Consider the following 57,671-nt stretch of genomic DNA (forward strand, 5'->3'; position numbering starts at 1 on the left):
TAAAAATTTTCATTTGCGCACCAAAATGTTGCGTTAAGTAAAATGTATCACTAGTTATTAAATTTCCAATCTTCCAATCAGGTTGATATGTACTTTCCATGTAACTTTCTAAATCCCCAATCATTATTAAATTGATATATAATGAAGATGAACTACTCAACATTTTCGTTAAAGATAGTCTATCAACCTCTAACTACCTAATGAACTCAAGTAAACACATCTTCAGTCATTTTAAGAGGTACAAAAGGCACCCTTTCAAGTGATTTTTGTATAAAAATTCTATTTTTTTATATTCGATACCAACCACGAACTTTTTAAAATAATAGTATCATTATGTCTCCTTTTTAGAGATTATTTTTAATTACCTTGAATTTTTTGCACCAGAACTGGAAAATCCCTGACTACTCGAAAGATCAACTATCAAGTGCTAATATTCAATAACGCGTACTGAAAATGATTAAACATTTTTATAAACCAGTGGAGCATTTAAGAAATCAATTTTTCTCTTATCGAAATTTAATTAGCTTACAGTAATACAGTGGTCATATATTTTTAAGAATAACGGAAGAATATATAGAAATTGCTACAGAAATGTGAAGTTTAATTAATTTAGGAGGAACAAACTTGTTTAATCAGCTTGTAAAAGTTATACCGAATTTATTTACGATTGGAAATTTATTATGCGGTGTTTTCTCAATCACCTTGAATATGAGTGAATATTTAGGAGCAGCCTCCATTCTCATTTTCTTTTCAGCTGTTTTAGATTTTCTTGATGGAAGAATTGCGAGAAAATTAAAAGTGAACAGTGAGTTTGGCGTAGAATTGGATTCCTTAGCTGATATTGTTAGTTTCGGCGTCGCTCCTGCGCTTTTATTTCATACGATAGCAACACCTTCTATTTTAACTTCTTTGGCATTTATCCTATTCCCAACAATGGGTGCTTTAAGATTAGCTAAATTTAGTATTAAACCAACTATTGGATATTTTAAGGGATTACCTATTCCAGCCGCAGGATTATCATTGGCTGGTATGGCATTGTTTTCATATAGTAATGCATGGATTACTTTAATCCTCGCCCTCTTAATGGTAAGTCCCATTAGGTTTAAAAAATTTTAATGAAGGTCACGCCCAACGCCATTAAGGAGCATTTTAAATGGATTTAACGCGTCAATAAGTATAAAAAAGCAGGACAATAATATTAAATTAGGTGCCCTTCGAAAAATTAAAACCTTGTATTTATGGCTATTGGGTTAATCCATCGATATGTTATTCTGAAACGTCAGTCCACTTTTAACAGGAGCTCCCTTTATCAAGAGAGCTCCTGTTCTTATTTCTTCTTCTTTTCTGTCGGTTGGCTTTGTTTAGCAAAATTAGATGAATCATCAAAATTCGGTTGCTTTTTACCAGCATTATTACTTCTACCTTTTCCCATATGTAATGCACCTCCCCTCCCCCTTACTATTCCCAATAAAAAAATTCTCTTGCATCCAAGAGAATTTTAAATTGGGTTCTTATTGATAATACCTAAGTACTTCCAACACTGCCATTCCATAAAAGATGGATCCAATGTTAAATTATTTAATGCTAAAACAAATATTACATTTTCATATTTAACTGGATAATCAATTAATAATCCTAATGTATTTCCTGAATCTGCGACAATTATGATTCCCTTTTCTAACACGTCATCTATAACTTCTTTTAATTATTCTTACCTAGCATATAATATTTTCCTACACATTGAGATTGCATGTTGTATAAGGAAGCCCTTCTTCTTTCCATGCAAGAAATCCTCCCTTTAAATTCACTACTTCCTTTATACCAGCTCTTTGTAAAATACTAGCTGCTATAGCGGAACGTAATCCGGTTCGACATTGCAAAACTATTGGAAAATCTTTCGGTATATAATCTAGTTGTTCAAATAGATTACCTAAAGTGATATGTATTGCATCATGAAGGTGTCCTTCCTCCCACTCTTTTTTACTACGCACATCGATAACCTTAACGCTTCCACCTTTTATATGCGGATATAATTCAATCGATGTTTTTTCTTTGTAACTTTCAAATCTATCAAGTCTTTGTATTACTTTTAAGGGTGCAAAAGCAATAATATTATCTAACCCAATAGATTCAAATTCTCTAATAACTGCCTCTACTTTAACTTTTTCCTCATCTAGAATTATTAAAGTTTCTTTTTTATAATCTAATAACCATCCACACCAAGTTGTGAAAGAATTGTTATAAGGTATGTTAATTGACTTCTCGATATGACCTGCAGCAAAACTCTCTACATCCCTTATATCAACTATTTGATAAACGCTCTTCAAAATTTCTTGAAGTTCTTCTACTGTATTAATAGCAGTACTTTTTCTCTTCTTACGAATTGGCGGACCATACTTATTTAAATTCTTCATTAATGAAAAATACTTTGGAGGCTCTGGCTGTCCCCTCAATAAAGTCGATATAAAATCACTTTCTTCATTACACCGAAATGCCCAATTGAACATCTTTTCATAACCTAATGTAGAAGTTGGAATTGCTCCTAATGCTTTTCCACATGCGCTTCCCGCACCATGTGATGGCCATATTTGCAAATAATCAGGAAGTATTTTTATTTTTTGTATAGAATCAAATAATTGTTTCGCTCCTATTTTTGCAGTATCTTTAATACCGACTGCAGTTTCTAATAAATCCGGTCTTCCTATATCTCCTACAAATATAAAATCACCTGTGAATATTCCTATCGGTTTATCATTCGTATAATTATTTTGACTTGTATCAGTTACTAAAAAAGAAATACTTTCAGGCGTATGCCCTGGGGTGTGAATTACATTAAATTTTATATGACCTACTTTAAACTCTGTGCCCTCTCTAACCAATTTGTATCGACCTTCGTTAAGATATTGATATTTCCAATCACAATCTCCTTCATCAGATACATATAAATTTGCATGGTAAAGATTAGAAAGTTCTCTAGACCCAGAAAGAAAATCAGCATGAATATGAGTCTCAGCCGCAGCAATTACTTCCATCCCCTCTTTCTTAGCAAATTCTATATATTGTTCTATATAGCGACTAGGATCAATAACGATTGCTACGCCTTCTTTCTGACAACCGACTAAATAGGAAGCATGTGCTAATTTTTCATCATAAAAATATTTTAAAAGCATAGCTATTCCCTCCAATTAGTTATTTCAAATTAATTTTCAATTTTTGTAACCACTTTTTATCTTCTCCTATAGAATCCCTTTCAACATTAAATTCCAATACATATATGGCAACATATATCTTTTAAGTAAAAACATACTATACCGTTCTTTCGCTTGATTAAATGGAAACGTTTCTTGAGGCTCATGTTCATAGTTAAATTCAGCAAGTATAAGACTTTTATATCCTGTAACAATCGGACATGATGTATATCCATCATATTTAGCCTGTAAATCTCTTCCGCTAAGTACGTCCATAATATTTTGTTTTAAGACGGGTATTTGTTTTCGAATTGCTGCTCCAGTTTTAGAGGTAGGTAAATTGGTACAATCTCCAAGTCCAAAAATATTTTTATATTGCACATGCTGCAAAGTATAAGGGCTTATATCTACCCACCCCTGATGATCACTTATCTCACTCTCTTTAATAAAATTAGGTGGCCCCATTGGCGGAACAACATGTATCATACTATATGGTACGGTTTCTCTTTTTAGTGTTTGCGTATCTTCAAAAATTGCCTCTCTCTTTTCGGCGATAATTTCCACTAGATTTTTATTATAATTCGTTATAATTTGCTTTCTTTCTAGTACTTGTTCTAAAGTATTTGCATATCGTGGAACCTGAAATATGTTATTGTTTGCAGAATAAAATATTACTTTACTTCTGTTTCTTACACCACTATTACAAAAATACTCCTCTGCTAAGTACATAATTTTTTGTGGAGCACCACCGCATTTAATAGGAGTATTAGGGTGGGTAAAAAGCGCATTTCCTCCTTTAAATTTTTCAATTTCTCTCCAAGTAGAATCAACATATGTATAAGAATAATTGCTACATACCCCATTAGTGCCAATAGACTCTTTTAAGCCTTTAATACTGTCCCAATTTATTTGTATACCAGCTGCTACAATAAGAATTTCATACTCAAGTAGCAGTCCGTCATCTAAAAGTATCTTATTTTCAGATGGAAATAACTTAACAACACTTTTAGGGATCCACGTTGCCCCTTTTGGAATAAGCGATTCCTGATTACGCATCGTACTTTCCTTTGAAACAATTCCTCCCCCCACTAAACTCCATAGTGGCTGAAAGTAATGTTTTTTTGATGGATCAATAATTGCTATACTTTCTTTCAATAGGGGTACATTTCGTAATAAATGTGCAGTAGAAGATAGTCCTGCTGTCCCAGCACCAATTACAATAATTTTATAACTATCTCTGGTCTTCATTATCCTCTTCCTATCTAAAATTGATTTTTAAATTAACTAATTAGTAGCCATTTTTTCATCGTAGTAACATTATTATAAGTTAAAAACATCATAGTTTTATCTGATTTAAATGAAAATTTTGTTAATTTTACCATTAACATTACTATATGCGTAAATCCCCTATGTTACTTCCATATTTTAGTTTTAATATTAAAACTAAATATTGTTATATAAAATAATACATTAAAATACTTTTCATGAATCCGGATAAGTAATGTTTAAAAAACAACAATTTTACTACAGTAATCAAGAACAGTTTTCTAAATTAAGTTACTGCAGAAAATATAACTCTGGCGCAATATCCCTACCAGCTTTCATTCCAATAGTAACTCCATGATATAACATCAAAGATGAAATCCCTCAACTTAGGTATTTGACTTTTTAAATTTATACAAATGTCTTAGCTCTATGTACTGTGATATATAGGTCCACATCAATATGTTATTGCATCATATACTGAACAGATAATTTAAATTACTTTTATAAAGGATGATGAGGATGAACCTAGAAGATATACAAAAATCCTATGGCGTAATTGTAAGTTTAGGAGGATTGTGTCAAGTCACCAACCAAATCAAAAGACACAATTTAAGAACATTTTCTGGACCTTTAGATTGGTTTTATTATCCATCACTTTCAGATGTAAACAGATTACTTCAAAATCGATTTAAAAAATTTATGAAGTTGGAAAATATGATTATAGAAGGTTCAGAAAGTTACGGTCTTATTGAATCAGAATTTGATAATCAAATTAAATGGGCAGAACGAATTACCTACTGTATAAAGGACACTTATTATAATTGTTTTTCAATGCATGATTTTCCTATTAATTCAGAAAAGGATTTGAAATCAACCTATCCTTCTTTTAAAGCTAAATTAGACACTAGAATTAATCAATTCCTTGAAAAAATAAATAGTAGTGAATCCATTTTATTCATTAGAATTTGGGGAAATCGAGATGAAGCGGTTGAATTACAAAACGTATTATCTGAAATTACAAATAAGGATTTTAATATCCTTATTGTTAATTTCAAGGAGGGTATATCTAATATTGTTGAACAAAATTGGGGAATATCGAGGGTTTGTTCAATTGAACTCCCACGTTATCAGGATAGATGGGAAGGTGATGATTCCGATTGGAATGCTATTTTAAACAAAATAACATTAACTTAATAATTTTCTTCTTACTTTTAACATGATTTGGCCCGTAAAATCAAATAGGTGTAGAGAAATAAAATTCCTGTCTAATTGATACACACTTAATTAACAAAACGTTCATATAATAATTCGTAAGTCCTTCTTTATTGAATAAATAGTTCTTTACAAAATTAGTTCCATCACTAGAGCACCTTTATGCGGTGCTCTTTTTTGAATTTATAAAATGTAAAAATAGTTGTTCCATTTTCCTTCAAATGGCTAATTCCCTTTGTTATTCTTCTGTTGATTTCTGTATAATCATTTATGCGATCAGCATATTCTGCTTATGTAGTGCATTCACGACTACTTACTTCCATACTTTATCTTATATTTTGTCTTCTTGGATATTTCATTATAAGCTTCTTCAATTCCCTTGATTTCCTTCCCCTTCTTTTATCTTAAGAACAAGCAATTTCTTTCATTAATATTAAATAAACTAAAGCATAGATTTTAAAAGAACCTAATTTACATATAATTAATGATAAACTACAATGTGTATTCTCCACGTTTAATCAACATCTGAATTATAAATCTAACATATTTTTTTAGTTGATTGTCATTATGGTACAACCGTGTATACATTTACCAAACAAACTACATAGTTTAAATTAGTAAAATATATTGAGAGGAAGGAAATAAATCTATGAAAGTCATAATTTTGTGTGGCGGAAAAGGGCTTCGGATGCAAGGAATTTTAGAGGACATTCCCAAACCATTAGTTCGAGTTCAAGGAAAGCCTCTCCTCTTGCATATAATGAATTGGTATAGAAAATATGGACATTCTGATTTCATTTTGCCCTTAGGATATAAAGGTGAGAAAATTAAGGAATATTTTATGGACTTTAGCTGGAAAGAGAATGACTTTAGTTTGAATTTTAAAACCAGTCAATATACGCTACTTCAGAAATTAGAAAATTGGAATATACACTTTATAGATACAGGAATTGATACAATGACCGGGGCAAGACTAAAAAAACTTGAATCCTTTGTACAGGGTGAAACCTTTTTATTAACTTATGGTGACGGATTAGCCAATATAGATATTGATCAACTAATAGCATTCCATAAAGAAAAAGGAAAAATTGCTACATTAACTGGAATTAAAAAAAATAGTCAATACGGCCTATTGGCGGTCGAAGATGGAATTGCTATTGATTTTAAAGAAAAACCATTACTTGATGAAGTAATTAATGGCGGTTTTTTTGTATTTAACAAAGAAATATTCGATTATTTAAGTAGTAATGATGATTGTGTTCTAGAAGAAGATCCTCTTCGAAATTTAATAAAAGACAATGAGCTCGCAGTCTATGAACACAATGACTTTTGGGCTAGTGTCGATACACCTAAAGATTTAAAAACTGTAAATGAAAGTTGGAATCCAAATAAATTTTAGTGGAGAGGACTGAATAAGCATTGAACTCTAATGATAAAAAAATAAGTTTACCTCGATTGTATATCCCCTCTAATGAGAAAATAGTTAACCCACTTTCAACAGGAATTAAAGCTTCAAATCTCTCCAAAAAAAATACTCAAAAAAGAATTGATCCCCAATTCTATAATCAACAACATGATCTAAATAATCATTTCTGCGTCATTGTAGGTAGTGAGTATGTCTTGAAAATTATTGCTTTACAGCAATCATTAATGCAGTACTCAGAAAAATTCACATTGTGGATTTGTTGTATAGATCCTTTTGCATATTCACTATTAAAAGAAATGAGTTTAATTAATGTAAACCTTTTACAAGTTGAAGAATTGGAAGATCGTGAACTAAAAGCAATTAAGAGAAAAAGAAAAGTAAATGAATATTGTTGGACTTTAAAATCTGTCTTGATAGAATATTTATTGGTCAATTATGATTTACCATCTATTCTATATTGTGATGGTGATTTATGCTTTTTTTCTGACCCTAATATTATTTTTGAGGAATGGGGTGACCATTCTATTTTCCTAACCCCCCAAAGAGATCGTGATTGGGTAGAAAAAATGTATGGAAAATATCAGGCTGGTCTAATTGGATTTAAGAATGATCTCTATGGACTAAAAAGTGTAAGATGGTGGAAAAATAAATGTATAGATTGGTGCAGTGCCGAGGCTGAGGAGGGGAAATTTGGAGACCAAAAGTATTTAGATTATATCCCTATATATTTTCCAAAAGTAAAAATTTCAAATAACTTAGGTATAAATGCTGCGCCTTGGAACTGTATATATAATAACGATTATAAAATTGACAAGACTAAAAACGATATATTTATTGAAAACGACAAACTAGTTGTTTACCATTTTGCATGTATTACTATCTTTACTGAAAATGATTTTGATCTTTGGTCTTTGGGAGAAATTTCAATACCCAATAATATATTAAACCATATTTACACTCCGTATTTAGAGAGAATTCAATTTGTTTTAAAGCAATTAAAGGATAAATTCAATAAAGATACTAAACAATTTTTAAGTAAAAAAGATATAAATAAAGCTCAAACTTTATATAAAGATTCACAATTAAGAAGAAAAATGAATCAATCCAATCATTTTATGAACTTTTCCATGATTATAAGTAAAGAACGATTAATCCAAGGATTGACTTCTTATTATTCCTTAGAAAATTTCAACGCTAAATTTACTGTATGGATTTGTTGTATGGATGATCTAACGTATCAAATATTAGAGAAATTAAAATTAAAGCATGCCATACTAATTCCGGTAAAGGATATTGAAAATCATGAACTCCTCAGTATAAAAAATGATAGAAGTTTACAAGAATATTGTTGGACATTAAAAGCGCCCCTATGTCTACATGTCCTTAGTCTTTATCCGGAAGTTGATCACATTATATATTGTGATGCTGATATGTATTTCTTTACAGCACCTAATATCATTCTTGATGAATGGTGGAAGTACTCTGTATTCCTTTGCCCTCAAAGAAGCTCTACTGAAATTGAAAGCATACACGGTATATACCAAGCTGGTTTAGTAGGCTTCAAAAACGATCAAAATAGTAAAGAAATTTTAACATGGTGGAAAGATAAATGCCTAGAATATTGCAATAATCAATATGATGTTGAAATGAATAGATGGGGTGACCAAAAATATTTAAATCACATTCCTAACATCTTTTCTAATATAAAAATTATGACTCATAAAGGTATTGATGCAGCACCTTGGAATGTCATTTTAAATAGCAGTTCTATATCCAAAACAGATAATAAAGTTTTTATTGATCAAGATGAATTAATAGCTTTTCATTTTGGAAGTATGCAAATTATTAATCCAAATGAGTTCGATTTATGGAAACAAGAAACTTTAGAATTACCTCCAGCAGTTTTAGATTATATATACATTCCTTATATTGAACAATTGAACAAGACATGTCATACCCTTCATAATACTTTTCAAAAATCTCCCTCCTCTTTATTTGCTGACCAAATTGATACAACAACAATAAAAAATTATTTTAAATACCCCTCCCCTCATCACAATTAAGACTGATACTTTCCTTATTTAAAAATAAATCTATTTATTTCAGCAACTAAAAATACATCTTAATAAAGGATAGATTATCACTATGATTGCTTCATTTAAAAATAAAACTTTCCTTATTACTGGTGGATACGGTTTTATTGGTTCTCACTTGGCACGAAGACTTTTAAATTTACAAGCAAAAATTGTTCTTTTCATAAGAACACCATCAAACTCTTGGAGACTAAAGGATATTCTAAAATATATTGAAACCTATGAAATAGATATACGAGATAAAAAACAAGTACAAGATGCAATAAAGAAAATTAATCCCGATTATATCTTTCACCTGGCAGCCTATGGTGTAAATTCTGCCCATACAGATTACATCCATGCTATAGAAACAAATGTTATAGGGACTTGTAACATTATTCAAGCAGCAAAATTGGTGAATTGTAAAAAAATCATCAATTTTGGGAGTAGTTCTGAATACGGTAACAAGATGGAACCTATTCATGAAAATATGTTACTAACTCCTGTGGACATCTATGGAAGTACCAAAGCTGCTGCTACTATACTCGCCCATCAAATTGCTAGCGAAAACAATATTAATCTTATAACATTAAGACCTTTTGGCATATTCGGAGAAGGCGAAGAGCCGCATAAAATTTTTAGCTATATAATCTTGCGAGTATTACAAAACAAAGATGTAAATTTAACTTTATGTAATCAATTAAGAGATTATTGTTATATAGAAAATGTAATAGATGCCTGTATCCTAGCAGTAGAAAATACTACTGTACAAAATGAAATCTTTAATATTGGGAGCGGCACTATTCACCCCTTGAAACATTATGTAGAATTATTATTCAAACATTTGAAAACCAATTCCAGACCAAATTACGGTGCAATTTCCTCTAGAACAAATGAAAGATGGGTTCCTGAAGCGGATGTGCAAAAAATAAAAAACTCTCTTTCCTGGGAACCTAGAATTAATATTGAAGAAGGAATTATAAAAACTGTTAATTGGTATAAAAATAATAAACATTTATACCTAACTCCCTAAAAATAGGGTACTAAAGGAGGTGGACTAATTGTTAAACCGAAACTTTAATAATGCTTTTTACGGAAAAAGAATTTTAATTACTGGACATACTGGTTTTAAAGGTTCTTGGTTATCCCTATGGTTGAATGAATTAGGTGCTGCTGTAATCGGATATTCATTAGATCCTAAAAATAAAAATGATAACTTTAACATTACTAACCTTCAAAATAATATAATTGATATTCGTGGAGACATTAGAGATTTTAATAAATTAAATAAGGTTTTTACAGATTATAAACCTGAAATTGTATTCCATTTAGCTGCCCAACCTCTAGTTAAGTATTCATATGAATATCCTAGAGAAACATACGAGGTAAACGTTGTAGGAACTATGAATGTACTAGAGGCAATTCGATTACATGAATCAGCTAAAATAGGAATTATGGTGACAAGTGACAAGTGCTATGAAAATAAAGAATGGCCTTGGGGTTATCGTGAAATTGACCCTATGGGCGGCCATGACATATATAGCTCAAGCAAAGGATGCTGCGAACTTTTAATTTCTTCCTATCGTAATTCTTACTTTTCAGAAGAAAAATTTTCTCAACACAAGAAAATAATTGCAAGTGTTCGAGCTGGTAATGTAATTGGTGGTGGTGATTGGTCAATAGATAGAATTATTCCCGATTGTATACGAGCATTAGAATCAAACAAAAAGATTATTATTAGAAATCCTACTGCTATTAGACCCTGGCAACATGTACTAGAACCTTTAAGCGGGTATTTACTCCTTACAGAAAAAATTATAAATAATGGTATCCTTTTTTCAGGAGCATGGAACTTCGGGCCATCCCTAAGCAATATTGTTTCAGTAGAAAAATTAGTGACCAGTTTACTAGATATTTGGGGCTGCGGGGATTGGACAGCAGAAAATATAGGTCCAATAAATTTTCATGAAGCAAATTTACTAAACCTTGACATTAGCAAAGCAAAATTCAATCTTAATTGGCAGCCAAAATGGCCCCTACAACAGACTTTAGAAAATACAATAGAATGGTATAAACATTATAATTCTTACACCAGTTCTGAGATGAGAAATCTATGTATTAGCCAAATCAAACAATATTGCATGCTTTGAACTACTCCCACTTACCCATACTTGCTGTGAGTTCCTTATGGAGGGAGTCTTCTTGGCTAAAATGATAAAATAAAACAAAACCATACGTAAGATAATTTTACTATTACAAATAATGACATAGTCTGTTTCACCTTTTACATTATCTAAAAAAGAACCTGTAGGAATTCTTACAAGTTCTTTTTTATTTCCTTTATTCTCTTCTTATTTACATACGCAAGATTTATACATTTGGTGGGATACATACTATATTTATCCGATAAAATAATCTAAAAATTAACACATAATTGATCGTTTTAAGAAAAAGAAATTTCATAAATCTTCAAACACAGTTTCTTAGTTCACCTAATAGAACGTATAAAGACTCATATCATCTTTTGATTATTTTTGGATGTTTTATTCTACGTATATTCGACACGAATTGATTGTTTTTTATGAATTTTCTTGAAAAATATTGTAATATCACTCCATTTTTTCTTCTATTTTGTTATGATGTTTATAATTAAATTGGATTAGGATTTTTTTAGAAAATGGGGGCGTATATTATGAGTGTCTCAGTAAAAGGAAATGAGCAATTAACCTCTCTATTGAACGACTGGTATCGATCTATGCTATCTCAGCAAGTTATAAAAGCTACTAATCTAAAAAAGAAAATTGATGAAAAAATTAGTAAGTTAAGCATTGAACCGAATCAAGAGCATCAGGATCAAAATTTGTTACTATACTATTCACTACTCGAATTTCGTTACAAGGTCTTAACAGATAGCCTTGGTATTCAACAAAATAGTTTTGATACTATTAGCGATTATGATATGCCTACAGATCAATTTCTACAATTCTATTATCATTTTTTCAAATCCATTCATTCCACTTTTATATCAAATTATACTGAGGCAGAGGAACATTATAAACTAGCAGAAAAAATATTGGTAGCTATACCAGATGAAATTGAACACGCCGAATTTTACTATAGAATTGCTACTTTCTATCACCATACCTATAACAATCTCGCTTCTATCGAATACGCAAATAAATCGAGAGCAATCTTTTCAAAGTACGAAGGTTATGAAGTAAAAACAGCCTTTTGTAATAGTTTGCTAGGTGGTTGCTGCATCTATTTAAAACAGTACGAACAAGCAGAAGAATATCTACATTGTGCAATTGATTTACTACAAAAAAATAGGGAAGAAGATTCCTTGTTATACGTAAAAAATACTATGGGGTGGCTGTATTCTGATCAAAGTATGTCTACTTTAGCTATTCGTCACCTTTCAGAAGTAACAGAGAAAATCCCTACACACTTCAAGGCCATCTTCCTACAAGCTAAGGAACATTATAAGTTAGGAGAACAATCAACGGCCAGCCAACTCATTGATAAGGGACTACAGATTTGCAGAGAGATTCATAACGAAGAATATACACACCACTTCTCTATTTTAAAAAAATTAAATGAAAATATTCCATTGGAAGAATTAGAAAAAATCATTCAAGAAGGAATCTTATACTTTGAGGAAGAAGAATTATGGGAATATGTTGTCGAATACGCCGAATTATTTGCCACAAAATGTAGACAATTAGAGAACCACCAAAAAGTAAGTGACTATTTCCATATTTGTTATCAAGCAAGACAAAAATCAATCGCAAAAGGAGTGTTAAAATAATGAAAAAAATTAGCTTATTATTATCAAGCATTGCTTTTATTGGGGTATTAACGGTGGGAATTTTTCAGTTTTCTAAAACAGATCAGCTTGCTACTCATGGGCATTATCCTGCTCCTTCATATAGTGTTGGCGATTATGGTGGTGCACCACCACAAATTTAATGTAAATGTATTTAAAAACCCTCCATTTGGAGGGTTTTTAAATGGCTTATCTGCCTGTTCAATACGCATAGAGAGTACATATTATACTTATTTACTATGTTATAAGATTTTTCATTTCCACTCTGTAACAAGATTCTAGCATTCTCTCCTAGAATCTCAACTTAAATCTTAAATCCACCAATTAACTCTTGAAGTTCTTCCGCCATCTGTGCTAATTGTATTGCTGAAGAATTTATCTCTTCCATAGAAGCATGTTGTTCCTCAGATGAACCAGCTATCGTTTGCATACTTGAAGAATTTTCTTTTACAGCCATAGCTATTTGATCAATCGATGTATCGACTTTCATTGCATCAGTAGTCATTGTATTAGATAGTTCCACCATATCATGCACTTTTGACACAATATCATTTGCAGATTTTGAAATCTCATAAAAACTTTGTTTTGTATCATTCGCAACCTTAATTCCCGACTGTACTTCTACGCCTACTTCATTCATAGCTTTTACAGTCTCATGTACGTCTGCTTGTATTTCTTTAATTAAACTTCCAATTTCCATTGAAGATCCGGATGATTGCTCCGCCAACTTTCTAACTTCATCGGCAACAATTGCAAACCCTCTCCCCTGTTCCCCAGCTCTAGCTGCTTCAATCGCTGCATTTAATGCTAATAAATTTGTTTGTTCCGCAATATTTTGAATCGCTTCTAATATACTGCCAATTTGCTGTGATTTCTTATCTAATAATTTTATGACATTATCGGATTGAGAAACAGAGTGATGGATAGACTGCATTTGTGTTACAGTTTGTTCTACTAATTGTTCACCTTCATTGGCTTTTTGTTTAGTGTATATGGATGAAGCCGATACTTCAGAAGCATTCTCAGCTACGTATTGAATATTTCGTGTTACCTCACCAATTAATTCAGCTCCAGACTCAACTTCATTATTTTGAACCTCTGCACTGTTCGAGATTTCTTCCATCTCTTTTGTAATTTGTTCTGTTGCAACACTTGCTTGCTCTACACTAGCAGTTAGTTCCTCAGAAGACGCAGCTACATGTCCTGCAGATGTGTTAATTTGAGAAATAATATTACGTAACGACTCTGCCATTGTATTGAAACTACCACCTAATTGACCAAGTTCATCCTTTGAACGAATATCTATTTTCTCGGTTAAATCTCCTTGACTAATTCTTTGAGCTGAAATGACTAATTGTCTTAGTGGAGTAATTATAGATTTGAGTATGAATAGAATTACAATTCCACCTAACAATAATGAAGCACCTATTATAGTGAGCGTTTTATAAAAAATAGGATTGGTAGCTTCTTCAATTTCTTTCGTAGGCATTACGCCAGCTATTTTCCAACCTGTTTTTTTATTTGTCTTAAAGCTTATGTTTCGATCTTCACCATTGAGGCTATAAGTAATTACTCCATCTTCTGTCTTGTACAATTCATCCACTAAAGTTTTATCTAATTTCTCTCCAGGTTTTAGTGATGGATGAACAACTATAGTTTTATCTTGACTAACTATAGATACAAATCCTTGCTTCCCAATTTTTATCATTTTGGATGTTTTTACGATATCTTTAATATTCAAATCTACGCCAATGACACCACTTTTATCTGCATTCTGCTTTGCAATTGCAATTACCATATTTCCTGTAGACTTTGATTTATATGGAGATGAAACAATAATCTCTCCATCTGCTTTTACTGCATCCTTATACCAACTGCTTTCTAGCGGATTAAACCCTTCTGGTATTTTTCCAACAGGTGCATGAATAAATTGACTGTTACTGGATGCCGTATAAATCGTTTCTATCTCTGGATGTAACTGTATATATTGATCAAATTTATTCTGTACATTTTGCGATTGTTCAGGATTATAATCCCCTTGTGTGAGTACCTTTGCAAAATGAGTGATATCTGTATGCTTATTTTCTAATTCATCATCAACAATCTTATCTAAAATACTTATATTATCTTTTGCTGATTGTAGAATTGTTTCATTAAGATCTGTTTTTGCTTTATTATAAGATGATACTCCTACGATAAGGCTTGGTATAATTAATATTGCTATAAATGCCATAGACAACTTCGTTTTAAGCTTTATTTGCCCCAATCTTTCTTTTATATTAAACACTAGCTACTTCTCCTTTTCATTTTTACTACTTATATAGTTTATTTAAATTTTTCTCCTTTACTTTTCCACATTCATTTATGGTACCATTCGAAATGAAACCACAATTACATCCTATTATCCATACTTTATAATTTAGAGATTTAATTTTCACAGACAGAGTTTTATCTGTCCTCCTTTCAAATATGTTATTTTTCTAGATTCAGCAATTATTAGACTACGAATTATTCCAAATAAACTTGACGCAACATATACTTCATTTAAAAAATAATTATTGGATTTGTTTGGATAAAAATCTAGTTTAGCGCTAATCCAATCGGATGAAATTCTTACCATAATACATTCACTAAACATAAATAAGTAAATTTATTTCTTTTAATACTTATATTTAACTGCCTTTTAACCATTCTAACTGTATTATTTCATCGTTTTATCTATTTATTACAACCACTTTTGTATTATTGAATCACTAAACTATAAATTCTAAATAGGAGAATAAAATAAATTAGAGAATTACATTGTAACACATATATATAAGTTGTTAATATTAAAATTTAAAACTTTACTATTTTTCATATGCAATATTACATGCGAAAAGCCATAATTTTTTTGTTATACTATGCATGTGGATTTTTCATCCAAAATCCACCCAAACGCATATTTATGTATATGCCACCCTAATTGATGAAAGTGAGAAGAGTGTTTATCATTTTTCTCACTTTTTTATTTAGGCTCTGTTAATATTAATTATTGATAAAAAGTATTAAATAAGGGAAGACACCTTAGAGTTGGTGCTTCCCTTATTTGTTGATTATTCAAATCTAAAATAGGTATTTTCTAAACCTATTCTTTGCTTTAATGTTCTGCCCAAAGCATAATTATTTGGTAATTCTTTTTCAATGACACAAATAATATAACCTGCTTTTCCTGTTGTTAAATTAGTTAGTTGTAAGTAGTTAGTGTTGTCGTAGATATAAGAAATAATATATTCATAGAAATTATTTTCTTTATCTTCTCTATTCATACCAACATTGTACAACCTAACTCTTGCTCCTACCCAAATTTCCTCATCATCATCAACAGTACTTAAAGGCATCCATTTCGAGTTATCCAATATTTCACCCTTTTCTTAATTCATTCGTTTATACACGAATGTTGCTAGACACAAACTATCATAAGCATCCATCATTTCATTGATTAGACGACCACCGACAGAGAAAAAAGACTCAACATAGCTTTTTATCCATTGAAACACTTGCTCTTTTAGTTATTTTTACATTTTGAATCTACGAAAATGAATTCCCTTATAAAAACTCTAACAGAGAATCTTCCTTCCAAATTTCACCTAGGGAATTATTTGTTTTCCAAAAAAACTACCAACATCTTTATCAACTCATTTTAGAATATTTAAACAATAATTCCATATACATTACCTGCATAAATTATTCATTTTCTTTTATATAAGACCTACCTTTTTACTTTTGATAGATTATTAGACATTGGATTATTATACATAAATCCCAAAAACATGCGGTATTTTGTAGAATTTTGTCTATCAATATGTATGTACACCCTTTTGTAGTGGATATAGACTGTGAGGTGTAAGGAGATACCTTACAAAATAATAAAAAGGAGATTATAGAATGAGTAGATTAACAAAATTCTCAAAGTTAGTATTTGCAACTTTAATCGCGGGAAGTAGTCTAAGCACCTTTGTTTCGTCACACAGTGTACAAGCTGACACCTTAGATCCTAATTACCAAGACAATATAAAATTCATACCACCTTCTAGTGCTAGGCCAAAATTGGAACAAAAAAACACTATTGTTCCAGAAGCAAAAGTTGTTAAAAACCATTATGTAAAGTACTCTAAAGCACATTTCCAAACTAAAGAAAGTATACCAAAAGAGATTTATTATTCTTCAGAAGGCTTTAAGGGCTATATACAGGCAAGTACCGTTTGGGATATGGGAGATCATTTCGCAACACTATATTCCGGAACCGTTATTCGATGTTAGACTTTTAATCCATTCTCCCCTAATGCTTAAAATGGTTAATAACTCACTGCCAATACTGTAATATCTATTGTTCATAAAATAAACCACAAAATCTTTCGATTTCATGGTTTATCAAATATAAAGATAATGCTAAACGAATACTCTAACATTACCTTCCCCAAAGTTAATTATAGAGTATTTTCAAAAAAAAGACACTCTTGTAGTGTCTTTTTTATAGTATTTTAAAAAGAATTCCACCTACTAACACCTTTTTGTTGCGCCTATTCGTTTATTTCAATATGATACTTTTCCATCTCGTATATGCAATAGACAATGATAGCTAAACTCCAACTGACACTATAATAATTATGTGTGTAGAAGTCATAGCCCGCTTTAATACCTTTCTCTATTACAACTAATGTAAATCCTAAAGCCACCCATCTGTTAATTTTCATCTTTATAAACGTTAAAGAGATAATTATTAAAAATAAAATATTTGTAAGATGATTTATCATTAGCTCATATTTTTGAATGTATACCGCCATTATACAAGCAACGATATTAGTCGCAATGCCAAAGGCAATCACCGCTCCCCAAACCCTGTCCGAAAGTCCCACTCCTGAGTCAGTCCCTTCCTAAACAAATATCCCTTTCTTTAATTCGTTCCTACACCCTATTCAAGATATGCTAAATTATCCTTGTCTGATGAATATCTATTTATCTTTTCATATAGAGCAAACAAAATTTCTACTCATAATTTTTTCTTTATTAGACAAACTATGTCTAAGCCGTTTGAACTAGCGGCTTCACTCTTCTGGTAATGAGATAGCACAATTTATTGAATTGACTAACTCATTCAATCCACTGGCACCGGCAGGCAACAAAATAGTTGTCTGCCATTTTCATGTATACTTTTTCTAATTTCATTACAAACCAAATGTGTGCTGTACTGATTTCAAAAGGACAGCATTTCATTTTTAAAAATGTAAAAAAGATAAGATCCTGTCTACTTTTGGTATAGGACTTTTTCTTTTCACACATACTATTTTTGAACCTGTTTACCGATACGTGTCCTAATGGTGTCTTGAATTCCTCCTAAAAAGGGCTGCAGATACGACTGCATGCCCTTTTATTTACGTTGCTTCTCTATATTGAATAAAATAATTAAAAACTAAAAATGTAATATTACATATTTTTTCTGTTCAGATTATATTAGGATTTACTTCGTAGTCGAATTATAGTTTCGTATCTAATTCAGCAATATGTGAACTGTTTACCTAAAGAAAAGACAACCAAAAGGTGTCTTTTCTTCTTTTAATCTAAAAAACATTTCTCCTATTTAGTAAGATCCAATTAGCCCTCTAACCTAAGCCTCATATTTAAAGGTAATTTAATCATACACTCAAGAATTTTCATCTATTTCAATATACTTATAACTTAATTTCCAATCACATTTCCAGCACTATATTTGCTTTCTTACAGAATTTCTGTCTTGTTCTTAATTCTGTCAAAATCCTCATGTAGCTATACAAAGAATATATGCTACTATGATATTAAGAAACTATGCGTTCCCTTAACCCTGTACCCGGCCCTGTATTTATTACAGGGTCTTTGTTTATTTTATTTACTTTTATTGGCTTATAAAGGTTAATACACAACCAATTTCAATTAAAACCGTTTAAATGTTAGTTAGAATTTGAAAAAATATATCTATTAACTTTTTTAACAAATGTAATCTAATATTAAATTTCTAAATCTATACTGTACTATACACCAGTTAACACTATATAAATAGTATTAACTATCTTAATTGAATATTAGTAATAGTAAGTATAAACATTATCAATTTACTACATCTTACATTTATGTAAAAATAAATACATGTTAAGCTTTTTCAAAATCTTTCCCCTAATAAAGATTTGAAGTAGCATTTCATGATTCTCCTTACTGTTAATATGCCTTGAAAAAGAACCCTATAGGGTTCTTTTTCTTTTCATTATAACCTCAGTAAGTCCTTATTTAACATGCAAAAAAGGACTGCTAATTATTTGCAGCCCTTTTACACGTTAATATACACTTGTATTACATGCTTAAAACTTTATTGTATTAGGTATTTATACCAACTAAACATGCCATTATCATTTAGATATATAACACTTCAAAGTTTAGAAGTATACAATAACAAATCTTTCCCAACTTCCAGCTACATAACTAGTAGCTGTTAATTCTCTACCACCATTTGCTGATATATATCTACCATTACTTAGTGCTTGTAATACATATATCCTATTGTCTCCACCATTATATAAGATAAACTTTTCCCATGCACCAATTGATGTACGATCTGCTACTACTCTACCATTTGGCTCAAACAAAACATACTTCCCATTACTTTTAGTTTTTAAAGCGTACGTATATAATTCCCCAGTCGGAATTAATTCGAATTTCTCCCATTCATTAACTGCATTACGATTTGCTATTATATTTCCCGAAGGCTCAGCCGAAACATATTGTAAATTTGCTGCCTATATAGCAACTGTCCAACTTCCATTTTACTTTAAAGGTTTAAACAATTGTGACCACATTTGTTTAAACCTCCACAATTTTTTCTAAGCTATTCTCTAAAAATCTTATTTTTCGTTGTAAATAAACCTGATTGGTACTCTTTATGCAAAAGAAAAGATGGAACCTTTAATTCAACTCCACCTTTTTTCGAAATAAAAAGCATCTAATTCTATTTGAATTAGATGCTTATATTTAGTCCTTAAACCTAATATTCTAAACTATTTACGCGTTTGTAAATCTTTTTTTATTACATCCCAGAGTGAATTATCTTGACGCATCGGTTTACCCTCTTCATCCCATTTTATTTTTTCTGTTCCCAATTCATAATTCATCCCTGTCCATGTGTCTTCACGGAATGCATAGAATGATTTATGCCATCCTTTTTGGTTAAAGATAGAAATAAGATCTTGCATGTATTGGGTAGCACCTGGAACAGTACGGTTAATTCCAAACTCCTCTGCAATAATTCGATTAGATGGTACATGATTTTTCTTAGACCATTGTTGAATTGGCTTCAAAAACTTCTCTAATCCCTGTCTATTCCACATTACAGGTTTCTCTAAATCCCCTACTTTTACTAATCCTGGATATTGATATTCCTTGTTTTGTTTTTCACCTTGGCTCGTTAATTCATATGGTTCATACATATGAAATGCGTATAGTGTTTTTTTATCCTCTACTGGTTTTAAATATTTAAAGGCCCATGGAGTAGCATATAAACCTGAATCTAAAATAATCGGTGTTTCTTTGTCCACTTCACGAATGGAGTTAATCACCTTTTCATAAAATCTGTTTAAATCAGCTGTCGTTCCTTTTACTTTTGCATACCATTTCTCGTAATCTTCCGTCCAAAAATCATTATATCTATTATTTTTAGCTGTTTCTGGATGTGGTTCATTTATAATATTATAACCAACCACCGCGGGGTGATCTTTTAGTTCCAGAGCGAGGTCCTTCCAAAATTGACTTGCTTGTTCTTGATACTTCTCTTCTTCCCATATTCTGTCGTCATTCTTATTATTATTAAATTGGCGCCATCGATCACCAGGTAAGGATAACATTGTAAGAACGACTTTCATTCCTTGTGATTGTGCGGCATCTAAATCCGCCTTTAATTTTTCTAGATCTTCCTTTACTAATCCCCGATAGTTATCTGCATTACCTATCAGAAAATCCTTTCCAGAAGTATCTGGTTTATCCTCAAATAGAAAATCTTTATCTTTTGCCCATTTATCAGGTGCTAAACGTACATATTCAATATTAGCTTCTTTTGCACTTTTATAGTTTTCAGGTAATGACGTACTATTCATGAAATTAGTACCCTTTCTTTTCGAATCCCAAAAACTAATTTTTGAATCGCCCTTGTGGTATGTATCAGCTCTTACATTCATTTCCTGTACTCCAAAACTCATCATGCCTAATAACGCAACAATTGGCAAAACTTTTTTCACAACTTTTCCTTCTTTCTCTTTATATTTAACACACATAACATACCTTTGTTTTGTTACAGGAATATGGCAATTCCCCCAAAAAACCTTTTATGTTTATAAAGTAGAAGTTCATTTATACTAAAAAAAGAAGGAGATAATTACCAAGTTGTTTCATTATCTAAAAAACAAAAAAGGAATCCTTTACGGATTCCTTTTTGCCTTGCACTCTTTTTCAAATAGTGCATCTTTGCACCCAATTTTATTATACCTTATAATTCACATAAGATAAATAAGATTAATTAAAATTCAATTCTATATTTTCATAAAAAAGATGTGAGTCTAGAAATTAATAATACTAGGTTCACTTACGAAAGATTTGTATTCTTTCACCAACAATAAAACATCATAATTCCTTATAATTTTACAGATAAAATAGCATATTTTTAAAACTCATCCCTTGAACATTCTATTAGTTGTTCCATACCAATCTTTTGCGCATGTTCCTCACTATCTATCAAAGTCAATCCTTGTGATATATAACTCCAAAATTCATATCCACAATCCTCCATCCATCTATACGCTTCTGTTGTATATAGGCCATCCTTTCTTTTAATGATTTGAACCTTATAGTTTTTACTTAGAGAAAAAAACTCTTGTATAACCTGCTCCATTTATGCAATATCCCCCTAAAATAAGAGCTAGGCTTTTTCACCTAACCCTACTAATATATTTACCCTTGTTTAATCAATCTCATACGGACATCTTCGTCTGCACTATAAAGTTGTAACATATTTAAATCATAATTTTGTACCTGATATCTAAAACTCTCAGTTCTTTGAGTCTTATGACCATTCTCAGTTACGCTTGTTAATTTTAATGTTAATTGTAAAGAAGGTACGTCTAACTCGTATGTTCCTTTCATTAGACTATCTCTACTTGAGAAATCCCCATACTTATAAAAAGCAAATGTCATATCATCTTTTAAATCGAGTATTGTTTTGACTCCTTCTCCTAAATCAATACCATACTTACCTACAATAGACCTTTCATTTTTAATATACCTAGATGTATTAGAATCGTTTATTCCTAACTCTTCATCAGTACCAACTATCCCTTTGAACATACCTGTTTCAGCTTGGCTCTTGTCTAATTCTAATTGACTTGAGTTATGTGAAGATGATTTTGGAACAAAACTTGATGAAACGTCTTCACTAGACGAATCAGAAGAACTTTCTACTTTTTTTGATTCATTCTTTAGTTTTTCAAACACTGGTATCCAAATACGATTACCTTCTGATAGCTTACTGTCTGCCTTTTCAAGTACTTCCTTATCAGCTTCCATTGAGAAGTCTGTTTTCTTGAATACCTTTTCTACTTCTTCAAAAGATTCCCTATACTTACTGACTGCTTTAAGGGCTTCTTTGTGATCTTCCTTGTATTTAGAAGAGGCATCTATAGACTCTATCTTATCCAGTACTTTCATATAGTCTTTAATGGAAACTAAGACTTCTTTCCTTGATTTACTACCTTTTTGGTAGTATTTTATTGAATCTTTATAAAAACTTAACCGCTTCACTAAATCTTTCTCCATGTCTAACATGTATTGTGGGTATTCCTCTTCTAAAACTCGAATCCTTTAAATATCTTTCTCGTTATCTTTTAAGCTAGCAGACTTTTTATCTTGTTCAGTAGCTTTCGCTTTGCTTCTATCTTTGGTGAACCTTGAGTCGTAGCACAACCACCTAATAATATAACCGGAATCGCTAATGTGATTAGTTTCTTTGATTTCATACGTCATCCCCCTTTAATAATCGTTGTTATTTTCTTCTCTACTTACCTTTTTAGAATTTAATTTATGAATACGAAATCTACCTTCTGTATCATCACTTAAATTCCTTTCTACTTTCTTCTCTGCTTTACGTTTCGCATCGGGGAAATCTTTGTCTATTTCATCAAAAATTGGTTTCCATGTACTCAGTACGTCTATAATTATATTATTTGCTTTCTCGAATTCTTCAGATAGTTTATTATCATTATATAAAGAATATAAGATTTCACAAGACCAGATAAGCAGAGCCGAAAGCAATAATGGAACCTTCTCATCCTTTTGAATCGCAAGTATTTTTGGTGCCCATTCACCAGCTACAACATATAAGAAATTTGCAACTATATATTAACGATTTCGGAAAGATTACTAAATAACGTTATTATTTTTTACTTATGAGTTTTCTCATAGTTTTATTTTTCCGGCAATCTTTCAACTAAATTCATATTACATTAAAATACATAGGAATTAACTTTAATCCCTTTCTTCCTAATTTTTTTACAATATAAGTTTGCATTTTCACGGTGAAAAGGTTTTATTAAAAATGTAAGTTACCTCGCAAGTTTGTATTTTCACATCTCCCGTGAATTTGAACTTGTTTAATCCTATCTATCTTACCTAATTATTTAAATTCCTCCCTAAAAGAAAAAGGCAGCCACCTCAGGCTGTCTTTTTCTTTTATAAAATACAATAGAATAACAACAAATGTATTTATTGAATAGTAAACAATTATATTGGAGTATTAATCCCAAAATCCGTGTAGTTAAAAATAAAAAGATAAAGGTCCTTCCTCTAGTGAAAATTTAAAAATTAAACTTTAAGAAGGATATAATATTTAAATTAAATTTTGTTACTTTAAATTGTTCTAACTGGTATAATTTATAAGATCATTTAAATTAAGGAGGAACATAAGTAATGTTAGAGGTCGTCAGTGCATTTTTCTTACTAATTCTTTATTCTATTGTTTATCTTTTTTCAAGTGGAGAAACTAAGCAAATTGCAAAAAAAAACATAAAAGAGATTATGAATAGCCCTGATGGAGTAATATTATTAATCCTAGCTTTGGCACTTCTAATCGGTGGGTTATATTTAATATTCGTATGATTATAGACTCCGATAATAAAGTTAACCGACCAAAAACACATAATTGTGAAAAAACTTGATTACAGGAAGAGAAAAATGATTCTGAAAGAAAATGTTTAAGAAAATTTGTATTTTTAATAGGAAACAAATTTCCAAAATTCGAAAACTTAGTTTATGATACTGGTAATCCGAATTGTGATAAAAGTAAAAGGTTTGTAACCCCACATTGAATAATACAAACCTAATAAAAAATGAAAAAATTAAATGCATAAAATCCGTTTCTAAAATAGAAACGGATTTTTAAATTCATAAATCTTTAAGACAATATTTTTGTTATGCTTCTTTCTCTTTTTATAACTATTCTATTTCTTCATGTCGGTAAGGCAATTCAATCTCGCGTAAGATTGGTACCTGAGCACCTGCTGTTTTTAAAAGCGTTTTTACATATACAGTTTGAATTGGTTGGAAAATATCTGTTGAAAAATCAAACTTCTCCATTAGTCCTTCATCAAAGTACAATTCATGTTTTACAGTGTAATCATTAAATGATGGACATCCAACGGGTACTGTTACCTTTGGCGTGTTTACATTTGTAAAACGACGATTTGTTCCTTCTAAAGAGAACTTTGTTGTGAATTCCGCAGTATCTTGGGAATATTCACGGTATTCAACAACGATGTCTTGGAATCCATACATAAAAATTCGTTTGTTATCATGCTTAAACCAGTAAGGTTGTTTTACTTTAATTTGTAATTCTGTTACTTGTCTTCTTGGGAATGAGAATACTAACTTACCAGATTCAACAATCTCTTCTGGAATTTCTGTATTGTTTACCTTTTTAATTGGATAGGTTTCAATACGCCTCCACTCTCCATTTTGATTCTTATATTGAATATCAAGAATACTCATAGAGTACTCCGGAGATGGATGAATAGTAATTGTGTTTGTATAAATGTTATTAGAAATATTTTGTGGAATTTTCACATGAATTAATCCATAAACTTCTGTTACGCATTTGTTTTCGTTTGATTCAGATTGACGAACCCAGAATGAGTTCTTATCTCCATCAAATGCTTTAGTAATACCACTAGAATCTACTGCATAGAACTTGCGTTGTTTTGTTTCTTCATCAATTGGCTCTACATCTGAGGACTCAAATACACTTACTTCTAGGTTGCTAGGCAATATGTATTCTCCTAAGTCATTCTTATAAGCAATCTTATCATGAGCTCTAACAACAACTGGGGTAACAATCCCGTGAAGTGTATCTATATTAATGGGATTATTTGCATTTGAGGAAATAATATTGCTTGCATGATAGAAGGATCGAGTTAGGATACTCTCCCCGTCTACACTGTTATTTTGGTAATCCTTTTCTAGCTCATATACCCGTCCTTCTAACTTCTTTAGACGGTTTTGTAAGAAGTAATTTTCACGTAAAATATGATCCATATTTTCAGAGATTGTGCCATCATGACTATTAACAATATCAAACAAATTTGTAATATCAGTCTGGATGTCATTACGTAGTTTATTAAACTCTTCAGAAGAGCTAGGCCCCTTGTTTAGATTCGGATTTCTTAATGTAATCGGGCGCATGTACTCACCTTCCCTATCGTATCGAATTAATTTTTTCTTCTAGTTCATCAACATTTGGTTTAATAACCATGTCGATAGATGAAGCTTGAATTGGTGTTTCATTAAAGTAATATATCTCAAGATCTTTTATTTCAACATTTTCCGCCTTTAACTCTTTCGGTTTTTCATGAACGTTTATATTAATTGATACCGATTCAGCATATTGGAAACGTAACACGTAATCGATAGTGATAAATTCATTACTTTTCGCTAAAGGAACCTTCCTTGTGTCACCATTCTTATCTGGTCCCATACGCATATTGTTCGAACCAAAGGAAAAGTCTGAAGCACCACCTGTACTTCTTACCTTCATTCGAATATAAAGCTTGTCTCCTGGTTCTACATAAAGAGTACTAAACATTCCTACTGGATCTAGCAATCCATTTGAAGAGAGCTTAATTGCGTCACTCACTGCTGTTTTTGTACAGCCATTTAAAGGGCTCCAACTATCTAATTCAGGAATAGGAACTGTTCGTGAGTAATCAATTTTTTGAAGTGTGGAAGCCGTAAATAAACTCGACTTCCCTACTTCCCGATCACCTGTCATGATAGAAATGAAATTATTGTACATTTCTTTTTTGTGTCCATCTTTATGTGTTGCTTCATTTCCTTCTGTAATGTTTCCTAATAATAAAAGGTCGTGGGCAGATTCAAGAACAAAATTCGTATATTGGGAAAGCTCAGTAACACCACGGTAACGAGCATTGGCTTTATGGAAAGAAGGTTTATATTTCTTTTCTATTTTCATCTCTTTGCCATCCCTTTCATTTATTTAAGCTTTAGATAGGTATTTCTCTTTAATACAGTTGTGTAAATTACCAACACATACGTTTTGTCATTTCTAATTGGGACAGTACTTACCTATTTTATTCTAAGACTTGTAACAAGTATGTCTTACCATTTCTTTACCCATTGATAACTCTTCACTAACTAAATTGTAATGTATATCGACGTAATACAGGTGTTGTATACTGCCCTACTGAGAATTGTTTCATAACGATTTTTAATTGAATATTTCGGTGATCTACTTCATCCACATAGTCATAGTAAAAATCATATGTTACACCCGGTAGTGAATGATTAACCACAATATAAACCTTTCCATCTTTCTCATAAAGGGCGTACTTAGACCAATCGTTGTTCTTTGTGTTATATCGTAAGTCGAATACAGATACCTTTTCCAGGAACTGACTTGAAGAATAACAATGAGTACTTACACGAATCGGATCAAATCCTAAATCAATCGTACAGTCCTTATTCAAATTCTGTACATACACCAACACAGTTAGATCATTCCATCCCTGTTTAAATTTGTAGTTTACATTAGTTTGAGAAGAAGGGATTCCTTCAAATAACTTTTCTCCATTTAAGAAGATGGCAATCGGTTCTGTAGATGATGGGATTGTAGAAAGCACTTGTTCTTTTCCTTCATAGAAAATACCCATTCCATAATACAGTTGCGTATGTTGTGTGAATTGTTCATCTTGTAAAATCAGTCCTCGATTCCCTTCCTTGATTGGTATTACATTTCGAACGATATCATTTGATGGCTTCTTCCAATCATCGAGAGAAGGGATATGGGTTTCACCAAAATTCTCGACTGTCTTCTGAACACTCCAAGCATCTTTACCCATATATAAACGCTCTGTTCGCGGAACGATTTTACGCTTCTCAATAGAACCTAATGAGTAGAATGCAACTCCATTTGCTTGCAGTTCAATAATCTCAGATTCTTGGCCACCGATATTCTTTCTAATGCCCAAGTTTGTTGGACTAGCATGAACAACATATTTAAAATCAATTAGGTTAGGTGCTTGTGCAGTATCCCTGTTAACAGGAGAAATCTGTTTCCAGCTCTCTTCCCTATCATCTACTCGTACAAAGTACTCGATATCCGTACCGTCCGGAATCTCTTCTTCTGTAACCAATGATACTTTCCCAATAGAGAATGTCTCATCTGTTTTTGGCGTAAGAAATTTTGTAACAACCTCTCCTCTTTCTGGATAACTTAATTGGAAAAATTGAATTTTTTTAACTCCAAACAAGTACTGATATGAATAACCTTCAGGATGGACAATTTCTTTATCACTTTCCTGTTTGCGAATCCAAATTCGCATATTCTTCATTTCTGTTGTCGGGAAATAAAAAGATACATTATTCCCCGTCTGCTTACCATCTGGATAATATGGTAAGTGGAAATAATTCAGTTCATCTAGCGTGAATTCAATATACACAGTAGCACTTTTAATTGTATGTAGGCTTAAATCAATTCGATTCAATACCTGTTTATCATTAAATTTGATATCTATATATCCATCAGCTGGCCCTTCCGTTTTAGACAACCATACTTCTTGGAATGTTTCATTTGTATTTACATTTAATGCTTGTTCAATCTTCCCTGAAATGGGAATCTTCTTAAATGTACTTACAGAACTCTTTGGCATAACGAACTTAATTTCACTAGCAGGATTAATTAAAAATGAGGTATTCTCCTGTTTTTTAAGTGTTATTTGATGATTTTTTATATCGATAGATACATTGTCTTCTGAATCAATTTTAGATAGGTCATCCAATGTATCAAAGATACTAGCTAAGTAACCTGTCTTTCCATATAGCAAAATTTTCTCTTTTAATTCCGATTCTAATCTTCTAGCTTCATACTCTAATCGATTCTTTTCTACTTCAAACCAATGAAACTTTCCCTTTAGCTGGTTATGAACAGCAATTGTATTTTCGTAAAGAATCATCAAATCTTTTTGAATTTTTTCAACAACTTCATTAAAAAAATCAGACTCAGCTAATTCACCATTACGAATACGCTTAAATGTATACTCAGGAGCACTTAATTCTTGATCTCTTAATAGTTTATTTAAACGAGAAGCGAATTCCTTGGATGTAGGAAGATTTCCCTTTCTCAGTTCTTCTTGAAGGATTTGGTTTACCGCTACAGTAAAACGTTTTTGACGAATATTGATAGACATCCCCTACACCCCTTTCTGTTCGGTAAGAATTTTTAAAGCGAAGTCTTCAACGAGTGGTGTTGTATGAAGAAGAGGTATTTCATCTTCTGTTGTTTTCTCCGGTCTCTTCATAATGATTTTTAACCTTACTTGCTTTGGAAGTTCTTTTAATTGAAGGTTTTGTTTGTAAAGAGCAAACGCATTTTCAATATCAGATTCGTTATCATTAACTGAAAGCACCTTTGCAGGGAACTTATCGTTTACTGGTTGCTGATGTTGTGGGGAGATTCTATGCCAGTCTATATCATCGAAAGAAACAAAGTATTGAATCCAATCATTGGATTCACTTACCTTCTCTTTGTATATAGCAGGAACTTTTTCATTTGCATATAGAAGTACTTTCTTAATACCATCTTCAAATAGAAATGGTTTGCTAATATATTCACTCGTTTCAGCGAATTCGAAACTCATAATGTCGATGTCTCGAACTCCTATAGCGTAACGCCAACCTTCAACAGCTTCTAATACCTTTTTAATCTCATAGTCGCTATTAATAGTATGGATGCCGTATTTTTCATCAACAATATTACTAGGCACCTCCTGTTTGCGAATACGTGTAAATGAAGTAGAATCTTTTTTTCTTCTATAGAATGCTTCTTGTCCTAATAATTCTTTATAAGAATTTGGTTGTTCTAGTACGAATTCAATATATTTTGCTTCTCTTGATGGGAAGCTCCAAACACCTTGGCCAGAAAATTTTGTTTTAGCAAAGTTTTCACTACCATCGAATAAATCCTCAGCTCGATAGCTTTGAGGTGTTTTATTGATTTCTTGGTTTAATACAAATTGGTCTTTTTCGAAAAGACCTTGGTATTCAATACCGTCATTAGACGTTCGAATAGAATATACATTAACTGTACCTGGGCTACCTGCAGCATGATAAGGATTTAAATTAATCCAGTTGATTGTCTCGTTCTTAGGTAATTGAACAACAATCTTTACACGTAGTAAGTCACCATGTTCCTTTCCCTTTGCCCATTCAACGTCGTAATAGAATGATTGTTTCTTATAACTTTCTGGGATATTTACCATTTCATATTCAAATACAGTATCCGGGTTTCCGTCGATTAATGCTTTTGGATCATCATTCTTAATTTGAGAAGAAACATACTGGTAATTTTCGAAATCTGAATCTGATTGAACTTTACGAGATAGAAAATAAGTTCCTGCAATTCCATTACCTTGAATAGCTCGAACTTTACTTCCTATGCTTCTATTTAAAGCATTTGTACGACGCAGTGTTAATACGCCTTCTTGTGTATGAATCATGCTTCTGTTCTCTACTGGAGTTAAAGCAGAATCCACATTATCGTAATTCGTAAACGATTCTTTTAAATAAACCGTGTTAGGGGTTGTTTCTTCAGTTAACATTTGAAGGTCTGATACGACTCCATTAATACTGCGCACGATAGATAAGATTCTATCTTTCTCACTCTGAGAATAATTAAAATAATCTACCAGGTATGTAGCAATGGTATTTAGTTCTGAGAATAAGATACCTAAGTCTTTCTCCATTTCCTTGTTGTTATCATAGTAATCCTCAAGAAAAGGTAGTTCTCCATACACAACTTTACGTGCCTGGAATAAAGGCTTACCTATACAAGATTGATACCTGTAAAAGATTTCATCTGCTAATTGAGATACTTCTTCTTTTGTAGCAGAACTACTTAATCGTATTTTCGCTTGCTCCAAAAGATATTCTCTTTGTTTCTCTAATATTTTAGATTCAATAACAGGGGCATTCATTCTTGCACCTCCCTACTTCATGACTTTAAATTTTAATTGGTAACTATCGACCATTGGCGTTACTACTAGTTCATCACCAACGTTTTTACGCAAAATAACTTTTAATCGAAAGTTTGTCACTAAGTAATCGTAGTGTACAACCACTGTAGCATTACCATGATTTGTTGCTTCATTATAATAAAGGTCCGATCGATTAAAGCTTTCTGTGAAAATAAGTTTATTCTTCTCTTGCTTATACTCAAATGTATTGTAAACAGAATCCGGAACAATGCTGTACTTATTTAAAAACACATCTTTGTTAGTTTTATAATCTGTACGGTTTTTTGTTGTAAATTCATTTTTGCTTGAATAAGAGATTGGGAAGAACTCTTTTTGTGTCTTTCCCCCTTCTACTACAATTGAACCATTCGTTAGAAATACATCAATTGGTCTGTAATCACTTGTATTCGGATCATAATTCTCTTCACTGTTCACTTGTTGATAATCAACATATGGATACTTAGACAGCTTAATTGTATTGTTATAATCAGTTCCATTTGGGAAAGACTCCACTTTACGAACCCTTTTAGAAAATCGATCTCCTACCTTAACTGTCCAAGGGTCAAATAAGTTTGCGTTTGGTACATAATCAATAGTGTAAATTGAACTATTATCATGAGGCACAGCCAACTGAATAGCAGCTCCTCTTTCTGTAAAGTACCAGTCACTCCTATTCATTAAAATATTATTGCGGTATACTCTTGTATTATCTTCATCACTAATGTCTGCATGGAATCGAAGTCCCGCACTTGAGCCACGGAAGAATAGCTTTTCACACTTCACATTCCTTGTACCTTCAGGAAGGATTGAAACCCAATCATTAAGTGAAGGATTTTCTTCTAATGAGATGTAGTATTCAATAGAAGTGACTCGATCTGTTGCCATCCCATTTAGCTCATTAAACAGCGGATGGTCTTCAAAGGTAGATAATGAAACCTCTACAATATTCCCCTCTACTTCAATTGGTTTTGTAACAAAAATTCCAGCTTGTTCATACAGAGAATGATTTAATTGAATGTTCTTTATTCCATACTGGTAAACATATTCTGTTGAACTATTTGTACGATTACTTGAACCAATTCCTTCTACGATTGGAGGAAGCGGTCCAGGTGTTGTGCTACTTGTAGTACTTTGACTTTGTAGTAAAGTTGTTTTTGGTTTACTTGCACTTTCAAAACTGTTAACCATCTAAATCCTCCTTTCTATCGTTGCTGGCTATCTAAAGATTTTTTTGCTTGTTCAAAATCACTACGGTATAAATTCATAGGGTCCGATGAAATAGATGAGTGACTTACATTAATGTTTTGGTAACTATCTAAGATTTCTTGATGCAGCTGAATACCAGATTTAGAAGAGAATAATTGGTCTACATATTCTCCAACTGCAGACTCATAAATAGATTGGCTTCTTGTTGAAGCTTGATCCCATAGCTCTGCTTTCATTACTTCTTCTTCCTTCATTGTTTGGTCTAGTAATGTGTAAGACTCTTGCTTAATGATTAAATAGAATGTCTTTGCAAATACAGGAGAGAAATGGAGATAGATCGATCCATTTGTTTGAACTGCTCTTGAAAGAGGAATTTCGTAAGTAGTCGATTCTTCATTCTGGTCAACTTGATACATCAATGAAAGTAACTCGATTGGATACTCTGTAAAGAAATCAATTAACAAATGATTTACGGTTTTAGGCTTGTCTAACGTGATTTTTAGCTTGGCCATAACACCTTTTCCGCTGACCTTTTCTGTTTCATCTACTACATCTGTTTCTAACGCGGAGAAGAAATTATAAAACTCATTTACTTCTTTAAGGGCGATTTCCGTTAAATCAATATAGGTCAAACTAGTACCTGTAAAGTCTGTTTCAAAATCATACCCATATGAAACAATTTTCTTTCCCGCGAATTCCCAAGAATAAGGATAGTATTCGATTTTATAAAGTAATCGTTTTAATACTTCCGTTAATCTTGGTCCAGCTTCTACAATCGGGCGATCATCAAGCTCAGCATGTTCATAATCACTATTAGGAGCAACTAGATAGATACTAAAATGCTCTTGTCGATTGTATGGGTGCATAAATGTCATTTCCCATAGTCCTTCAAATTCAGATATGGATAATGAATAATGTTGTTCAATATAAATGGGAGTAGGCATTCTCTTTCCTCCTTTCTATAGTTTTTTTATTTCCGTATAAGCAGGTGCATTCGTTTTAACTGCTTGCGCCCAATACGTTTCAAGTGAATCATCTATTGCATGTTCCAATGGATGGTTTTTATCTGAAATGCTATTTGGTGCTTGATACATAACTTCAATCTTTGCAGTTGTCGCCCCATTTGAATTTTGCATTGTGTTCTCCACTTCTCTGATAGGTAGTGATAAATAGTGTTGATGAAAACTACGATTCAATGATGCGCTTTGTAAAGATTTACCGTCGCGGTCTAAGAATAAATGTGCATATTGATCATGATCTGTTTCCATGTACAAACTCTTTTCTTTTTCTTCAAAACCGTATGTCTTTACGACTAAACCATCTTCTCCTTTTGCTTTTAGGTTTAATTCCTCAACACGAGTAGAAAGTGAGTCTACTTCTCTTTTTACATCATCTAATGTTCCTCGAAGAATTCTGTCGTAATTCGCAATTACTTTCTCAATAATAAGATGTGAGTTATAAAGTCTCTTTAAATCCAGAGCTACATTCGAGTGAATTTGGTTAAAATGTTCGGCATCTACTTTTTCACCCGTTGTCGTAAGAATCGTAACCTTTTCTTTTCTATTTGCAAGTTGTTGAATAAGTGCTTCGAACTCTTCTTTTGTTATGACTTTTACATCAAACAAATCCATATTTTCTTGTAATAGCTGCTCTACTTCTTTACGATCATAATTAGGTAGAACAGATAAATAATTATTCAAATATTCCATACCTACACCTCCTTATGTTGGATATAAACCCAAGGACCTGCCTGTTCACTATATCGATTTCGTATCCGAATAGCAGGACAAGCACTATCGATGGTTGTTTGTTGAATATAAATCCATTCTCCTTTTTCGTTTCTTATTCTCATAGGAGATTTACCTATCTCTAAAGCAGAAGCTAAGATTTCTTCAATTCTTCCATATTGCATTTCGCTGTAATGAAAATGGCCATATTGATTTGTCTTAGTGTTTCGTTTCATAACAGGTTCCGCTTTCACTTGGAATGCATTTGCTTTTGGAGTTTCCTGTCTGGTCTCTTCTTGAATATAAACCCAAGGGGATTTTTCGTCTGTTGTAATTGAACGAATTCGGATTCGTACCTGTGTCATTCAGAAACACCTCCAAAATATAATAAGAGGGAGCTATTGCTCCCTCATGAACGTAACCATTCGTATATGACCAGTCAATATATAAGTTATTGTTATGCTACGACTTCAGCTTCTACTATTTCTTTTGTCGGAACCGCAGGTGGCGCAGGGGGTGCTGCATGTCGCATCATTTCTTCCTGAAGCTGCTGCTCTTCGATAGCTTTTTGTTTTAGAAGTGTTTTGTATTTAACATTTTCACTGATTAACGTAGTAATTGTTGCTTCATATTCTTTGATTAGTAGATTTACATCTAAATTTGTTGTATTCCCTTGTTGATTCATTTTGTCTTTCCTCCTATTGAATATTTGGAACATATTATTTTCTGAACAAATCATAAGGACTACTTATTAAAATATCAAGCTAGTTGTGTTGGTTTTTCGTCCCACTGAATAGCATTTACTTCTTCAATAGTTGTACATGCCTCTATTCGTGGCTGAAGTACATTTCTTAGTTTAGATATTTTCGCATCCTTTTCTTGGTACGCTACAAATGCAACACTCATAAACTGCTCTCTATTTAAAGTAACTCTATGGGGTGTATCACCTTTCCATGCAGTCCACTCAACTTCTGTCATAAGACCTTCATTAAATAATGCTAAACTACCAATGAAATTAGACTGTGCTTCTGTATCAAAAGAGAATGTATATGTCTCTGAACCAACAGAAGCATCAAAGTAGCCTAAAATATCTTTATTGCATGCATCATTTAGTTGATTGAATTTAACTGCCTTAACATCTTTTAAAACAACTTCCATATCTGCACCCTCAACCCACTCATTTAAAGTTTCATCAAATCGGGGTTTGTAATAACTTTCTTTCCAGCAAAACTTAATAATTCTTCGTCCTGCAGATAAAGCTTTTTCTATTTTGTCCTCTGACATTAAGTAGTGCTCAATCACATAACCTTCCTCATCTACTTCCCAACATGGTAATCCCATATCTATAGAGGTAAGTGGAAAATCATTAACAGGTTCTTCTATAATAGGCTCCCCTATAATTCCTACTTCACCTACGACTTCAATATTTTCTAAACTTCCCATAAACAACCCCCCTTTTATTGTCGAGCTAGAAACCTAACTCCATTTAGAGAACAGAACTCATGAGCGCCACCCTGCATTACAACAGTTCCATCTGCATTTATATCAAGACGGGAGTTACCATTAACACCATTAATAGCATTAAAGATAAGTGTTGTTTTTGGTCTAAATCCAGCAGGCAATTGAAATGCAGACCCAGTAGTACCGCTATTACCTCTTAACAATCCCTGTAACACAACAAATCCTGCAGCGTCTTTTGTATAAGCAACCGGACCAAAGGCACCGTAATCCTGCCAACCATTCGTGAATGCTGTAACTTGTGTAAATGGCCTACTTGTTGCTTCCGTGTATCCACCACCATTCGCACCAGTCCAAACTATTAAAGGAATAGAACCATTTTTATCGCTCACACTCCAGGAAGCATCGGTTGAATGTGTAGCTGCATCTCTAACCTTGATGTTCCCAAATGAATCCATCATCATTCCTGATGCGTTTAAGAAGTAAATTCCTCTACCTCCAGCAATATTAAGGTTTCCATAGTTTGTTACGTTACCAGCACCGTCTACTTTCCACCTAACAACATCACCAGTCCCGTGAATTTCCAATCCATTATCTGCGCCAGCACCTGTTCCACCAGTACGAAGTCTTGCGATATTATTAAGGAAGTTTAATGAGATTGATGCTGCGGTATTACCAGGGTTAGTTGCAGCAAAACCACCTGTTGCAGCAACTTCACCGTTTGCTCTTACCGTAGCTCTTCTTGCACCATTTCGAGCGAACTGTAAATCCCCTGTAGCGTTTGAAAGATTATCTGGTGAAACTACAATCTTCCAATTGTTTGTAGGGTCTTTCCATTCTAGCCCTTCTCCACCACCTGGATCAGTGATTGTAATATGGTTTACGTTTTCGATGTTCGTATTACCCATGTCAATTATTCCACCAACAATTAAGTTTCCAGTAATTTTTACATTACCACCAACATAAAGTTTTTCCGTAGTTCCTGCAAAACCATTAATACCTACCCCTCTTTGACGGATAGATAATGCAGGTGTAAATGTAGGAATAGTAACTTTTAGGGTAACATCATTTGAACCATTTAATATGTAACCTATTGAATCACGAACTACAACAGAAATTGTCGCAGTATACGAATCAGCAAGAGTTGTACTACTTGTTACTGTGTAAGACTCTGTTCCGGAAGTTATAGTTGAAGTTCCTTTTGTATATCCTGATGGCATTGTTGAGGTATTTGTAGCTCCTGCTAATGAAGTATTAGGAGTAATACTAACTTTGAAGGTTGCTTTACCAACTATACGAGATAGTTCACTTGAAGTAACACTTGGCTTTTTGTAGTAGTGAAGATCTACTTTTTGGGTTTTTGCAGAAAGTTTCGATGCGTTACCTATTGTTTTAGCTTCTATAAAGAAGGAAACATTTTTCTTACTAGTTAATAAACCGACTTCAGTGTGGTTGAGAGTTGCTGTAGTTGCGGCAGTAACAATACCTGTATTTTTAAGAACCCATAATGCTTCTCCTTCTTCCATTATTATGTCATAGCTACAATTTCGGCCAAGCATGTCCTTGATTGAGCCGGCAATCGAAAGTGAAAGTGGTTTATATTCAGGGAAGATATAGTTTACTGAATTTATTGAGTAGTAAGAAGTGGCTGCTATAGATACACTAGGAGTTCCATTTACAGGAGCGTCTATTCCTAAATTGAGTGGAATAGCTACTGTTTCAGTTCTCGATGAGCCTTTACCATTTGTAGCAGTTACCTGTAAATCAATGGTTCCTTTGTAGGGGTTTGTATCTGAATGGGCAGCCCCATTTAGTGCTGCAGCCTTTAGATTGTCTAGCGTCATATAAGTACCGCCCGTACCATTGTTTGCATTGATTGTAATGTTCCCTGGAGAAACACTAGTTGTTCCATTAATAGTTGTGTATTTACTTGATATCCCACTAATGGTGTAACTTATTGAAGAACCCAAATTGTCAGAAGCAGCTCCAAGTGTTACAACAAAAGTTCTTGTATTGTAAGTAACATTAGCACTAGAAGTTAATGACGGTGATTTTAATTCATTTTTATTTACTGTTGGAGAGTAAATAAACCCAGACATCATTTCGTCTGTTCCTACACGGTTCTTTGCCAGCACAGCATATCGAACCGAGTTTGCACCTGCTCCTGGAGCATCATTAATAGACGTACCACTTATAGCACTATTTACGATGGTCCAGTTTTGACCATTAATACTTCTTTGTAGCTCATAAACAAGAGTTCCGTTTGCACCTGATGCGCTTGGCCAGCTAATATTAAAGGAGCCTGTCCCAAGATTTTCTCTATAATAAGAAGAAACCACTGTTGAACCATCCCTAATGGTAACAGAGCCACCTAATGAGGGAGTCGTAGCATAAACGGAAACAGGTACGGTTCCTGATTTACCTCCGACATAACCTGTTGTACTACTTGATGTTCCACCAAGTTGTGACGTTGCTGAGAATGTGTATGACAAGCTAGATGTTGCCGCTGATATTCCAGATACAGTTACGCTGATTGTGCTAAATTTAGCTCCTGCCCCTTTTGGGAATTTACCTAAAGCAGCAAAAGAAGCAGTAGTACCACCTATATTAATCTTAGGATAAACAAGTGCGTTAAAATAATCGTAAGTTTGGTTATCTAACCTAGCCCAACATGTAACGCTATATGTAACTGAATTTGCAGAACGACTTGTCTGTTCTGCATAAACTGTATAAAGCATGGTCGGGTATGAACCCGACGCCAATGCTGAAAATAACTCCATATGTTTTACTCCTCTCTTAATTTATTTATCTACTAAATGAATACATAGTCTATACCCTTATTGCCGGAATCTGTAGACTTTTTCATACGTAAGACGTTCGTAATCTCAATATCGTCCCTAGCAATAAAACTACCATCTACTCTAACCGATGTATCACCAGTTACGTTTTTAAATATGAAATCATCACCAGATGAACCATCTGATACAAATTCTAAAGCTGTCGTTCCCTTTAATGAGAAGCTTTTCATTCTGATTGTATTGTTTTTGTAATCAATTCCGAAATCGTTCGCTCCGAAATCGAGTTTTTGATTAGTGATATCTATCGTTAAGAAGTTACCGAAAGTCGTTTTTGTATTTAATTCTACTGCTGATTCTCCAAGAACAACTTTCTGAATCTTTGAATCATCAGTAAGGATGATTTTTGCATCACCTTTTATTAAATTACTATCTTGAATTGAGATATTTCCTACCACTACTTCACCAGAGAATGTTCCTGTGAAGTATCCTTTAGTCGCTTCTAAAGTACCATCTGAGAATACTTTGAATGGAGCAGTAGATTTATTGGGGCCTGCCCAGAACCTTAAATCTTTACCAGTTCCGCCAATACTACTTAATAATCCACCAGTAACAATAAAAGAATCTGTTGGTGCATTGTAGTACCCTAATTCAATATCTCCACGGAAAGTAGCAGCATTGAATTCAGCAGAACCATCGGCATCAATCTTCCAACCTTTTTTCTGTCTTTCATATCCAATAGATTGAGAGGTACCAGATGTAGATAGGTTACCATTTGTATCAATATGGAAGGTCTGTTGACCTGAATCATTGTATACTTGGACATCTCTAAAGTTGGCGTATTTTGCTTGAATTGTTCCTGTTTTAATGTAGTTACCGTCAATAACCGTAACTCCATTTGTGTCGTCTTTAGTAAATAGGTTCGACATAAAATTCTTTTCATCTGATAAAGGTCTGTAGTTCCCATCCATATCTAGATAAAGCGGCTTTGCAGGGTCATAACCCGGTTGGTCAGAGTTACTAATCTTGTTTCCTTTTGAATCAAGTGCCCATCCAGAAGCAAAATCAGAGAAGGTTACTTTACCTTTTAAGTTGATATTTTTACTTACTACATCAATAGCTCCTGGTGTGACAGACATAGAAGAAGCAATATCAAGTGCTTTAATGTCTCCATTTGGAGTTACTACTTTTCCTATTAATCCATCAGTATCTTCATTAGCAGGATTCCAAGCTGTCAACTTTGATCCTTCTTCTAACTTAACACCAGTAAACCAATAGGTTCCATTTGTACCTTCACCACTTCTACCGATGTATACCTGTGCGGTGTTTCCTTTTGCGGTAAAGGTAAAGTACAACTTGACCCATTTATTTTTACCCGCATCACCTGGATCCATAGTTGCGCCTGGATAACCTGATGCACCATCATTCACTTGGATAATTCCTTGCCCAGATGAAGATTTCACATAGCAAGAAGCAGTATATTTTTTACCACTTTCAACAGAAAGCGTTTGGTATAATCCTTGGTTTGCTCCTGTTGTTGTAAATTTAACTGCTTTATCAAAACCAGGCAAGTCTGTAATATCTTCTACCTGTTTTACAGAAGGAGATCCCCAGGTTGTCCAACTTGTTGCATCTGCAGTAGAGAAGCGAGAGTTTAAAACAATATTACGTCCACCATCTGTTTTTGATGGGTCATAACCATCGGCAAACATTGAGCTACTATTAATATAAACTGTACCATTAACAGTTACTTCCCCTGTGTTGGTAATTTCTAAAGTAACAGTACCACTATTGTTTGTTACTCTTAAACGTCTTGCATCGACTGATTCCGCTTTTACAGAGTTAGTTTTAAGTTTGCCACCATCAATAACAGTTACTCCGTTTTCAATAGTAGTGATTTCATAAGCATCTATTTCTTGTTGTGTAGGTTCTCTAAACACAAGTCTGTCAAAGACAATGTTCTTAACTTTGTTTGTTGTAGAACCAGAGTAGTTAGCAAGTAAATAACCAGCCATAGCTGAATAGCCAGATAGATTGTCTGTTGGTCTTTTCATAACTGCTCGAACCGTATACCACTTACCTAATGTTGGAGCAGATACTACATCTGAAAGATGAATTGATGCCCTAGAAGGACTCATTCCATTCCAATCTAATAAGACACACGCTCCTGTTATTGAACCACTAACTAACATAAAGTCTAACTCAACTACATAGTACTTGTTATTTGGAAGGTTTGGGATAAAGTATCCTGTTGTAATTTGTGCTCCTATTTGTGCAGTATCTGTTGGAACATCAAATCTCATTGCGCTTCCAGTTCTTGTTAGAGTTGTCTCCTTTGAAACGCTTGAACTAGTCCATGAACCAAGTCCAGCAGGGAAGGCCTGAGTCCAGTTGGAGAATGTTGAGTTTACAACTACTTGTCCCTGTTTCAATGCATTGTTTGCATTATTTGCTGCGTCTTGAGCTTTTTTATCCGTATCAGAAATAGCTTTATCGATATCTGCTGGAGCTAACTCCCAAGATGTAGCAACGTTCCCCTCTTCGATTTTTAATGAGTTAACACGAATCCATGCATAACCATTAGAACCTGTCATTTCTCGTTTTGTACTACCACCAATTAAGATATACGCATTGTCGTCGTCACGATCGGCTTTAAATGTTAGCTTAACACTATAATAATTTGTGGCACTTCCTGTTGCGATTGGAGCAAACTTAGGGAAATCAGTTGTTTTGATATCACCTAAACGACGGTTACCTCCTTCTACCGTATACATTAAATACATGTAATCTAGTAAGTCACCCAATTCGCTTGTTGCAACGTTCATAGAAAGTGTATACTCTCGTCCGCTTTTAACTGCAAACTTTCTTCCATCACTTGCCATCCCGATTTTAGTATCTAAAGGAACAGGTAACTGAGTAGTTCCGTTTCTCGTTTCCATAAATAATGCTTTTCCTGTCGGCAATTGCGTTTGCACATAATGACCAACAGATCCAATACTTCCCCAACGGCTCCAACCAGAAGCATCTTTAAAGTCTGTTCCAGTCAGCATTTGAGTGCCGCCGATCTTCATATCATCGTATCTTTTATTTGCTGCATCGATTAAATCATTAATGTCTTGAGTAGCTAAGCTCCAGTCTGTTACCTTATTCCCTCTTTCTAATTGGAATCCAGTAACGAATCCTGCAGTTGCTACTGATGATGAATCTGCCCCAGCATAGACACTTAATGTACTGTCTTTTGCAACGAATGTATGAACTACACGAACCCACTTACCTACTTCCGGTTGGGATTTTGTATATGTCCATTTTACATTCGAGTTACCTTCTTGCATCTTAATGACACCAGTTTTAGTTAATTTAAACCAAGCTGAAAGTGTGTAGGTTTCTCCTATAGTTACTTTAACACTGTCTAATGCAAGACCATATTCACCATTTACGACTGATTCAAATTGAAAACCAGTTCCGAATCCTGCTAGGTCAACATCTACACCTGCCGTTTTTGTTCCACCAGCAGTACCGAAGCCTCTCCATTTACCCATTGTTTTGAATAAAGAGTTTGGAATTATATTGTTTCCACCAACTTGTATGTCTGTGATCATATCTGAAACATCAAGAGTCGATGGAGACCAGTTAACAATTCGGTTAGCCTCAGAAAACATAACATTTTTAACCCAGTACTTGTTAGTAGCTGTTAATTGAGCACCATAGATAAAGACTTTGAAATAAGCTGCTGAACTGATAGTAGGTTTCGTCTTGAAGAGTATCGAGATTCGTGTCCAAGTGTTTGCCTTAGCAACAGTCTCACTAGAAATCAATGCATTTCTTTCTATTGCATTGTTATTTCCGCCTGTATCAAAGAACCAAAAGTGCATTGGAGTTGTACTAGCTATTGTTGTATCTTCACTAAACATAATTTCTGTAGTGTATACATACTCTGTTCCTGCTTTAATTACAGGGACATTAACTGTATTAGTAGAAGCAATAGAACCGACTGCTTCTAATACAGAGAAACCATCCTTTTGGACAATGTTTAGGGATGTACCACCATTTAATACCCAACCATTTAGATTTCTAAAGTCTCCAGAGTTTCTAAGTAAATTATTACCACTGTTAAGTTGTCCGAGAATTGTATTTTCAATATCTTCCGGAGCAGGAGACCAGTCCATTGGTTTATTCCCTTTGTATAGAGCAACCCAATCTACAGTAGATAGTGTTGTGTTTTGAGGATAATTATATAAACTCAATGTTCTTACGTGTCCGGTTTTGGGGGCTATTGCTTTAAATGTTAGGTAAGTTACGCCACTTACATATGTTGTTGTGATATGTCCAATAATATCGGAACCACCATTCATCCAAATACCGAACTTTTGACCAGCCGGAACAGTACCTTTAATAACAAATGTGTACTCTTGTCCCACAATCCAATCCTCTGATAAGTTATACATCTTAATAAGATAATCTGTTGTTGAGTAATCCGTATTAGATTCTAATAGCAGGTTTTTACCACCTACAGAAAGCTTATCAAGATTATCCTGTACCTTAGCAATTGAATCATCAATGTCAGCTTGGGATATAGAGAAATCAGTAGCGACACTACCCAACTCCCCTTTTACATTTCTGATTTTAAATGTAAGGGGAGCACCAGTGTTATTAACTATCCCAATATTAGATTGGTCATATAACTCTGTAGTTGAACTATCTTTGTTTTTATAAGAGAACCAACATTTTGTCCATGTATTTGCTTTTATGTTTCTACCTGAATTCTTTCTTAATGCAACTTCATCGTTGTCATTCGTTCCAGATGTTGTACCAACAGGGAAGTTGTTAGTGTCATTATTCCATGTGATATCAACAGGTGAATACACGTCGAAGCTAACTGTGTACCAACTCCCAATAGGGATAACAGAAAATTTTTCAGTGATTCGCACGCCTGCTCCCCATGTTCCACCAGCACCATCATTAATTGTAAGAGTCCATGTATTTGTAGAATCATCAAATGATGAAGATGCTGCATTAATAGGAACTATTTGTTTTTTTCTAACGATGTTTTGTCCACCGACTTTTAAATTGTCGATTTTATCATTAGCTGTATTTGCTGAGTTATTAATTACATCACTAATCGCTTTCTTGATTTTTTCAGATTCACTAAAGTAAACGTTCATCTGTGTTTTGAATAAGTCCCTAGCAGCAGCTGAAGCAAATGAATATGTTGTGCTCATTTTTGCTAAAATTTCTGAAGCAATTTTTGGAGATGTCCCATCTAAATTTGTATAAGCGGTTGTATATGCAGATGTAGAAACACCAGCGGATTGAGCTAAGGCTAAAACTTGAGGGTATTCTGCCTTGATAGCTTCCCAATCACGACTTAATTGACTTTTTTCTAGAGGAGTGATCTTCATATCACTTGTCATATCAGCAATAGCACTCTTACTCGCTTCGGCTTTCTTGTCAACATCAGTAATTAACTTGTCAATATCTCCTGTACTTGGAGTCCAGTCGGTAGCTCTATTTCCATATTCTAATTTCCACTCTCTATAATCAACATATAAATCAGGTTGTGGTGTTGTTGGACTGGAAATAATATATCTAATTCCACCATACTGAGATAAATCACTTGGTAGAGTTACAGTTGAGTAAACTGTTTGCCATTCAGTTGTGATATTATATATTTTCCCATAGTCTAGGAATTTGAAGTCAGGCGTTCCAGTAGTTTTAAAGACTAGTGCCATCAAAGTCATATCGACATTCTTAGATGCCCTTACTTTATGAGATACCGTAATCTCTTTACCTGCAAGATTTTCTGGAATATCTGTGAATAGAATTGAATTGTATACACTAAACGTGACAGTATCTGTTCCTTTTTTAGAATTTTTTACTCTTAAAAACTTAGTATTTCCTTCTAATGTCTCTGTCACATCTATTGGGTAATTCGTAGCATGGTTTGATTGCATGCCAAAAAGCTGACTGTTGTCTATTAGATTTCTGACGCCGAATGAAATACTGTTAATCATTTTGTCTACAGCTTCTGGAGCCAATCGATAAGCCGTAGCTTTATTTCCCTGTTCGATTTGGATCTCCCTAAAGATAACTCCCTTACTTCTTGTACTCCCTGCCTTACCTGCATACATTAATACACTATTTGTATTTGCAGATTTCTTAGTAAATGTAAAGACAACTTTACCATCAATAATTGGAACGAACGTGTCGCTACCTTCAGGATAAGGGTATATGGAAATATGAGTATCAGTATCCGGTTCTTGAGTAGTAAATTCAACTTTAGCTGATACTGTGTACTCTTTATTTAATTCCATATCAACATAAAATCTTTCGTAGTTGTAGTTGTCGGCTGCATCTCCATTATTTCTTGGAGGCAACGTTCTTATATCACTATTTTCGATAATTAAATTTCGACCACCAATTTGAAGATTAGTAAACTTGCTATTTGCATCGCTTGCTGATTTATTGATTGAGTCATTGATTGCTTTCTTAATCTTTTCAGACTCGGCAAAATAAGAGCTTATCTTTGTTCTAAATGCATCTCTCGCAGATGCGGAAGCGAATGTATAAGTGGTTGTCATAGTAGCTAATACTTCGGCTGCTATTTTCGGAGTAACGCCATCTAGGTTTGTATAAGATGTCGTATAAGTAGAAGTTGTAACACCAAGAGCAGTTGCTTGTGCTAAAACTTGTGCGTATTCTGCTTTAATGGCTTCCCATTCTCTACTTAGTGTTGTTTTCTCTGACGGAGTAACCTTTAAGTCATTTGTTAGATCATCAATACCTGCTTTACCAGCTGCAGCATTATCTTTGATTGTGCTTGCATCTGTTCCGGCTATTTTAGAATCAGAACTAATAACTAATCCGTTTGCATAGATTTTACCGTCTAGGTTTGTATAGAACATCTTGTTCCATGTACCTGCATTGTTCTTCTCAATAGAAATACCTTCAGTTGCATTCAGGATTGTTCTAAAAAGACCATCACCTCTTACAACGACAATACCTTTATCAGTATTGATAGTAACACCGTTGTAGTCTTCTCCTGGTCTAATACTATTTGCTAGATATGTAGATGTTGCAACTGCTAATCTTGAAAGCTTTTCATAATAAGCGTCCCATTTAGCTGTCCATGTAACAGGATCAATTGTTGTATCCCCTGTTAACCAAGGTCTCGGAGTTAATGACTCTAAATATGTTTTTAAATCACTGTAGGCTGTTTCAAAAGCTGTATAATCCACATGAGTTATTGGAATACCTGAAGCTCTAGCTTCTGCTCTTGCTAAATAAACTTGTCCGCCTTTTGCCTTATCAATCGTTTCAAGAGTAGGAAGAGTTTGTCCAGAAAGAACATCACCTGTGATTTCCATTAGAATTAATTTAATATTTGCTTTTTCGCCTGAAGAAATGATACCGTCACTTCCTGCTTTATCAGCAAAATCTTTTAGTTTTTCTACGTCTTGATAAAATGATGGATCTAATGAGGAAATAGATAATGATTGTTCAACCCAATTAGTCCCGTCCCAACTACTTAATGTATTAGGATCTTTAGTTGTGTCAATCCAAAGTGCTCCTAATGAAGGGTCAGCGGGCGGTACATCTGATACGATTGCATCGTTAATATCAACAAGTGATATGTACCCAGTTGCTAATACTTTCATATTCTTCCCTTCTTTCTGATTTATGTTTTATTTAAAAAAGTAATAGACTACTTTGTTTTACCCAATCAAAGTAATCTATTACATTATGGAATCGCAACACCTAATTATTAATAATCTGACATAGAAATGTCGCTCTTTGTTTTAAATCCTGTCTGGTAATTGGCACTTCTTTTAATCCTGCATGTGCTTGATTCCAAGGAATATCCTCATTACCATCTTTATCTACTCTTCTCCATAGAAACTGATTGTTTTGTAATTGGCTTGTTACGTCAGTAGAACCTTTGTACACCTGAGCCCTTAATGTCGTTGAAACAACACCTTGTTTAAAGAACATTCCATTTGTACTTATTATTTCTACACGATAAGGAGTTCGTTTTTCTACTTCTTGAAGAAGTTCACCAGGACTATAACCCGGTTCAAACTGTGTATCTGGTCCGATCTGAACCATACCAGCTTTAATCTTTCCAGCTGTTATTTGGTTTGCATGTAATTCTCCTGTATAGAAACCATCTTCGGTCATGAATGAACCGTCACCAGTCCATTCAGTTACGATGTTTCCTTTTTGGAGCATTGGTCTACAGAAATAAGTATCTCCGTTTTTAGGATGATAGATTCGTAAACGAACTCTTGTCGTTCCTGCAGGAGCAATTTCTGTAACACTAATACGTTGCCATATATCATTTCCTGTTAATATAGAAGTGGTTATTTTTGATGTGATACGAGCGGATTCATTGTAGTATTCGATTTCGACTCTAGGATGCCCACCATCATAAGCGGAGAGGTTTTTTGTAAGGACATATACAGAAGCAGAGTAGTTTTCTCCTACACTTGCAGGAACAAACTTAGAATATGCACTTGAATTTTGCAGAGGTTTTCCAGTGGTAAATAAGTGAAGGCTATTTGTGGTATTTAAACGAACAATTTCACTTACTTCAGAAGTGCTAAAGTTTGAATCGAGAGTCCAATCTATTGTTCCTTTTCTAAATGTTGCATTGGATACTAAGTTTCTACTCGTCATCTGAATAGAACCAGCAGTTACTTTGTTGGCACTTAATGTTTTGATATGAGCATCTGTGATACTAGCTTGTGCGATTTCAGCTTCACCAATAGCACCTTTCCCAATAACTCCACTACCTGCAACAATAGAGTTTGCTTGTAAGTGATTAGCATTAACAGATTTCGCTGCTAACTCTCTTGCAGTAATAGATTCCGCTACCAACTTATCAGCGGTTACTGTATTGGCTGCAATGTGTTTTCCACCATCAACTGCTCCTTTTTGGATTTTCGGATTCGTAATGGCCCCGTCTGTAATACCCTCTGAGTAAACACCCTTTTCATCGTACAGAACAGTTACTCCATCAGCACCACGAACACGTAACCCATAAAGGGATCCATCAGCATTAACATCACCAATAGATACACGCTCAACAGGTGTTTCTTGATTATCAAAAACTTGTAATCTATTACCTGTAATTCTTAAATGACCATTTGTTCCTTGTAGGGTAACTTGCCCAGTATCAATAGTACCTGCAACAATCTTATTAGCTACTAAACTAACAATCTTTGCATCTGTGATACTACCGTCTGCAATTTGAGCAGAGTCAACTGTACCTTCACCAATAATCGCTCCATCAATAAAAGCATGTTCGATACTTGCATTAATTGCTTCAATTACAGAGGCTTGTAATCTATCGAAGTCCGCACTTCCTGCTGAGATTTCTAAAGCTTCGATTAATCCGGCTGAAATGTTTTCAGCTTTTAAGGTACCAATTTGAGCAGCATCGATTTTCGCTTGTCCTGCATAAAGGTTAATAGCCTCAACAACCATACCTTTAATATGACTTGCAGTTAAGGTACCAATCTTTGCAGAGTCAATTACCGCAGTTTCAATAGACGCGTTAATTGCTTCAATTACAGCTGCCTTAATATGGTCTGCATCAAGTTGGCCAATCTTTGCTGAATCAATTACGGCCTCTCCTGCATATAAGTTAACAGCTTTAATCACGGCCGCTTGAATGTTCTCGGCTTTTAACTCCCCGATAACCGCATTGTCAATTAGTGCGGACTCTGAAGATATGTTCTTTGCATAAATATTGATTGCATCAATAACATTTGCTGCAATGTGCTCTGCAGATAACTCACCAATAACAGCTGTATTGATTTTAGCTGTACCAATATAAGCATTAATTGCTTCAATGATATTGGTCTTGATTGCTTCAATGTTCAGTACCCCTGATTTAATAGATCCTGCGTCAATGCAGTCAATAACGCCACCATGTAAAAAGTCGTTTCCTGCTATTGCATCATAACCACCAGGACCATTCTTAGATACAGCAGCAGGTGAGTTGTTGATTGCCCTAATAACAGTATCCTTGATTGAATCCGGAGTTGCACCGCTTCCAGTTAATCCAGCAATTTTCGAATAGTGAATTAGATGATTATTGTCATTAATTGCATCAACAAGAGTTTCAATACCTTCAGAACCATAAATGGCACTTGCGAAATCAATTGCACTACCAGGGATTTGTTTATCTTGCCATGTGTAGATTGAAGGATTTAACCCTACCCCTTTTATGTAGCATTCGTTTTTTACTTTATCGAATACAAGACTTCCTTTAGAGAAAGAACGTGATGTAGCAGTTGCTTTTTCTACGTAGACTGGATTCTGCGCTTTCCATTTTCCTAACTCAAATCCATGAAGATATCTTTCTACCTTTTCATTTAAAGCATATCGACTCTGAGGAACGAGACTGTATCCATCTAAGTTGTACAGTGTAGATAACATTTTCCCGTATAGATAAAGCTTGTTGTTATCGTTACTTGCATCTGCTGTATCTTCAACGAAAATCTGAATTCCTCTTTCTTTTTGAGCTTTGTTTAAATTGAAAACAACGGAAGGAATTACCGTGGAATTATTTTTAGCACCATTTAAAACAAAAACATCCTGCGCCAGATAGATGTCGTCTTTTAATGTTTTAAGGTCTACTTGTTGAGGGTTGTTTTTATGAGGCTTATTAAATAATGTGGTTTCTATTTCACCAGTGATAACTGCTGCCATTCCTCTTTCATGAATATATTGAAGAATTTGGTTTTGTTGCGATCTGTTCCATCCGCTTTCAAATCCAAAACTAGATAGTAACACTCCATGAAAACCTTTAGATTCGAACCATGTTATATCAGCCTCAATGTTATTTAAAACAACATTAGGATAGTTGATAATACCATATAGCATCGTTCCACTCTTCTTAATTTCATCTACAAAGAAATTAAAGTTAGTAGATTCTTCTTTATTAATCATAACATGGGGAATGTAACTAAAGGCATTGATTCGTTTTTCGATAGAATCATACGTGTTAATAGATGCACCTCTATAACCAACGAATAACGGGCTACCAAAATCAGATATGGTTGCCTTATCTACTTTTTTATTAAGCTCATTTGAAACTGTGCTTCCTAGTTCCTTAAAGTTAATGACACGTTCTATTCGTTCAATAGATTCCTGAAGTTCATTAACATCTTCAGACATGACGTAATCTCCATTGGGATCCCCGTCATACTGTGCATCCTTCTTACGGACAAACTCAGAATAAGGCACAGGGAAAATTAATTCCTTTTTCATACATTCACCTACTTTGTCTTTAGTATGTTTCTTTTATAACCATTACAAATTACTTTTGCCATAAAAACGGGACGGAATTATCCGCCCCATTGATTAATAATTACTTCCTATTTTCGGTTGCTTTTCTATAATTCCATTTCGCCCATCACACTTCACCCATTTGCGTAAGTTTTGATCATAGATTTCAACTTCGAAATGGGTAAGATTTGGATCATCAACATAACTCCACTGTACGTGGGTTGTATTAGTACCCTTGTCGTAATACTGGAATACTCCTAATGGATAATTCAAACCAATCACTCCCATTCAATAATGCAGTGCGTTCCAAAAGCAACATACTTATCAATAACTTCTTTTGCATATTCTTCTGATAAGTTACCACCGTATTCGGTTAATATGGATTTAGGAAGGGTGACAATTAGGACGCCATTTCGGTAGAATGCTTTTCCATCCCAATTACCAATGTCCCAATAACGCTGTCTTCCTTGCACTCTCTCATCAATTATCTTAGTTGATAGCGATTCAGAAATGCCACCACCACGAGTACGTGCATCCATAACAACTACATCTTTAACACTCGTATGCTCTCTTACTTGGACTTTAGCAAGAAGAAGATACATAGGGTTTGACTGCTGAATGCTTCTCCACTCTTCCCTACTGAAACAGTGACGGATTGAGTTTCCGTTTTCAGAATCAGGAACAATGTAAATATGGATAAGCTTATTGAGAAGCTTTGAAGATGGAACTTTCTTGTACTCTACCTTTTGAACACCATTCACATAAGTAGTCATTGGAAGAGTTGAGTAATGTCCTACTGATGGGTTGAGGTCTAAATGAAGGAATGTTCGAAGTGTTTCACTATAGAAGCCCTTGTATTCGTAGAAGTTATCAAAATAAGAATACTTAGCAAACAAATTATCTTTAAACGAAATGTTTTCCCTTAAGAAGAAGATTCCGTTTTGGATATCATAATCATTTGCTGCTAGCTCTTTGTTTTCGAAATAACCATAGTCTGCATAAACAGGCCCAACTGGTTCAAATTTAAAGACCACTTTCCCTTTTTCATAATCGATTCGATAATTTGTAGCAGGAATTGTATTAGCTGATGTTGCCTTGCCTTTAGTAGTTTTTAGAACTGGCACTGGTTGGATTAACCAATTTTCTTTTGAACCATACATGATTACTTCTTTCGTAACCGGATCGATACGTTTATCTTCCAATAAGTCGTTAGACATTTTTGTATTTTTGTAGATTCGCTTATAAAGGCGGAAGTTACGATGTTCATAAGTAGCGTACACTTTACCAGTTATATTTCTACCTGGGAAGAAAACAGTACCCTCGTCATGATTAATCTCGAATGGATACTCTTCGAAAATCTCCACGATGTTTCCATTGTTTGCAGCATCTATAAAGATGTGAACCTTATCGTTACGAATCCAGTTTTTTTGTTTAGCTCGGAACAATGTTCCTGCAGAATTCGCTAAGCCCTCAACTAAAAGCTGTTCTTTTTCTACAGAGCCTTGGCTTACATACAGATTATTGTGAGGTACTTTTACTGTAGAAGGAGTAATGTACTCCATCTCGTTCTCTACTGTCATAATTCCGATAGAAGGATTAAAAATTTGAGAAGCGTATTCGTTGACTTGATACTTCTCTTTTTTCATAACTCGTTCTTTGTATTGATTCATTACAGCAAGATTATTACTAGCATGCATCTCTGACCACTCTTTATATCCAAGGTCACCCTTAATGAATTGTCCGTTATGAATTCTTAAATACCAGTTCTCTTTAGCATCCTTTGTTTGAGGAAGTTCACTATAGATACGACGGTCATCAATTAACTTCAATCCAAAGTTTCGCTTAGAAGCTCTTATTGTTTCAAATCCAGTTTCAGCATGAAGAACAAAACTTGGTTTGTCTGTTGCCCAAAAAATATCTTTATGGCCAATAACAAGATCTCCACTGTAGAACCATTCCATGCCTGTTTTACGGTCAAACAGTTTTAGGTTAACTAAATTGTTTTCCTCTAAGTTTTCTGAACCAAGTGAAATCTTGTAGAAAATTTTGTTCTTGTCATACCACTCTTTTCCACTTGGCACTGGAGGAAGCAGCGTATGTAAGTAGCCTAGATTCTTTAATCCTTCTGTTTTACGAATTGATTTAGAAAAAGCAACTGGTGGTCCATACATTCGCTCATAACGACCAAACTCTAGTCCTGTTCCTGGGTCTACTCCGAAGGAAATCCACTGATGAATAAATGGCATAATCGTATATGTGAATGGAATTTCCGGTGTAGCTCTAGTGATGTCTGCATTTTCAAAGCCTTCTGCTTCAATATCAATCGTTGTAGCATTCGGTTTAATACTGAATGCATAGAGAGTTTTCTCTCCTTCATTCTGTGCAACACCTCTAACTGCTCCGATTGTATCTAATGTAACATCATCAAAGCTTGCTTTACCAAAACCATTTCCATCTACAAAGCCTAAACGAATCTTAATTTTTTGGGGTTTATCGATGTGGAAATTCGTTTCTAACTTAACCCAATCTTTTTTCCCTGTAATAGAAATAGAAGAAGAAATTTTTTCACCCTGTAAGTTATAAATACCGATTTTCACACCATCTGTTGTAATCCCTCGTACTTGATCAATTGTTGCCCATGCAGTCACCTTGTAATCATCAATAGATAAATAGATATCTTCACTTTCCCAAAAGGCATGAGCTCCTGTTGTTCCGTTTGATGAGTCTAAGGATACCTGACGAACACCGAATAAACTTTTTGTGGAATCATGTGTGAATGTAACTGTTTGACCAGCTAACTTCTTTGTATTCCATGAAGGGATTGCATTTACTGTATCAGTTGTCCACGAAGTAATAGGCTGTCCACCTGAATCTACTTGACCACTTTCAAATCCACTGTTGTTAATTGGAATTGATTTATCACCATCTACAGCATGTTCATACACTCCTGTAGCATTATAGAACCAAGGTTTGCAGTAGATTTTCACGTATTCTTTACAGTTCTTATAAAGGATTTTTTTTGCGACAATTTGATTTGCATTGTAATCACTTCTGTCATTAATATAAACATCCGTATTGTTCACTTTGTATTCCTGAGCAAATAAATTATCTCGGTGATATACGAAGTCATTTCTCCAAGGAGTAAACACCCATTGTTCTTCTGAATGATAAAGGATCGAATTTAAAACAAGGTTTACACTTTCTTTTTGGTTGTGGTAAAATGCTCTGAATATTCCACAGTTAGAAACAAGAACAGTACCTTTATCAAACAGTGTTTTCTTAATAATTGAAGGGCCACCATTTAAGTGTTTTACAATTGTATCCCACTGGTTACTTTCCTCATCTTGTCCAAATAGGATAGCCGGAGAAATGTCCGCATAGCCTAAAGCTCCAACGTTTTGAATTGGTAGCAAGCGACTAATGTATGGAGAGTCTTTTTTAATTTCCTTAACTCCAAATTCATTGCTACTTGACGAAAACCCGATATCAGAAATAAATGTATTCCCTTTGCTCGTTTTGAAATCAAGAATATTAATTCCACTACCAGCATTATCTATCCAAATCGTACCTCCATTTTTTAAGTAATGCTCAAACTTGTCTTTAAACATAGATAAGTCGGCTTTACCGTAACCAGTTATAACGAGTAAATCATAATCCTCATAATGGTGATCTGGCATATCAAGGTTAACTGCCCAATATCGAACATCTTTTTTCAAAAGATCTACTTCTGTTGGATGCGGATTTTGTAATTCTATATATTTTGGAAGCGACAGATGCTCATTGATTGTTTTACCAATAGAAGATAAATTTTCAACATTAACTACCGATTGAACAAAACTAAATCCAATGTTCATCTTACCTGGGTTTGTTTCACTTAATTTGGTTTTCAATTTTGCTTCGACGCGATGTTTAAATAGTTGAGGTGTTCGAGTTTGATAGTTTGCAATCATAACATCAGATGTTGCATAGAAAGAAAAATCATTCCCCTTCTCCTCAATTGCATAGACTTTCAAATGTTTGTATTTATCCGGATTTGATTCCATTTCAGAAACAGTATCTTTAAATTTGTCCATTGTTACTTGTTCGAAGAATGGATATGCGTTTAGGACTTCCTCCTTTAATTCGCTCTCTTTACTGTCATTTTTGTAATTAGGATAGACTACTTTGTATGTAACATCTTTGTTGTTACGGAAATTTGTAAATACAACAATACGGTATACAAAGTTGTCTTCACGAATTAATTGAACCTTAAACACATCACTGTCCTGTAAAGGTCCACTGTTTGCTTCTATGCGTATACTATTACCTATATAAATTAAGTCATTTCTTTTGTCTATCACAACTTCTTCTAAGGGGATAGCCTCTTGTTCGGTCTCAGAAGAGAAGCCGCCTAGATAAGGAATAACTTGAGCAGTTCTTGCATCGAAACGTCCTTTCAACTCCATTTGATAGAATACCGGTTTTGGAGTATCTTGACGATTTTTACGAATAGTAAATTCATCCGTTACATAGACTGCATCAGTAGGAAAAATAGCTTGTCCGGATTCAGTTTCTAATAAGAAATTATGATTTGGATAAACCATGTAATCTCTTTCTATGAAATTAGATAATCCGTTTTCTTGAATTTGAGAAGAAACATCCTCTAATAAGATGTTCTCCTCGGGTGATACAGATTTTGATTGTACATATGCAAGGTTTGCACTATTCTTAGGAACCTTATTACCAATACGAATAGCGTACCCTCGGTTTCTTTGACCACTGCGAACGAGATCTTTATGAGGTTGCATCTGCATGGTTTGTATCCTCCCATTCTTTTAACTTGTTTAAGATAACAATCAATTCATTATCTTTCTGATTCGTTTCTAGGACTAAAATCTCGTCCATTGTAACGCGACCGTCTTGGTTAAAATCTAAAATAGCGAAAAGCTCCTCATCTTCATATTTCTCTACTCCCTCATACATAAGGAGGTAGTTAATGATTTTTGTTTTTGTAGTTAATAAGTTCTTTTCATCTTGAGTTAATTGAACTTTATCTGGCTTTGAAACAGGACTCAACAGCATCTTGTAGCAAACACCGATATTGTTATCTTTGTCTGTAATCCAAATATAATCCTCTATAATCTCACCTGTACGCTTCGCTTGGATATATGGAGCATGGTATTGATATAGATACTGTCCCGAACGTTTTTGTGCCTCAACTGCATCCCTTGAGATATGTCTAGAAATGAATCCTTTAGAAGCAATAATTTCTAGATTAGAGTGAGATAAAAAGTTTCCTTCATAATCAAGCGGTTCAATAATAAGTGTTGAGAAACTTGCTCCATCTGCATGTAATCGATCTGGTGTAGCTGTGATTCTAAAGCTATCTGTCTTATTTATTGTGTTCGTAATATATAAGAACCCTTCATGATTTTGATTTTGAATTGGATTCATATCAATCATTGTTGCTAGTTTCCTCGGTTCACCATAACGGTTTCCTTCTTGATACACAATTCTTTTCCCACCATCGTGTTTAGCGAAATCAATTCGATAACCATCAACAGCTTTGATATTGTAATCAACTGTGTAGGTATCGTTTACTTGATACGTTGCATAGAGGGTTTTGTTTTTTAATACTGCCTTTCTATTTGTGTGGAAGGAGAAATAAAACCTCTTACCATCTATTCTGTAAGGCTCACCTATTTTTTCTCCATCCTCTGTACGGATAGCAATATCTCTAAATTTCTCATCAAGGTTATTGTACGCAACCTCAACGTAATCACTTTTGCCGTCATACTTGAATGGTTCTTGATTCCACGTTTGATATGCTCCTGTTTCATGATTAAAGAATGAAACTTTTTGCAACGTGTCTCCATTTTCTTTTTGAACCAGAATCGGTGAATGATCAATTGGTGCTACAGGGATTTCAGACCAAGTAATATTCTGGCCACTAATTCCTCCATCAAATAAAGATTGCATAACTGCAAAAGGTAGCTGCGTTTTAATATTAGAAGCATCTGGTAATTTGTTATTGAACAGTGCCCACTCTTCTAAGATAACTTCTTCCTGAATAGGTGTTTCTTCATTTGCAAAAATCAATTCTTGAGGAGTTGTAAGTAAAAGCCCTGTATTTAAAGCTTTCGCATTTTCACCATTAATAGTTAACTCAATACCTTCATCATTCCAACTACAAAGGAATTCATATGACGTACTTCTTTCGAGTGTTTTAGGGATAGTAATTGAACTTGCACCAACAGTATAGGATAAATTAGTTCCACGCACTGCAAGAGATAGTTCATTTGTATCTGAGCGGAAAAGAGTTTGGTCTCTATCGATACGGTTTTTTGTAGTTAATTTTAAATAGATACTCCCTGCTTTTTTATCAAACAAGCTCTTTACTGGGAACTTTAATGATGACCCCTTACGAACTACTGAATCAGTAATACTAGAATTCGGTATATACGGTGTAGAATCAACTCGGTCTTCTAATTGATGTTTTCCTACAATAAGAATTTCGTCTGTTTGGAATACTAGGGTAATTGCTTGCGGGGTTAATAAATTAAAAGATTGCGAGATATAAGACAAATCTCCTTGTGAGATGTCAATCTGTTTTAAAATTGTCTCCCCGGATTTAATTAAGCACTCACCATTTCCTTGAGCATTGAATGAAAGTGTATGGTCTTTTGCAAGTAAAGAAATAGATTGAGAGAACGTGGCTTTCTTAGTAGTAGAGCCTAAGAGCTTTATGTACTCGTGATCTCCTATTTTAATCGTTTTAACCTCTACTCCCCCACTGTCTGCATTACTTTTCCATGCAGTAGATTGTAGTTCTTGTATTTCACAAGAATAAAAGATTTCTCCTACTTCACCACATACACGAACTTGGCCATTTACAAATAAAGCAGATTCAAATTTAAATACCGTTTTATTGTTTAGGTCAACTGTAAAATGAGATCCATTAGAAGAGATTGTTAAAATGTTAGAATTCAAAATATTATCCTTTACATCTACGACTCCATAAATCTTCTCAGAATCTTTTACAATTCCGCCTATATGTAACTTGTTTTCTTTATCTAAAGAAGTAAATAAATAGTTTCCATCACTTAAATATTTAGGGATTAATGCTACCTTTTCCGTCGGCTTGGAAAACGAGAATATTACTTTACTATCTTCATAGAGTTCATTTGAAATAGAAACATACCCTGCACTTTGGAACGTAATCGCGTTTGGAATTGTAGCGTGTTTAATAATTGTTCCCGGATTAGTGAACATTTCTGCACCACCTTTTTATTGATTTCTTTTGACAATCTAACCTTTACTTCTTATTAATGTCCATAAGAAAAGGAGAGGAATCTCTCCTCTCCCTAACTCATTTAGAATGATGTGGCATTAAAGACTTTAGACCTTTGCCAATCATCGTTCTCAAATACAGAATCTCTAACTATGTTGCTACTAGCAGGTAATAACATTGCCCCCATTCCAGTTGGACCCTTAACATATTCAATACCATCAGCTGTCGGCAATTCTTTTTCAGCTAATACTGTTTTTAATGGCTCAGAATATAGGTAATGCTCTTGTTCTTTTAGATAGTAGTAACCTTTCTGAATTTCTGGATGCCAATTTTTGCTTGGATCTTTTCCATTCAAAGTACCTACCAAGAACTTCTTACCGTCAATATCTTGGACACTTGTTTCTACCCACAAGTCATTATCCTCTATAATGTAACTAATATTCTTATAAATCCCATCATATCCTTCAAAAGTTTGAGGTGTAGGAAGCTCTAGCTTAAAGTCTTCCGTTGGTGTACAGACCCCATCAAATACTTTCACTTCAGGTGAACGCCATACAATGTCTGTCCCCACCTTTTCAAAATAAGTTGTATCTAGATGAACTTTCACACTATCTACTTCACGACGTTTATATACAACAACATACTCTTCCCCTGGTGCAGGCTCTAATACTCCTGCCTGAGATGGAGACCAATCAATATAATTACTCTTTAATTTGAAGTCACCTGTTTTTAAAGTGTCGTTCCAAATGTGATATGTCACACTTCCGTTTTTTTTCTTACAAGAGACAATCTCGATAACATCACTTAAAGGCAGTGGATCCATTCCATTAGCATCTGAACCTCTTACCATTTCAGCTGTAAGAAGTTCAGATGTTCTGTATGTAACTTCAAGGGGAAGATGTTTTCCATTCCAATCGATAGGAACAAAGGATTCATCAATTCTAACTCCATCCTTCTTATGAACAGAATCTTCAATAATAGAAATCTTATAAGGCATCGCATCTTCAAATTCTGCTTCAGGAGCTAATGCTGGAAGAATAATATTTGGAGGTATAATAATTGTATTACCTACTTTTAATTCCTCAATTGAATTATTAGTTGCCCTTAAATCCTGTACGTAGATATCATATTTAGAAGCAATACTTTCCCATGTGTCACCATTTGCTACTACATATTCACGATCAAAATCTGAAAGAGTTGAAAGATTAAATTGTGTACGAACAAACTCCCCGCGGATATCATTCGCATTAATTACACCTGTATAAATCTTTTCTTCTGATGCCCAATCTACATACCCTTTTGGAGG

Annotated in this window: 39 protein-coding genes and 1 pseudogene (1 of these 40 running past the window's edge); 10 read left to right on the plus strand and 30 right to left on the minus strand. The window is 33.8% G+C overall.

What is annotated here, in order from left to right:
• The coding region (locus HMPREF2590_RS19700) for a DUF5065 domain-containing protein (protein WP_070861517.1) at positions 1 to 124 on the minus strand (124 nt) is incomplete at its 3' end.
• Between the two features lie 500 nt (positions 125 to 624).
• On the opposite strand from HMPREF2590_RS19700, the gene pssA reads away from it, so the two are divergent.
• Entirely contained in the window at positions 625 to 1,116 is a 492-nt protein-coding gene (pssA, locus tag HMPREF2590_RS19705; RefSeq protein ID WP_000483080.1) for a CDP-diacylglycerol--serine O-phosphatidyltransferase, read from the plus strand.
• A 617-nt stretch (positions 1,117 to 1,733) separates the two neighbouring features.
• On the opposite strand, the gene HMPREF2590_RS19715 is transcribed toward pssA, so the two are convergent.
• Together HMPREF2590_RS19715 and HMPREF2590_RS19720 are read right to left on the minus strand one after the other, a co-directional pair.
• Positions 1,734 to 3,170, minus strand: a complete 1,437-nt coding sequence (locus HMPREF2590_RS19715) for an MBL fold metallo-hydrolase (protein ID WP_050822022.1) — start codon at positions 3,168 to 3,170, stop codon at positions 1,734 to 1,736.
• A gap of 66 nt (positions 3,171 to 3,236) precedes the next feature.
• A complete protein-coding gene (locus tag HMPREF2590_RS19720; protein WP_000857316.1) occupies positions 3,237 to 4,436 on the minus strand; it encodes an FAD/NAD(P)-binding oxidoreductase in 1,200 nt (399 codons plus the stop codon).
• Between the two features lie 537 nt (positions 4,437 to 4,973).
• Here HMPREF2590_RS19720 and HMPREF2590_RS19725 point away from each other — a divergent pair.
• The 7 genes from HMPREF2590_RS19725 to HMPREF2590_RS30450 all read left to right on the plus strand — a co-directional run bounded on the left by HMPREF2590_RS19725 (position 4,974) and on the right by HMPREF2590_RS30450 (position 13,133).
• A complete protein-coding gene (locus tag HMPREF2590_RS19725) occupies positions 4,974 to 5,648 on the plus strand; it encodes a papain-like cysteine peptidase (RefSeq protein ID WP_044584736.1) in 675 nt (224 codons plus the stop codon).
• Positions 5,649 to 6,315: 667 nt separating this feature from the next.
• On the plus strand, positions 6,316 to 7,065 hold the full coding sequence (locus HMPREF2590_RS19730) for a sugar phosphate nucleotidyltransferase (protein WP_000864433.1): 750 nt from the start codon (positions 6,316 to 6,318) through the stop codon (positions 7,063 to 7,065).
• Between the two features lie 20 nt (positions 7,066 to 7,085).
• Complete coding sequence (locus HMPREF2590_RS19735; RefSeq protein ID WP_001087521.1) at positions 7,086 to 9,155, plus strand: hypothetical protein; 2,070 nt, start codon at positions 7,086 to 7,088, stop codon at positions 9,153 to 9,155.
• A gap of 82 nt (positions 9,156 to 9,237) precedes the next feature.
• On the plus strand, positions 9,238 to 10,197 hold the full coding sequence (locus HMPREF2590_RS19740; RefSeq protein ID WP_000561952.1) for an NAD-dependent epimerase/dehydratase family protein: 960 nt from the start codon (positions 9,238 to 9,240) through the stop codon (positions 10,195 to 10,197).
• Between the two features lie 28 nt (positions 10,198 to 10,225).
• Complete coding sequence (rfbG, locus tag HMPREF2590_RS19745) at positions 10,226 to 11,314, plus strand: CDP-glucose 4,6-dehydratase (protein ID WP_070861499.1); 1,089 nt, start codon at positions 10,226 to 10,228, stop codon at positions 11,312 to 11,314.
• Positions 11,315 to 11,856: 542 nt separating this feature from the next.
• Positions 11,857 to 12,972, plus strand: coding sequence for a Rap family tetratricopeptide repeat protein (locus tag HMPREF2590_RS19750; protein WP_000116963.1), 1,116 nt, complete (start codon positions 11,857 to 11,859; stop codon positions 12,970 to 12,972).
• Positions 12,972 to 13,133: a hypothetical protein gene (locus HMPREF2590_RS30450; protein ID WP_000724116.1), complete on the plus strand. Its 162-nt coding sequence runs from the start codon at positions 12,972 to 12,974 to the stop codon at positions 13,131 to 13,133. Before HMPREF2590_RS19750 ends, HMPREF2590_RS30450 begins: the two co-directional genes overlap by 1 nt.
• Positions 13,134 to 13,294: 161 nt before the next feature.
• Here the strand turns inward: HMPREF2590_RS30450 and HMPREF2590_RS19760 are convergent, their stop codons facing one another.
• The 3 genes from HMPREF2590_RS19760 to HMPREF2590_RS30865 all read right to left on the minus strand — a co-directional run bounded on the left by HMPREF2590_RS19760 (position 13,295) and on the right by HMPREF2590_RS30865 (position 16,529).
• Entirely contained in the window at positions 13,295 to 15,277 is a 1,983-nt protein-coding gene (locus HMPREF2590_RS19760; RefSeq protein ID WP_050822023.1) for a methyl-accepting chemotaxis protein, read from the minus strand.
• Between the two features lie 808 nt (positions 15,278 to 16,085).
• A complete protein-coding gene (locus tag HMPREF2590_RS19765; protein WP_050822215.1) occupies positions 16,086 to 16,370 on the minus strand; it encodes a hypothetical protein in 285 nt (94 codons plus the stop codon).
• A gap of 33 nt (positions 16,371 to 16,403) precedes the next feature.
• Positions 16,404 to 16,529 carry a transposase gene (locus HMPREF2590_RS30865; protein ID WP_074595601.1) on the minus strand — a complete coding sequence of 42 codons (126 nt, stop codon included), beginning with the start codon at positions 16,527 to 16,529 and terminating at the stop codon, positions 16,404 to 16,406.
• Between the two features lie 388 nt (positions 16,530 to 16,917).
• On the opposite strand from HMPREF2590_RS30865, the gene HMPREF2590_RS19770 reads away from it, so the two are divergent.
• Positions 16,918 to 17,292: a hypothetical protein gene (locus tag HMPREF2590_RS19770; RefSeq protein WP_000088957.1), complete on the plus strand. Its 375-nt coding sequence runs from the start codon at positions 16,918 to 16,920 to the stop codon at positions 17,290 to 17,292.
• Between the two features lie 260 nt (positions 17,293 to 17,552).
• Here the strand turns inward: HMPREF2590_RS19770 and HMPREF2590_RS19775 are convergent, their stop codons facing one another.
• The 7 genes and pseudogenes from HMPREF2590_RS19775 to HMPREF2590_RS19800 form a co-directional block, all read right to left on the minus strand.
• Entirely contained in the window at positions 17,553 to 17,888 is a 336-nt protein-coding gene (locus HMPREF2590_RS19775) for a hypothetical protein (RefSeq protein WP_000524431.1), read from the minus strand.
• A gap of 1,548 nt (positions 17,889 to 19,436) precedes the next feature.
• Positions 19,437 to 19,823 (minus strand): annotated as a pseudogene (locus HMPREF2590_RS19780) (fascin domain-containing protein); the annotation flags it as partial.
• Positions 19,824 to 20,054: 231 nt separating this feature from the next.
• Positions 20,055 to 21,323, minus strand: coding sequence for a glycoside hydrolase family 5 protein (locus HMPREF2590_RS19785; RefSeq protein ID WP_002026152.1), 1,269 nt, complete (start codon positions 21,321 to 21,323; stop codon positions 20,055 to 20,057).
• A gap of 386 nt (positions 21,324 to 21,709) precedes the next feature.
• Positions 21,710 to 21,937 carry a hypothetical protein gene (locus tag HMPREF2590_RS19790; protein ID WP_000438635.1) on the minus strand — a complete coding sequence of 76 codons (228 nt, stop codon included), beginning with the start codon at positions 21,935 to 21,937 and terminating at the stop codon, positions 21,710 to 21,712.
• A 59-nt stretch (positions 21,938 to 21,996) separates the two neighbouring features.
• Positions 21,997 to 22,857 (minus strand): DUF3994 domain-containing protein, encoded by an 861-nt coding sequence (locus HMPREF2590_RS30870; RefSeq protein ID WP_238143659.1) that lies wholly within the window; start codon positions 22,855 to 22,857, stop codon positions 21,997 to 21,999.
• Between the two features lie 68 nt (positions 22,858 to 22,925).
• Positions 22,926 to 23,057, minus strand: coding sequence for a hypothetical protein (locus tag HMPREF2590_RS30875; RefSeq protein ID WP_002098175.1), 132 nt, complete (start codon positions 23,055 to 23,057; stop codon positions 22,926 to 22,928).
• A 13-nt stretch (positions 23,058 to 23,070) separates the two neighbouring features.
• The gene (locus HMPREF2590_RS19800; RefSeq protein ID WP_000947383.1) at positions 23,071 to 23,352 is read right to left on the minus strand and encodes a hypothetical protein; all 282 of its coding nucleotides are present in this window, start codon (positions 23,350 to 23,352) and stop codon (positions 23,071 to 23,073) included.
• A gap of 654 nt (positions 23,353 to 24,006) precedes the next feature.
• Between HMPREF2590_RS19800 and HMPREF2590_RS19805 the strand changes: the two genes are divergently transcribed.
• Complete coding sequence (locus HMPREF2590_RS19805; protein WP_050822026.1) at positions 24,007 to 24,195, plus strand: hypothetical protein; 189 nt, start codon at positions 24,007 to 24,009, stop codon at positions 24,193 to 24,195.
• Between the two features lie 336 nt (positions 24,196 to 24,531).
• Here HMPREF2590_RS19805 and HMPREF2590_RS19810 read toward each other — a convergent pair whose 3' ends face one another.
• The 17 genes from HMPREF2590_RS19810 to HMPREF2590_RS19890 form a co-directional block, all read right to left on the minus strand.
• Complete coding sequence (locus tag HMPREF2590_RS19810) at positions 24,532 to 25,773, minus strand: hypothetical protein (RefSeq protein WP_050822027.1); 1,242 nt, start codon at positions 25,771 to 25,773, stop codon at positions 24,532 to 24,534.
• A 13-nt stretch (positions 25,774 to 25,786) separates the two neighbouring features.
• A complete protein-coding gene (locus HMPREF2590_RS19815) occupies positions 25,787 to 26,560 on the minus strand; it encodes a hypothetical protein (protein ID WP_000687646.1) in 774 nt (257 codons plus the stop codon).
• Positions 26,561 to 26,738: 178 nt separating this feature from the next.
• Positions 26,739 to 28,793: a hypothetical protein gene (locus HMPREF2590_RS19820; protein WP_000026336.1), complete on the minus strand. Its 2,055-nt coding sequence runs from the start codon at positions 28,791 to 28,793 to the stop codon at positions 26,739 to 26,741.
• A gap of 3 nt (positions 28,794 to 28,796) precedes the next feature.
• Complete coding sequence (locus tag HMPREF2590_RS19825) at positions 28,797 to 30,578, minus strand: hypothetical protein (RefSeq protein ID WP_000993511.1); 1,782 nt, start codon at positions 30,576 to 30,578, stop codon at positions 28,797 to 28,799.
• A gap of 12 nt (positions 30,579 to 30,590) precedes the next feature.
• Entirely contained in the window at positions 30,591 to 31,805 is a 1,215-nt protein-coding gene (locus HMPREF2590_RS19830) for a hypothetical protein (RefSeq protein ID WP_000248229.1), read from the minus strand.
• Between the two features lie 14 nt (positions 31,806 to 31,819).
• Positions 31,820 to 32,767 (minus strand): hypothetical protein, encoded by a 948-nt coding sequence (locus tag HMPREF2590_RS19835; RefSeq protein WP_001142991.1) that lies wholly within the window; start codon positions 32,765 to 32,767, stop codon positions 31,820 to 31,822.
• A gap of 15 nt (positions 32,768 to 32,782) precedes the next feature.
• Positions 32,783 to 33,532, minus strand: a complete 750-nt coding sequence (locus HMPREF2590_RS19840; RefSeq protein WP_000456147.1) for a hypothetical protein — start codon at positions 33,530 to 33,532, stop codon at positions 32,783 to 32,785.
• 2 nt (positions 33,533 to 33,534) lie between these two features.
• On the minus strand, positions 33,535 to 33,915 hold the full coding sequence (locus HMPREF2590_RS19845) for a hypothetical protein (RefSeq protein WP_000195546.1): 381 nt from the start codon (positions 33,913 to 33,915) through the stop codon (positions 33,535 to 33,537).
• Positions 33,916 to 34,007: 92 nt separating this feature from the next.
• Complete coding sequence (locus HMPREF2590_RS19850; protein WP_001075732.1) at positions 34,008 to 34,235, minus strand: hypothetical protein; 228 nt, start codon at positions 34,233 to 34,235, stop codon at positions 34,008 to 34,010.
• Between the two features lie 74 nt (positions 34,236 to 34,309).
• A complete protein-coding gene (locus HMPREF2590_RS19855) occupies positions 34,310 to 34,993 on the minus strand; it encodes a DUF4376 domain-containing protein (protein ID WP_000535028.1) in 684 nt (227 codons plus the stop codon).
• Between the two features lie 14 nt (positions 34,994 to 35,007).
• Entirely contained in the window at positions 35,008 to 37,788 is a 2,781-nt protein-coding gene (locus HMPREF2590_RS19860) for a beta strand repeat-containing protein (RefSeq protein WP_009326652.1), read from the minus strand.
• A gap of 32 nt (positions 37,789 to 37,820) precedes the next feature.
• Complete coding sequence (locus HMPREF2590_RS19865; RefSeq protein ID WP_050822028.1) at positions 37,821 to 45,458, minus strand: phage head spike fiber domain-containing protein; 7,638 nt, start codon at positions 45,456 to 45,458, stop codon at positions 37,821 to 37,823.
• Between the two features lie 100 nt (positions 45,459 to 45,558).
• Entirely contained in the window at positions 45,559 to 49,077 is a 3,519-nt protein-coding gene (locus tag HMPREF2590_RS19870; RefSeq protein WP_050822029.1) for a hypothetical protein, read from the minus strand.
• A gap of 93 nt (positions 49,078 to 49,170) precedes the next feature.
• Entirely contained in the window at positions 49,171 to 49,383 is a 213-nt protein-coding gene (locus HMPREF2590_RS19875) for a hypothetical protein (RefSeq protein ID WP_256325166.1), read from the minus strand.
• A complete protein-coding gene (locus HMPREF2590_RS19880) occupies positions 49,374 to 53,888 on the minus strand; it encodes a hypothetical protein (protein ID WP_050822031.1) in 4,515 nt (1,504 codons plus the stop codon). Before HMPREF2590_RS19880 ends, HMPREF2590_RS19875 begins: the two co-directional genes overlap by 10 nt.
• Positions 53,869 to 56,346 carry a hypothetical protein gene (locus HMPREF2590_RS19885; protein ID WP_050822032.1) on the minus strand — a complete coding sequence of 826 codons (2,478 nt, stop codon included), beginning with the start codon at positions 56,344 to 56,346 and terminating at the stop codon, positions 53,869 to 53,871. The genes HMPREF2590_RS19880 and HMPREF2590_RS19885 overlap by 20 nt, the downstream gene beginning before the upstream one ends.
• Before the next feature lie 101 nt (positions 56,347 to 56,447).
• Positions 56,448 to 57,671 carry the final stretch of a LysM peptidoglycan-binding domain-containing protein gene (locus HMPREF2590_RS19890; RefSeq protein ID WP_050822033.1) on the minus strand. Its footprint extends 2,076 nt past the window's final position, so the window shows 1,224 of its 3,300 coding nt (coding positions 2,077–3,300); its start codon lies beyond the right edge, outside the window; the stop codon is at positions 56,448 to 56,450.

Source organism: Bacillus sp. HMSC036E02 (assembly GCF_001836235.1).
Taxonomy (GTDB): Bacteria; Bacillota; Bacilli; order Bacillales; family Bacillaceae_G; genus Bacillus_A; species Bacillus_A cereus.

What these genes read in the sequence shown, in the direction of transcription:
- HMPREF2590_RS19845 (WP_000195546.1), bottom strand. Translation starts at nt 33,915, where the DNA reads ATGACACAGGTACGAATCCGAATTCGTTCAATTACAACAGACGAAAAA.
- HMPREF2590_RS19830 (WP_000248229.1), bottom strand. Translation starts at nt 31,805, where the DNA reads ATGGTTAACAGTTTTGAAAGTGCAAGTAAACCAAAAACAACTTTACTA.
- HMPREF2590_RS19750 (WP_000116963.1), top strand. Translation starts at nt 11,857, where the DNA reads ATGAGTGTCTCAGTAAAAGGAAATGAGCAATTAACCTCTCTATTGAAC.
- HMPREF2590_RS30450 (WP_000724116.1), top strand. Translation starts at nt 12,972, where the DNA reads ATGAAAAAAATTAGCTTATTATTATCAAGCATTGCTTTTATTGGGGTA.
- HMPREF2590_RS19855 (WP_000535028.1), bottom strand. Translation starts at nt 34,993, where the DNA reads ATGGGAAGTTTAGAAAATATTGAAGTCGTAGGTGAAGTAGGAATTATA.
- HMPREF2590_RS19865 (WP_050822028.1), bottom strand. Translation starts at nt 45,458, where the DNA reads ATGAAAGTATTAGCAACTGGGTACATATCACTTGTTGATATTAACGAT.
- HMPREF2590_RS19810 (WP_050822027.1), bottom strand. Translation starts at nt 25,773, where the DNA reads ATGCGCCCGATTACATTAAGAAATCCGAATCTAAACAAGGGGCCTAGC.
- HMPREF2590_RS19885 (WP_050822032.1), bottom strand. Translation starts at nt 56,346, where the DNA reads ATGTTCACTAATCCGGGAACAATTATTAAACACGCTACAATTCCAAAC.
- HMPREF2590_RS19835 (WP_001142991.1), bottom strand. Translation starts at nt 32,767, where the DNA reads ATGCCTACTCCCATTTATATTGAACAACATTATTCATTATCCATATCT.
- HMPREF2590_RS19840 (WP_000456147.1), bottom strand. Translation starts at nt 33,532, where the DNA reads ATGGAATATTTGAATAATTATTTATCTGTTCTACCTAATTATGATCGT.
- HMPREF2590_RS19870 (WP_050822029.1), bottom strand. Translation starts at nt 49,077, where the DNA reads ATGAAAAAGGAATTAATTTTCCCTGTGCCTTATTCTGAGTTTGTCCGT.
- HMPREF2590_RS19880 (WP_050822031.1), bottom strand. Translation starts at nt 53,888, where the DNA reads ATGCAGATGCAACCTCATAAAGATCTCGTTCGCAGTGGTCAAAGAAAC.
- HMPREF2590_RS19715 (WP_050822022.1), bottom strand. Translation starts at nt 3,170, where the DNA reads ATGCTTTTAAAATATTTTTATGATGAAAAATTAGCACATGCTTCCTAT.
- HMPREF2590_RS19805 (WP_050822026.1), top strand. Translation starts at nt 24,007, where the DNA reads ATGTTAGAGGTCGTCAGTGCATTTTTCTTACTAATTCTTTATTCTATT.
- HMPREF2590_RS19820 (WP_000026336.1), bottom strand. Translation starts at nt 28,793, where the DNA reads ATGTCTATCAATATTCGTCAAAAACGTTTTACTGTAGCGGTAAACCAA.
- HMPREF2590_RS19740 (WP_000561952.1), top strand. Translation starts at nt 9,238, where the DNA reads ATGATTGCTTCATTTAAAAATAAAACTTTCCTTATTACTGGTGGATAC.
- HMPREF2590_RS19850 (WP_001075732.1), bottom strand. Translation starts at nt 34,235, where the DNA reads ATGAATCAACAAGGGAATACAACAAATTTAGATGTAAATCTACTAATC.
- HMPREF2590_RS19725 (WP_044584736.1), top strand. Translation starts at nt 4,974, where the DNA reads ATGAACCTAGAAGATATACAAAAATCCTATGGCGTAATTGTAAGTTTA.
- HMPREF2590_RS19770 (WP_000088957.1), top strand. Translation starts at nt 16,918, where the DNA reads ATGAGTAGATTAACAAAATTCTCAAAGTTAGTATTTGCAACTTTAATC.
- HMPREF2590_RS30875 (WP_002098175.1), bottom strand. Translation starts at nt 23,057, where the DNA reads ATGAAATCAAAGAAACTAATCACATTAGCGATTCCGGTTATATTATTA.
- HMPREF2590_RS19860 (WP_009326652.1), bottom strand. Translation starts at nt 37,788, where the DNA reads ATGGAGTTATTTTCAGCATTGGCGTCGGGTTCATACCCGACCATGCTT.
- HMPREF2590_RS30870 (WP_238143659.1), bottom strand. Translation starts at nt 22,857, where the DNA reads ATGGAGAAAGATTTAGTGAAGCGGTTAAGTTTTTATAAAGATTCAATA.
- HMPREF2590_RS19720 (WP_000857316.1), bottom strand. Translation starts at nt 4,436, where the DNA reads ATGAAGACCAGAGATAGTTATAAAATTATTGTAATTGGTGCTGGGACA.
- HMPREF2590_RS19825 (WP_000993511.1), bottom strand. Translation starts at nt 30,578, where the DNA reads ATGAATGCCCCTGTTATTGAATCTAAAATATTAGAGAAACAAAGAGAA.
- HMPREF2590_RS19815 (WP_000687646.1), bottom strand. Translation starts at nt 26,560, where the DNA reads ATGAAAATAGAAAAGAAATATAAACCTTCTTTCCATAAAGCCAATGCT.
- HMPREF2590_RS19765 (WP_050822215.1), bottom strand. Translation starts at nt 16,370, where the DNA reads ATGCCTTTAAGTACTGTTGATGATGATGAGGAAATTTGGGTAGGAGCA.
- HMPREF2590_RS19730 (WP_000864433.1), top strand. Translation starts at nt 6,316, where the DNA reads ATGAAAGTCATAATTTTGTGTGGCGGAAAAGGGCTTCGGATGCAAGGA.
- HMPREF2590_RS19790 (WP_000438635.1), bottom strand. Translation starts at nt 21,937, where the DNA reads ATGGAGCAGGTTATACAAGAGTTTTTTTCTCTAAGTAAAAACTATAAG.
- HMPREF2590_RS19785 (WP_002026152.1), bottom strand. Translation starts at nt 21,323, where the DNA reads ATGTGTGTTAAATATAAAGAGAAAGAAGGAAAAGTTGTGAAAAAAGTT.
- HMPREF2590_RS19875 (WP_256325166.1), bottom strand. Translation starts at nt 49,383, where the DNA reads ATGGGAGTGATTGGTTTGAATTATCCATTAGGAGTATTCCAGTATTAC.